The following is a 57,671-nucleotide window of genomic DNA, read 5'->3' on the forward strand; positions in this document are numbered from 1 at the left end:
ATCAACAATACAAAAAATTTCTGTAAAATCGTACATGGTAGTTAGAGCCTTTGGGTTGTGTCGTAACTTTCTAAATGGCTCTAACTACCTTTTTTTCAAGGGCTTTTCTTATCCGTAATTCGGGTTATATAAGTATCTTTGCCAGCTTCTAATGATTCATGTAGTGCATTACTCTCTTCATTTAAAGCTTTATAACTTTTCAAAATTATTAATTTTGCTTTTGAATTAAAATATTCTTTCATTTTTCTATATTTCTATATTTCTATATTTCTATATTTCTATATTTCTATATTTCTTTTAAGTATAGTTTAAAAATCCATAAACACAAGTAATGTTTAGCCTATTGGGATCAGGGTTTTGAACGTTGTGTGGTGCGTTATTTACATGACAAACCTGCAACAGCAGAAAAACCTATTGATCAGCTCTTTATTGGCAATTTTGTCTGTTTTGGTGCGGAATGCGTGATTATGATGGGTGGCAATCAATTGCATCGCAGTGACTGGGTTTCGGCTTTTCCGTTTGATACTCGCAGTTTTGTTGCGGCAGGTGATACCACAATTGGCGATGGCTGCTGGATTGGCAGTCGCGCCATGATTATGCAAGGTGTTGAACTAGGCGAAGGTGCAATTGTGGCGACAGGTGCAGTGGTTACGCAAGATGTACCGCCTTACGCTATTGTGGCAGGTGTGCCTGCCAAAGTAATTAAATACCGCTTTAGTGAAACAGAGATTGCTCAACTTTTGGCGCTAAAACTGTATGATTTTGATGAAAAATATTTACTGAAAATCCGCGAACAATTGCAGAGTAATGATGTCAATCAACTGATCGATTTTTTGACAAACACGCAAACAAAAAATGACTAAAACTTTAGTTGAATTGAAAGCACAGCTTCATAATTTCATGCTAAATTAAGGTGAAATAAGGACTTACAGCACTCAATTATCTTTATGAAATTACTGGGTTTTATTCTATATGAATTCAGCGTAAGATAAGACAGGACTCAGAGCGAATATTTTATTAAAGTATTGAAATTACAATAAGGAGAAACACTCATGGCTTACCAAAACATCCTCGTACCAGTGGACGGTTCTGAAACTTCTTTTGCCGCTGTTGCAAAAGCTGCTGAACTTGCAAAAGCATTTGGTAGTAAAATCACTGTGGTACAAGTACTTACACTTGACCCGTATATTGCTGCAGAATACATCACTGCAAACCAAACCAATGACTTGATTGAACGCGCTCGCGCTTCTATCGTAAAAACTTTAGAAGAAGCAAAGCAAAAATTCACTGAACAAGGTGTTGAAGCTGAAACTAAACTACTTGAAGGTCAAGTAATTGCACGCGAAATTACCAATGCTGCAAAAGACTTAAATGCTGACCTTATCGTGATTGGTTCACATGGCCGCACTGGCTTGAAAAAATTATTCTTAGGTAGCGTTGCGCAAAGCATCCTAAGTGAAGGTACAACACCTGTATTGGTTGTACGTCAATAAGATTGCGTGTTCCTCATTTCTACGGAAGTGAGGAACTTCCCCTCTCATTTAGATTTCTTTGTTTGTTCTAAAATTTTTATTTGCAGCACTCTATTCAGCAAATTTTCTCAGTATCACCATATCTCAATATTAAACGCTCGATTTAGCAGCTCAGTTTAATTCTGCCATTGGTATTGTTTTAAATTCACCTTTTCTGCAATTACCACAATCCCTTCTTCCTGTAATTTTAAAGTTTGTATATTTTCTCCTTGGGCGTTTAGTTTGCTTAGGCTAATTTTTCCTTGCGCATTAATCACCCGATGCCACGGCACAGTATGTTCTGCCGATAAATGCCTGAGGACATAACCGACCAAACGTGCATGTTTGGGCAGACCCGCTAGGCGTGCCACTTGCCCATAGGTCGCAACCTGACCTGCTGGAATCAAACACACCACGTTCAAAATCATGTGTGCTAATTCATCACTCGGTTTACGGCTTAACGTTGTTTGCATCTATCCACTCGCATTCATTTAGCCTATAAAAAAGGAGCGACTGGCAGCACTCCTTTTGTTTATAAAACTTGATTTTTAAGTCAGTTAAATTGCGGCATTGAATGTATCACAATCACTGATCAAGCCTGATTTTAAGCCAGTCTGGAACCATTGTACGCGCTGTGCACTGGTACCATGCGTAAAGCTATCAGGCACGACTTGCCCACGTGCACGTTTTTGTAAATAGTCATCGCCAATTTTATGTGCCGCATCCATCGCTTCTTCAATATCACCTTGTTCGAGGAATTGAGTACGTTGATGGTTATGATGCGCCCACACTCCCGATAAACAGTCCGCTTGTAATTCCTGACGTACCGAAAGCTGATTACCCTGTACTTCGCTGACTTGCTGACGTGCTTTATGCACTTGTTCTGAAATCCCTAAAATGGTCTGAATATGATGCCCAACTTCATGCGCCACCACATAGGCTTGAGCAAAATCGCCCGCCTGATCATTTCGGCTTAATTCAGTCTGATTTTGTTCACCACCAATGCCCATTTGCTGACGCATGGCTTGGAAGAATGAAGTATCAATATATACTTTTTGATCGGCAGGACAATAAAATGGCCCCATTGCCGATTGTGCCGTACCACAGCCAGAATTGACCACACCTGTAAATAACACCAGTTTAGGTGGTATATATTGGCTATTTAACTGCTGCTGAAACACTTGTGACCACGTATCTTCTGTATCGGCCAAAACAGTGCCCACAAACTCCATCGCCTCTTGTTGTTCAGGAGTTGGATTATCTAAACCTTTAGTTTCAGCACTTTGCGCATGTGAGGTGACTTGCTTGGTCGCTTGATAAGCCGATTGCGGATCGATGCCAAAGAACTTCCATGCAACAAAGGCCACCACTAAGCCCAAAATACTGATACCGCCCGCTTTTGCTCCACCGCCACCACGGCGGTCTTCTACATTCGTGCTAACTCGACGACCTTTCCAACGCATTATTCTTATCCTTCTCTTAAACTCTGATAATAGATTAAGCCGATTTAGACTTTGACCACACTTTTTGAACAAGTGCGACCACAATCACCACCAAGATGCCTGCCAAAATACCCACGACAAGGTTCATCAACATTGGCGTGAGTGAACCTACAATACTGCCCATCGTTGGGATATCTTGTACATACTCTACCGTATCTTCTGTGAAATGGTGCACAAAAGGAATAGCATGATTGATAATTCCTCCACCAACCAAGAACATCGCTGCAGTACCCACCACAGATAAAGTCTTCATTAAAATTGGAGCAAATGCCAGTAAACCACTCCCAATACGTTGTTTAAAATTGGCAGCTTGTTCTGTGAGGTATAAACCAATGTCATCAATTTTGACAATTAACGCAACGAACCCATAGACACCCACCGTCATGGCAATCGCAATTAAACTTAATACTGTCACTTTGGTTAGAAAGCCTGCCGCAGCCACAGTCCCCAAAGAAATCACCACAATTTCCGCCGATAAAATAAAGTCAGTACGCACAGCACCTTTAATTTTTTCGGTTTCATAAGCCGCAAGGTCTTGCTCAGTTTGAATTAGCTCAAGTTGCGCTTCTTTAGCCGTTTGGGCTTTTTTGTGTTGTAAGGTGTGCATGATTTTTTCCACACCTTCATAACTTAAAAATAGACCACCAACCACCAATAAAGGATTGATTAACCACGGCGCAACGACACTAATTAATAACGCGAGCGGTACTAAAATTAGCTTATTGATGAATGAACCTTTAGCCACACGCCATACCACAGGCAACTCACGCTCTGCACGTACACCACTGACTTGCTGCGCATTCAACGCCAAATCATCGCCCAAAACCCCTGCGGTTTTTTTTGCAGCCATTTTGCTCATAACTGCCACATCATCTAAAACTGTTGCAATGTCATCTAATAAAAGTAATAAGCTGCTCGCCATTGCGTTGTTATCCTTATATGATTTTCAAGTTATTTTAAAACTGAATTTATATAGGGTCTGTATTTACTTCATTAATTTTTACAGCAAAATTTTTTACAGTAAATTCTATTCAACTCACTTAAGGAAGTGACATTGAAAAATGTTATGCCTTACAATGTAGCAATTCATCGGTACATAGATGTCGTAGATACGACTTGGAATAAAAAATGAGTAATCAAGATAATCGTCCTGTGATTTTGACAGGCGATCGTCCAACTGGACAACTACATTTAGGTCACTTTGTGGGTTCTTTACGTTCACGTGTAGGTTTACAAGACTCACATCATCAACACCTGTTACTTGCCGATGCTCAAGCCTTAACTGACAATGCCGATAACTTTGAAAAAGTCCGTCGTAATATTATTGAGGTAGCAACCGATTATTTAGCGGTGGGGATTGATCCAACAAAAACCACCATTTGCGTGCAATCTTGCCTGCCTGCATTAAACGAACTCACCATGTTGTATTTAAACTTCGTGACTGTGGCACGTTTGGAGCGTAACCCAACCATTAAATCTGAAATTCAGATGCGTGGTTTTGAGCGTGATATTCCTGCAGGTTTCCTGTGCTACCCTGTAGCTCAAGCAGCCGATATTACTGCATTTAAAGCAACGGTCGTTCCTGTAGGTGAAGACCAAATTCCAATGATTGAACAGACCAATGAAATTGTGCGTCGGGTGAATCGTCAAATTGGTCATGACTTGCTACCTGAATGTCAGGCATTGTTGTCAAATGTCGGACGTTTACCTGGTTTTGATGGTAAAGCGAAAATGTCAAAATCACTGGGCAATACCATTGTGTTAGATGCCACAGACAAAGACATTAAAAAAGCTGTCAATGCAATGTACACCGACCCAAATCACCTGCGTATCGAAGACCCAGGTCAGGTTGAAGGCAACGTAGTATTTACTTATTTAGATGCCTTCGATACCAACAAAGAAGAACTTGAAGAACTGAAAGCGCATTATCGTCGTGGTGGTTTGGGCGATGGTACGGTGAAAAAGCGTTTGGAAGGCATTCTAAAAGAATTGATTGGGCCGATCCGTGAACGTCGTATCGAACTTGCTAAAGATCCTGACTACATTATGGATATTTTGAAAACAGGCACCGACAAATGCCGTGATATTACCCAGCAAACTTTAGATGAAGTGAAAGCTGGCTTGGGTGTATTCCGCTTCTAAGCATTTTGTAGATACAAATATTTTAAAGCCTCTTATTCACATGAATAAGAGACTTTTTATTTGAGTGAAAAATCAACACAAGCTGACTCGACTCACAAAAAACACTTATTACTTACGTGATTTAACATCACGTAACCTGAATACTGCGGAATAGTATTCATTCTCAGTTTAGTATACTTACATGCTTTAGGAGCAATCCTAATTTCATAACATTTCTCCGTTATCGAAGCTGTGAAAGCAGATTCGTTTTTCATACGCAATGATCACCCCAATCATTGCGTATTTTTTTTATTTGAATCAGCTGTTTATACAGCTTGTACAACAATAAAAATAATTTCCCGAGATGCAAAAACTACTTGAACGGCTTTGTCGCACAAAGATTTCATAACTATATGATTTAAAAGTTTTGATTATTTTTTGATACAAAATTAAATTTATTTAAATCAGATGCTTACATATTTATGCAACAAAGCAATACCAAATTAACTCTTATCATATACTTTATCTCTCAAATGTGGCTAATTTTTCAACATAAAAAATCCCCAAAATTGGGGATTGAGTACTGAATAAAATCAAGATCTTCAAAATTTGTTATTTAAGCAAACCTTGATCTTTTAATACTTGCCACATGGTAGAACCCAATTCAGCAGGGCTACGCGTATAAGCAATTCCAGCACGCTCAAAGGCTGCAAATTTTTCTTCCGCAGTGCCTTTACCGCCTGAAATAATTGCACCCGCATGTCCCATACGCTTACCTTTAGGTGCTGTCACTCCTGCAATATAACCCACCACAGGTTTGCTAACATTCGACTGGATATATTCCGCAGCTTCTTCTTCTGCCGTACCACCAATTTCACCAATCATAACAATCGCATCGGTGTCTGGGTCGTCTTGGAACAATTTTAAAGCATCAATTTGGTTCATACCTGGAATTGGGTCACCACCAATCCCGATACAGGTCGATTGCCCTAAGCCTAATTTGGTGGTTTGTGCCACAGCTTCATAGGTCAAAGTACCTGAACGTGAAATAATGCCAATTCGTCCTGGTTGATGAATATGCCCTGGCATGATGCCAATTTTACATTCACCTGGTGTAATCACACCTGGGCAGTTTGGTCCCACCAAACGTGTACCATTGCCATTGGTTTCTAAATAACGCTTGGCTTTGAGCATGTCGATGGTTGGCACACCTTCCGTAATCACCACAATCAAACCTACTCCAGAATCGACTGCTTCTACAATCGAATCTAAAACAAACGGTGCAGGCACATAAATCACCGATGCATCTGCACCTGTTTCACGTACAGCTTCTTTCATGGTGTTAAATACAGGTAATTCCAAATGGGTTTGACCACCTTTTCCTGGCGTTACCCCACCCACCACTTTAGTTCCATAATCAAGTGCTTGTGCTGAGTGAAAAGTACCATTTTTACCAGTGAAACCTTGTACCAATACTTTGGTGTCTTTATTAATTAATACGCTCATCCTGATTCTCCTTAAGCTTTCACTGCAGCAACAATTTTTTCTGCGGCATCAGACAAGCCGTTTGCAGAAATAAGTTTTAATCCTGATTCATCGAGTAATTTTGCACCAAGTTCCGAGTTGTTCCCTTCTAGGCGAACCACTACAGGTACTGTCACATTTACTTCCTGAACCGCTGCAATAATTGCTTCCGCAATCATGTCACAACGTACAATTCCACCAAAAATATTAATCAGTACGCCTTTAACCGAGTGATCTGCCAAAATAATTTTAAAGGCTTCAATTACGCGTTCTTTGGTTGCACCACCACCTACATCCAAGAAGTTCGCAGGCTGACCACCATAGAGTTTAATAATATCCATAGTTGCCATTGCTAAACCTGCACCATTCACCATACAACCGATATTGCCTTCTAAAGCAACATAGTTCAGGTCAAATTCTGATGCACGCAATTCACGTTCATTTTCTTGTGTTTTATCGCGCAGTGCCAAGACTTCAGGCAAACGATACAGCGCATTGGAATCAATACCGACTTTGGCATCGACACATAAAATGTCGCCATTTTCACGTACAGACAATGGGTTAATTTCAAATAAGGCAAAATCATTGTCGATAAATGCCTGATAAGCCGCTGTCATAATCTTCACAAACTGCGTGATTTGACTGTCTTTGAGTTTTAATGCAAAAGCCACTTCACGTGCCTGAAATGGCAATAAACCCACTAAAGGATCAACTTCTACTTTAATAATTTTTTCTGGGGTTTCTTCTGCCACTTTCTCAATTTCAACACCACCTTCAGTAGATGCCATAAAAGTGACGCGACGGCTAGAACGATCTACCACTGCACCCAAATACAGTTCACGCTCTACAGGATAAACATCTTCAGCCACTAAAATACTGTTTACAGGCTGACCATAGGCATCGGTTTGATAGGTGACCAAACGTGTTCCAAGAATTTGGTTGGCATAGTCTGCTGCTTCTTGTGCAGATTTTACGACCTTCACGCCGCCCGCTTTACCGCGACCACCTGCATGCACCTGAGCTTTCATCACTGCAAATTTACCGCCCAGTTGCTCGAAAGCTTGCACGGCTTCTACGGCTGTAGTTGCCAAAATGCCTTCTTGTACTGGCATACCATATTTTTTTAATAGCGCTTTTGCTTGATACTCATGTAGATTCATTGACTAACCTTTTACTACTTCTTTTATTCAGTTATCACCACCAATATCAAACCTGCGTTTTAATATTGCTTTCCTTGTGTGGTGTTTTTCCTATGCTCTTTACTTTTAGATGATTATTCCCATAAATACAACCATCAAATGCAAAAAGAGCGGCCTAAGCCGCTCTTTTTAGTGTTATTTGCGTTTACGCTGAATCGCGTGAATCGCACGCCCATCTACAGCTAAAGCGGCTTCATGCACCACTTCAGAGAAGGTTGGGTGACCAAATGTCATTAATTGTAAATCTTCAACTGAAGATACAAACTCAAGTGCAATCATACCTTGGTGAACGATGTCAGACGCAGCAGGTCCAATCACGTGCATACCCAATAAACGATCTGTTTTTGCATCTGCAACAAACTTCACGAAACCAGCACCTTCGCCTGCAGCTAAAGCACGACCATTTACCGCGAAACCGAATTGACCAGTTTTCACTTCGTGGCCTTTTTCTTTCGCTTGCTCTTCAGTTAAACCAACCCACGCCGCTTCAGGGTGTGTGTAGATTACTGAAATGATTGTGTCGTAGTTAACTTGTGCAGCATGACCGTGAATACGCTCAACTGCCATTACGCCTTCTTCCATTGCTTTGTGTGCAAGCATTGGACCACGTACTAAGTCACCAATTGCATATACACCTTCAACAGAAGTTGCACACCAATCGTTTACTTCAACCAAACCACGTTCAGTCAGTTTAATACCGCAGTCATCTGCCAATAAACCTTCAGCATAAGCACGACGACCTACACAAACGATCAATTTATCGAAAGTTTGTTCTTTGTCTTCGCCGCCTTGGGTATATTTAACAGTCACTTCACGACCATTAACTTCAGTACCTGAAACTTTCGCACCGATACGGATATCCATACCTTGCTTGGTCAATAGTTTTTGGTAGTCTTTTGCCAAAGCTTTGTCAGCCATTGGTAAGAATGCATCCATTGCTTCAAATACAACAACTTCTGCACCTAGACGACGCCATACTGAACCAAGTTCAAGACCAATTACGCCTGCACCAATCACACCTAAACGCTTAGGCACTTCTGGGAATTCTAATGCACCAGTAGAATCAACAATAATGTCTTGATCTACAGGAGCAACAGGAATATTTACAGGAACTGAACCAGTCGCAAGAATCACATACTTAGGCTCTAAAACTTGAGTTTCGCCTTCATGAGAAACGAACTCTACTTTTTTACCTGCAAGCAATTTACCCGTACCTTTTAACCACTCAACACCGTTACCTTTTAATAACTGATCAATACCGCCAGTTAATTGGTCAACGATTTTGTCTTTACGTGCTAATAGCTTCGCAAGGTCAAACTGTACTTCACCTGTAGTGATACCATGATCAGCCAAGTGATGAACCGTATCTTCATAACGATGTGAAGAATCGAGTAATGCTTTAGATGGGATACAACCCACGTTTAAGCATGTACCACCCAAAGATGGTTTACCTTTGTGAATACGTTTTTCGATACACGCAACTTTAAAGCCAAGTTGAGCCGCACGAATTGCCGCTTCATAACCACCTGGGCCACCACCAATAACAACAAGATCAAATTGTTGAGACATTTTTATCTCCAAAAATGGGCTTAGAGGATCGCTCCAAGCCCACTGATTTATTCTTTAGAATTAAAGGTCAAGGATGAGTTTAGCTGGCTCTTCTAACAATTCTTTGATTGTTACAAGGAAACCTACAGCTTCTTTACCATCAATTAAACGGTGGTCATAAGAAAGCGCTAAGTACATCATTGGCAAGATTTCAACTTGACCATTTACCGCCATAGGACGCTCTTGGATTTTGTGCATGCCCAAAATTGCAGTTTGTGGCGTGTTTAGAATTGGTGTAGATAACAATGAACCGAAAGTACCACCGTTAGTAATGGTGAATGTACCGCCAGTCATATCTTCAATACCTAGCTTACCGTCACGTGCTTTATAAGCATAGTCACGAATACCGTTTTCTACTTCAGCGTAGTTCATGCGGTCTGTATCACGTAATACAGGAACCACTAAACCACGGTCAGAAGAAACCGCAACACCGATGTCGTAGTAACCGTGATATACGATGTCTTCGCCATCAATAGAAGCGTTTACTGCTGGGTAACGTTTCAATGCTTCAGTTGCAGCTTTCACGAAGAAAGACATAAAGCCTAAACGTGCACCATGACGTTTTTCAAATGCGTCTTTGTATTGTGCACGCATTTCCATGATTGGCTTCATGTTCACTTCGTTGAATGTTGTCAACATTGCAGTTTCTTGAGTCGCTGCAAGTAAACGCTCTGCAACACGCTTACGTAAACGTGTCATAGGAACACGTTTCTCGATACGCTCACCTACCGCAACGCTTAATGGCGCAGCTGCAGCAGCAGGTTTAGCTTGATGATTTGCAACATCTTCTTTAGTGATACGACCACCACGACCTGTACCAGAAACGTCTGCAGCATTGATACCTGTTTCAGTCAACGCTTTACGTACTGCTGGTGCTTGGTCAGCAACTGGTTGTGCACGCTCAACAACTGGTGCAGCACCTGCTTCAGTTTTCGCCGCAGCTTGCTCTACTTGTGCTTCAGACTGAACTGCTTGAGTTTGAGCAGCGCCAGAAACAGCACCCGCTTCAAATTGAGCAATTACTTCGTCAGAAAGAACTGTATCGCCTTCGTTTTTGATGATTGCAGAGATTGTGCCATCAGCAGGAGCGACTACTTCCAAAACAACTTTATCGGTTTCAATATCACAGATCACCTCATCACGTGAAACTGCTTCACCTGGTTGTTTGTGCCAAGTTGCAATCGTACCGTCTGCAACTGACTCTGGAAATACCGGTGCTTTAATTTCGGTTGCCATTACTTCGAATCTCCTGTTATTCAGCTACGATCGCAAGCGCGTCATTGATGAGCTGAGCTTGTTGTTTTGCATGCAAATATGGTGAACCACACGCTGGTGCTGCAGATGCTTCACGACCCGCATAACTAATGCGAATCTGTTTACCAGTTTTCATTACGTCATCATATAAACGTGGCGCGATGAATAACCAAGCACCTTGGTTCTTCGGCTCTTCTTGAGTCCAAACTAATTCTTTTACGTTTGGATAAGAAGCAAGAACTTCAGCAAGACGTTGTTCTGGATATGGGTACAACTGTTCAATACGAACAATTGCAGTATTGTTCAATTCTAATTCACGACGCTTTTCAAGCAAGTCGTAATACACTTTACCACCACACAATACCAAACGCGTCACGTCTGATTTGTTGATGTTGTCAATTTCATCAATCACAGTCTGGAATGTACCAGTTGCAAGCTCATCAAGGTTAGACACTGCTAACTTGTGACGAAGTAAAGACTTCGGCGACATGATGATCATTGGCTTACGGATTGGACGAATCGCCTGACGACGTAAAGCGTGGAAAATCTGTGCAGGTGTTGTTGGTGTCATCACTTGCATGTTTTCTTCCGCACAAAGCTGTAAGAAACGCTCTAAACGTGCAGATGAGTGCTCAGGACCTTGACCTTCAAAACCGTGTGGAAGAAGCATCGTTAAACCACATACACGCTCCCATTTGGTTTCGCCAGATGAGATGAACTGGTCAATCACCACTTGAGCACAGTTTGCGAAGTCACCAAATTGTGCTTCCCAAATGATCAAGCTCTTTGGAAGTGTCGTTGCATAACCATATTCGAATGCCAATACTGCCATTTCAGACAATAAAGAGTCGTAGATTGCAACACGTGGTTGGTTCTCTTTGATATGGCATAACGGAATATAAGTTTTACCATCGACTTGGTTGTGCAATTTCGCATGACGGTGTGAGAAAGTACCACGACCTACGTCTTCACCAGTCAAACGAACTAAATAGCCTTCATCCAACAAAGTTGCATAAGCTAAAGTTTCAGCTGCACCCCAGTTCAGTGGCATTTCACCTGTTTGCATTTTCAAGCGATCGTCAATCACTTTGGCAACTTGGCGCTGCATCACGAAACCTTCTGGAAGTTTACGCATGGTTTGACCAAGTTCTTTCAAACGCTCAACAGGGAAAGTCGTATCCCAAACGTCTGTATAATCGTGACCTAAGTACGGAGACCAATCTACAAACATTTTGGTATTTGGCTCAAGTACCAACGCATTCGCAACGTGATTACCCGCTTCTAAATCAGAACGGTAGTCTTCAACCATTTGATCTGCCGCAGCACGATCCAACACACCTTCTTGCACCAATTGGTCAGCATATAAAGTACGTGTTGTAGTCTTTTTGTTGATCACTTGATACATCATTGGCTGAGTTGCTGCTGGCTCGTCAGCTTCATTGTGACCACGACGACGGTAGCAGAACAAATCAATCACAACGTCTTTACGGAATGTATGACGGAAATCGTGTGCCAATTGAGATACAAAAATCACCGCTTCAGGATCATCGCCATTCACGTGGAAAATTGGCGCCTGAATCATTTTTGCAATGTCAGTACAGTATTCAGTAGAACGTGCGTCACGTGGGTCAGATGTTGTGAAACCAACTTGGTTGTTAATCACAATGTGAACTGTACCACCTACGGTATAACCGCGAGTTTGTGACATTTGGAAGGTTTCTTGGTTAACACCTTGACCTGCAAATGCGGCATCACCGTGAACGATTAATGGCAATACATCATCACCACCAATGTCTTTACGACGTACTTGGCGCGCACGTACAGAACCTTCAACCACAGGTCCAACAATTTCTAAGTGCGATGGGTTAAACGCAAGTGCCAAGTGCACTTCACCACCCGGAGTCATCACGTTAGATGAGAAACCTTGGTGATATTTTACGTCGCCAGAACCTTTTTTATGCAAGCTCTTACCTTCAAACTCACCAAATAGGTCTGCTGGGTTTTTACCCATGATATTCACAAGCAGGTTCAAACGACCACGGTGTGGCATGCCAATCACGACTTCTTTACAGCCAACAGCACCCGCACGTTGAATGATTTCATTCACCATAGGGATAAATGATTCACCGCCTTCTACACCAAAGCGTTTCGCACCAACGTATTTATTACCTAGATATTTTTCTAGACCCTCAGCTGCTGTTAAGCGTTCAAGAACGTGTTTCTTTTGATCTGCAGTAAATGTGAACTTACCACGTGCGCTTTCTAAGCGTTGTTGAATCCAGCGTCTTTCTTTGGTATCAACAATGTGCATGTATTCTGCACCAATTGAACCGCAGTAGATCGCCTGCATGGCATCAACCATTTCGCCTAGTGTTGCTTCAGACTTACCAATTTCCAAATTACCTGTATGGAAAACAGTATCTAAATCAGACTTGGTTAAACCATGTGCAGCAAGATCAAGATCTGGCACGTCTTCACGTTTTGCCAAACCTAGTGGATCTAATTTTGCTTTTTGGTGACCACGGTTACGGTAAGCAGCAATCAGTTGCAACACGCCAATTTGACGTTGTTCATGTTCAGAACTCACTGAACCTTGAACAATGGCTTGAACGCGATTTGAATTACGACCTAATAAAAGGAATTGCTCACGTACATTACTGTGTGGTTGATCACCCTTCGGGAATTTATCGAAATATTCGCGCCAATCAGCACCGACTGATTCCGGTGACGTCAAATAATGCTCGTAAAGTTCTTCAATATACGCTGCACTATCAGCGGAAAGTTCAGTGTCAAGACGCAGTGCGTCAGCAACTTCTTGCATTTGTGGACCCATTTCCTATTGCAAAAACATTTTCCAGGATGCTTTTTAAGCAAAACCCATGATTGATAATGTCAAATTGGTAACATGACATTAGTCCCCAGTTGACATATGTCATGAGGCGTTATCACTACATTAGGAAAACCCAATGTCATTTATGAATCATAACGCCCTCATTGGCATCATCACTCATTTATATACTCGACCCAAGCCGAGCAATTTTTTGCAAAATCGTTTTAGAAAAAATAAGTGCTCAGTCTTAGCTTTTCTAATACGACTTTTCTGCAATAGTCCTGATTTAATAACACATCATTTGCACTTAAAATGTTGATAAAATGTACAAAAATTCAACATTTTTCAGATATAGTCATTTGTTAATCGTAACATGATCTCAGAAATGCAATTGATTTTTTTGACACATACCTCCTATAAATTGGCGAAATACACTAATTCTATTTTCATCTAACATATGGTGCTTTATTTAAAAAACAGATGCAATTTAGACCAAAGTCCAACACCGCTATTTCAGATAAAATAAAAGAGAGCACATCTCTCAATCTGCCCTCTCACTTACACGTTACATGATAACATCTAAAAATAAATATTGCAGCTAAACTTGGCATTTGCCCATGCTTTACAACAAAATAGCAGCACTGGATTACAATTGTGTGCAACTTTAGTCGGCTGAATGCTGTTTTTGTCTATTTATCCAACAGTTATACCTAAAAAATATCAAATACTCACTTTTTAATCACTTCTTTGCATACAACATTTTTCATTTACGTACTCATCAAAAACAAGCAACTTATCACACGACTTTTATCGTAATTTTGGCACAAAAAAAAGCACACCTAGGTGTGCTTTTCTCAACTGATCACGCAGTCTATTAGCCAGCCATATCTAAAAGCATGTTACGGATGTGACCGATTGCTTTAGTTGGGTTCAAGCCTTTAGGACATACAGATACACAGTTCATAATACCTTTACAACGGAACAAAGAGAATGGATCGTCAAGACGAGCCAAACGCTCTTGAGTTGCAGTATCACGCGAATCGATAATGAAACGATATGCATTCAACAACGCTGAAGGACCCAAGAACTTGTCTGGGTTCCACCAGAATGATGGGCATGAAGTTGAACAACATGCACAAAGAATACATTCATACAAACCATCAAGATGCTCACGCTCTTCTTGAGATTGTAAACGCTCTTTTGGTGGCGCAGGTTGGTTGTTGATCAAGAACGGATGAATCTTGTTATACTGATCGTAGAACTGATTCATGTCTACAACCAAGTCTTTAATTACAGGAAGACCTGGAAGCGGACGAATTGTGATCACTTCTGGTAAATCGTTTAGGTTCCAAAGACACGCTAAACCATTTTTACCATTGATGTTTACACCATCAGAACCACAAATACCTTCACGACATGAACGACGGAATGTCAAAGATTCGTCTTGTACTTTCAATTCAAGAAGTGCATCAAGCAACATACGGTGCTTATCAGTCAATTCAAGCTTAAAAGTTTGCATGTACGGTGCTTTATCCTTATCAGGATCGTAGCGGTAGATATTAAATGTACGAGTACCTCTACTCATCTTACTTCTCCCAATTAGAATGTACGTGGTTTAGGTGGAATAGCAGCTACAGTAAGCGGCTTGTAACGTACTGGTTTGTACTCAAGACGGTTATCTGTAGAGAACCATAAAGTATGCTTCATCCACTCATCATCACGACGACCATAAGAATAAGTTGGGTGATCTGGTGGTAACTCAAAGTCTACAACCGTATGCGCACCACGACATTCTTTACGTGCAGCAGCTGAGATTAGTGTCGCTTTAGCAACTTCATACAAGTTTTCAACTTCTAATGCTTCTACACGTGCAGTGTTGAATACTTTAGATTTGTCTTTCAAATGAATGTTGCGAACACGTGGCTCAAGCGCAAGAATTTGTTTCACACCTTCATCAAGCAATGCTGAAGTACGGAATACACCTGCGTGGTCTTGAACGATGTTACGAATTGCATCAGCAACTTCTTGAGCGTTTTCACCTGAAGTCGATTCGTCAAGTTTACGAATACGGTTCACAGTATTTTCAAGTACAGTTGTTGGAAGTGGTTCGTACTCACCATCATGTTGCTTAGTCACATACTCAATGATGTGTTGACCAGCAGCCTTACCAAATACAACCAAGTCAAGCAATGAGTTTGTACCTAAACGGTTTGCACCGTGTACAGATACACATGAACACTCACCAATTGCATAGAAACCTTTTACTGGTTTAGCAAAGTCACGGTCACCCGCGTTGGTTGTATATGTATCAGTTTCTGCGTTGTAGTTCGCAACCAACTCTTGAGTTTCACGGCTTTCTGGAACAACCACTTGACCATGAATATTGGTTGGAATACCACCCATTTGGTAATGGATTGTAGGCACAACAGGAATTGGCTCTTTAGTACAGTCAACGTTCGCGAATTTCTTACCAATCTCAAATACAGATGGAAGACGCTTCATGATTGTGTCTGCACCTAAGTGCGTCATATCAAGCAAGATGTAGTCTTTGTTTGGACCACAACCACGACCTTCTTTAATTTCTTGGTCCATAGAACGTGATACGAAGTCACGTGGCGCCAAGTCTTTCAAAGTTGGTGCATAACGCTCCATGAACGGTTCGCCTGAATCGTTACGAAGGATACCACCCTCACCACGACAGCCTTCCGTTAACAATACGCCCGCGCCCGCAACACCTGTTGGGTGGAACTGCCAGAATTCCATATCTTGTAATGGAATACCTGCACGCGCAGCCATACCAAGACCGTCACCAGTGTTGATATATGCGTTTGTAGATGCACGGTACACACGACCTGCACCACCTGTAGCAAACAATGTCGCTTTCGCTTGGAATACTGCGATTTTACCTGTTTCTTGGTCAATTGCAGTCACACCTAGTACATCGCCAGCTTCGTTACGGATCAAATCAAGAGCAATCCATTCTACGAAGAATTGAGTACCCATTTTCACGTTGCTTTGATAAAGCGTGTGAAGAAGTGCGTGACCTGTACGGTCAGCTGCAGCACATGCACGTGGAACCGCTTTTTCACCGTAGTTTGCAGAGTGACCACCGAATGGACGTTGGTAAATTGTACCGTCTGCGTTACGGTCAAATGGCATACCCAAGTGTTCTAATTCATAAACCACTTGTGGCGCTTCGCGCGTCATAAATTCAATCGCGTCTTGGTCGCCCAACCAGTCAGAACCTTTTACTGTGTCGTAAAAGTGGTAGTGCCAGTTATCTTCTTGCATGTTACCAAGAGATGCACCAATACCACCCTGCGCTGCAACAGTGTGTGAACGTGTAGGGAATACTTTGGTCAATACCGCAACTTTCAAACCTGCTTGAGCAAGTTGGTAAGATGCACGCATACCTGAACCACCACCACCAACGATGACTGCGTCAAAGAATTGGTGTGGAATATTTGTATAATCTTCTTTAGGGTTAATCGCGCCCATGATATTTTCCTATCAATTCGCCCAGAAAATCTGGATTGCCCAGATTGCGTATGCAAAAACAGCAATAATCACTGCTGAAGTCAGCACTAGGCGTAAACCTGAAGCTGAAGGACCCATTTGACGAGTAGTCACATAGTCAGTGAATACTTGCCACATACCGATCCAAGCATGTGCAACAAGAGATAAGACTGCCAATAAAGACATAATCTTCATTGGTAATGTCATCATAAAGCCGTACCACTGTTCAAAGTTGAATCCACCGTTAAGAAGAATCCAACCAAATACCACAACGGTATAAACAGCAAGAACAACAGCACTAATACGTTGGATAAACCAATCGCGAGAACCTGAACCCGTTAAACCTGTAGCACTTTTCATTAGATTACAATCCATACAAATGCTGCAACGATACCGATAGCAGACAAGATCAATGAAATAGTAGCTGCAATGCGACCACTTTGCAGTTCTTCTGCAAAACCAAGGTCAGCAAGTAAGTGCTTAACACCAGCAATGAAGTGATAGATTAAGCCGGCTACAAATACCCATACGATAAAGCGCACGAAGAAACCGTTAAAAATTTCTTGAACTTGAGCAAAACCTTCAGGTGAAGACAAAGACTTGTCTAACAACCATAAAAGTACCGGTACGAGTAAAAATACGATGACACCAGAAAGACGGTGTAGAATTGATGCAATAGCCACGGGCGATTTTAAGTTTACTTCTAAAACTTGACCCATGGACAAATTGACAGGTCTGTTGCTTTTCACAGCGGGCATCCTGTAAGTAAAAACTCCATCCGGAGTTTGTTGGAATAAATTCGAAGGAAAGCTGGCATTGTTAGGCAAATTCATGCCTAACCTTAAAACGACACTGAATTATAAAACGTCAACTGTTAAAATACAAACAACTCTACTCGGCTTTTTGGCTAAAAATCCTTTAAATAAGAATCATTAACAAGTATAAAAGTAAACCACTCGCCATCAATAGCCACACAAGAAAACATAAAACCTTGTTTTTAAATCAATTATTAAAATAAAAATTCCTAGAAGCGCAATAAACAGCTTTAGAATATTTAGACTAAAGATAAATTTGTACTTTGATTTTCTGATGTTCTTTGGATTTTCACATACTTATATATAAGTATGTAGCGCTATATATGTATGCACTCTACTTCGTTGCAGCAATTTACAACCACAACACAAGACTCTTAGACCCAGACAGCCCATCACTTTGCTTTGGTCAAGGTACACCTGATCATGGATTAAACTTTAATGTCGGCACATACCTCAATCTATTTATACAACTTATATTTACTTTAAACACCACACCTGAATAAATATTAAAAATGACAATCATCATGCGAATGAATGACTTATCCAGTATTTTCTGTATCTGTATGGGCACAAAACCACACTTTATTCACAAAGATTTCGTCATTTTTTAATCAAAATATGATGGGTTATGGCTATTTTCAGGAGTTTAATCAGTCATTTTTTGATCAATCAATATCGAATTTAAATACCAGACTTACTGCCTATTACAACCAATCTGACCACCCTACCGTGTATGTAAAAACGTGTAAGTTATGAGAATTAGATAAATTTAAGTATTGGACTGAATCCTGCTAAAGAAATAGCACATCAAAACCAGTATTTAAAATTGCTTACAATTAATCCGTATTGATGATTTTTTTCTGCACATCCGACAAATTTTGACTTATGATACGGCGGCTGTGCTGTGATTTTATTGATTTTTTTACTGGAATTTTTTCGACTTTTTCTATAAATAGTCGTCTGCTTAATCCATAAGTATAATTGACAAAATTTCAGTACTCTCTAATCTTAGAGCTAATTTTTAATCCGTCTGACTTGCGCATTAAAAGATTGATACTTCGAGTCAGATCAACATTCACCAGGACAGGAGATCTATTGAATGTCTGAAGCAACTGGCAAAAAAGCCGTATTACAGCTTGATGGAAAAGAAATTGAATTACCAATTTACAGCGGCACATTAGGCCCAGATGTAATTGACGTTAAGGATGTGTTGGCGGCAGGTCACTTTACTTTTGATCCTGGTTTTATGGCAACAGCGTCTTGCGAGTCTAAAATTACGTTCATTGATGGTAACAAAGGTATTCTTTTACACCGTGGTTACCCAATTGACCAATTAGCGACTAAAGCTGACTACTTAGAAACTTGCTACTTATTATTAAATGGTGAGCTTCCAACTGCAGAACAAAAAGCTGATTTTGACGCTAAAGTTCGCAACCACACTATGGTTCACGACCAAGTAAAACGTTTCTATAACGGTTTCCGTCGTGACGCTCACCCTATGGCAATCATGGTAGGTGTTGTTGGTGCGTTATCTGCGTTCTATCACAACAACTTAGACATCGAAGATGTTAACCACCGTGAAATCACAGCGATTCGTTTAATCGCGAAGATTCCTACTTTAGCGGCTTGGAGCTACAAGTACACTGTTGGTCAACCATTTGTTTACCCACGTAACGACTTAAGCTACGCAGAAAACTTCTTGTACATGATGTTTGCTACACCAGCAGACCGTGATTACAAAGTAAACCCTGTTCACGCTCGCGCAATGGATCGTATCTTCACGCTTCACGCTGACCACGAACAAAACGCGTCTACTTCAACTGTACGTTTAGCAGGTTCTACCGGCGCTAACCCATACGCATGTATCTCTGCAGGTATTTCTGCACTTTGGGGTCCTGCTCACGGTGGTGCGAACGAAGCTGTTCTTAAGATGCTTGATGAAATCGGCTCTGTAGAACACGTTGCTGAGTTCATGGAAAAAGTGAAGACTAAAGAAGTTAAACTTATGGGCTTTGGTCACCGCGTTTATAAAAACCATGACCCACGTGCGACTGTAATGAAGCAAACTTGTGACGAAGTACTTAACGACTTAGGTATCAACGATCCACAACTTGCACTTGCAATGGAACTTGAGCGTATTGCGTTATCTGATGAATACTTCATCAAGCGTAACTTATACCCTAACGTAGACTTCTACTCAGGTATCATCCTTAAAGCGATTGGTATCCCAACAGAAATGTTTACTGTAATTTTCGCACTTGCACGTACAGTTGGTTGGATCAGCCACTGGTTAGAAATGCACAGCGGTCCTTACAAAATCGGTCGTCCTCGTCAGCTTTACACTGGCCACACTCAACGCGACATCAACCGTTAATTCGGTCTGCGTTGTAGCGTGTAAAACGACACGACAAAAAAACCACCTTCGGGTGGTTTTTTATTGCTTTTATTTAGCCGATAAAACTCGTTACTGCTTTACTTATTCCAAACAACCACCAAGCCACAAAATAAAATTTAGATCATTGCAGATTTAGGCTATATTTTTGATGTCAGCTACTTACAACTCATTTCTATGCTACAACTGCATTTATTCATTCTCAGCTTATTGATGCGACTGCTCAAACTAGATCAGTTTAGATGTCGAAGCCTAACTGCAATGGAAATACAGTTGTGCCAATCTGTGTTTGGCAATCTGATTGACTACAGCCAAGTCAAAGTCATGAACCATCCTTATTTGCCTTGGCAGCCACAGCACATTTTTATGGCCCCCTGTGGCTATATTCATGTGCGTAATCGGCATTATCTAGCCGACTACAGCCAAGCACACCGTGGCTATCAAGCGATCTTTATTCATGAGATGGCGCACATTTTACAGCATCAACATCACATCAATGTCTTACTGCGTGGTGCGGTATTGCAAACCGCGTATTTTTTGAGTTTTAAGCGTTACAATCCATATCATTATCGCTTAATTGAAGCGAAACCTTTTTTTGCTTACAACATTGAGCAACAAGGTGAAATTGCCAAAGATATTTTTCTTAAAAAAATAGACAATATTATTTTAAACAGCCCGCACCGCTCGACTTAGCTCACTCATCTTGGTACATGCTTATTTCACGAAAAACACATGCATCATACAACCTAAAAATATAATGCTTTTCAAATAAATAGCATAAAAATTCTGTCACATTTCAATGATATTCTTGCAGACAAGACAATAAAGTGTATTCGATGCTAGCATCTATTCTAAATTAAGATAAAATAGCAAAAGTCTCCATTTTTGCACTGCAAAATAAGATCTTTATCTGTTAGATAATAAATGGTTTTTATTTGTGCCTTTCGGCAGTCGTTTAATCCACAATACACTACGCTGAAATTTTTATAACAATAATCATCAGCCACTTACGTGTATTCTACACCTATAGGAATAGGACTTAATTTAAATGAAATCTTTTAAAATTGCCCTTGCACAGTTCTCTCCACACATTGGCAATCTCGAAGCAAACGCGCAAAAAATGCTTGAACAAGTAAATGAAGCGAAAAAACAACATGCAGATTTGATTATTTTTCCTGAACTTTCAATTTTGGGCTACCCTGCAGAAGATTTATTACTGCGCCCAAGCTTGAATCAACGCACACAACAAGCATTTGAACAATTACGTGAAATTAAAGATATTGTTTTAGTTTTCGGCTTTGTCAATGAAACTGAAGATAGTCAGCGCTTTAACTCGGCTGCCGTCATGAAAGATGGCAACATCTTAGGTATTTACAACAAGCAAAATTTACCAAATTATGCTGTATTTGATGAAAAACGCTATTTTGATGAAGGTCATCAACACTTAGTTTTTGAATACCTTGGTCATAAATTTGGCGTTTTGATTTGCGAAGATTTATGGTCTTTGCCAACCGTGCAGCAATTGGCACAGTTGAATGTAGAAACTGCATTGGTCTTGAACGCATCGCCTTATGAAGTGGGTAAACCGCAGCATCGTGTACAGACCATGACCGAACTGGCAAAACAATTACATCTCAATGTGGTGTATGTAAACCAAGTTGGCGGTCAAGATGATTTAATCTTCGATGGTACGAGCTTTGTGATTAACCAAGCAGGCAATGTTGCATTACAAGCCCCAACCTACCAAGAAGGTTTATTCTACGCAGAATATGACGCTGCACAGAAGCACTTTAAAACTGCCGAAATTAGCCCAGCTTTAGACACCCTTGCAGAAATCTATCAAGGTTTAGTGCTCGCAACCCGTGACTACGTGCAACGCTCTGGCTTCCCTGGTGTAATTCTTGGCTTGTCGGGCGGAATTGATTCAGCGCTCACTCTTGCTATTGCGGTTGATGCAATTGGTGCAGATAAGGTACAAGCGGTAATGATGCCGTACACTTATACCGCGCAAATTAGTGTGGAAGATGCTGCAGAGCAAGCCAAAACTTTAGGCGTGACTTTTGGTATTGCCGAAATTCATCCGATCGTAAATAGCTTTATGCAAACGCTGTATCCTTTCTTTGGTAACAGCCCTAGCGATACCACAGAAGAAAATCTACAAGCCCGTGCCCGCGGCACAATCTTAATGGGTCTGTCGAATAAGTTTGGTAACCTCGTGCTTTCTACAGGTAACAAATCTGAGTTAGCAGTTGGCTATTGCACGCTTTATGGCGATATGGTCGGTGGTTATGCGGTACTCAAAGATGTGTACAAAACCATTGTGTTTGAACTGGCTAAATACCGTAACAGTATTGCCGATACTCCTGTGATTCCTGAGCGTGTGATCACGCGCCCACCTTCAGCAGAATTACGTCCTGACCAAAAAGACCAAGATTCTTTACCACCATACGAAGTGCTCGATGCGATTTTGTATGCGTATATTGAAGAAGATCAGAGCCAAGAAGACATCATTAGCAAAGGCTTTGAACGCGCGATGGTCGAGAAAGTCATTCAATTGGTTGATCGCAACGAGTACAAGCGTCGCCAAGGTGCATTAGGACCACGTATTAGTTCACGCGCTTTTGGTCGTGAACGTCGCTATCCGCTCGTCAATGGTTGGAAAGCAGGGATTTAACGCTAAAGCATTGCTTAAACAAAGATATAAAAAACCAAGCTACGGCTTGGTTTTTTTGTACCTGCCATTAAACCAATGCTGCAAAAAGTAGCCTAAAATTTTGACATAAAAAAAGACCAAGCTGAGAGCTTAGTCTATAAAAATGGTGGCTATGACGGGACTTGAACCTGTGACCCCCGCATTATGAGTGCGGTGCTCTAACCAACTGAGCTACATAGCCATAAACTGTGTGCGCATTATCTAAACTTAGCCCTGCATCGTCAAGTATTTTAATTTACAAACGCTCACAGTTTAAGCAAAAACAGTGCAATTTGTTTAATTTTAATCAAATTACTATTTTCTTACGGAGATTCTTAAATATTTGCAGCAAAATCTATATCAAGTCACACAGAAAAAAGAGAATAAATTTAACCATGATCTTGAAGTCTATAATACTGAGTAGCCTTGTTGTTGGCTTAAGTTCCTGCGCTTTGGTTTCACCTATTTTTGTAGATTACAACGGTGTACGGCGTGATGTTGCGCAATTTATTAATTCTAAAATGAGTTATAGCATCGCAGACCGACGTGTCTTGGTTGCTTATGCCAAAGGGCAGCAAAAGATTTTAACGGCACATCAACTCAATGCTGCAGCGCAGCAACAACTGGCTTATGAGCGTGCTGTAGGGCGTTATTGTGCATCACAACACATTTCGCTAAAAAAATTAAATCAGGTCGATGCCAAAATTTTTGCTCACTCTGATCAACAAGCCAATTGGCAACAGATTCAAAACCTACAAATGCAGATTCAACTGGATACAGCTCAAATAGATTGCGCAGACAAATTTTAAACAAAAAAAGACCACGTTAGTGAACGTGGTCTGAAAAATGGTGGCTATGACGGGACTTGAACCTGTGACCCCCGCATTATGAGTGCGGTGCTCTAACCAACTGAGCTACATAGCCAAAAACTGTGCGCGCATTATCTGCTGTAATCTAGGTAACGTCAAGCCTTATCACGCATCAATTGCTTAAAATTTGGTGAAGTGAACCGATAAGCCGGGTTCTGTCGAGAACGATCATTCCTCTAGGCGTACAATCACTCATACGCTCAAGCGACCTACCCGAATCCAGTACGGGCCGTACCTCAGGATTCCTATTTGGTCTTGCTTCTGGTGGGGTTTACCATGCCATGAACTGTTACCAGCCATGCGGTGCGCTCTTACCGCACCCTTTCACCCTTACCTTCAATTTCTTCCGAAAAAGAAACCATACGAAGGCGGTCTACTCTCTGCTGCACTTTCCGTCGGCTCACGCCGCCCAGGCGTTACCTGGCACCCTGCCCTATGAAGCCCGGACTTTCCTCCCCTGTTTCAGTCACGGAGACCTCCACAGCAGCGATCGTCTGGTTCACTTCGAAGGCGCATCTTAGCAAAATTATAAGTTAATTGCTTGCGCTTTTTTGAGCAATCAGTTTTTTATATTTTTCCAGCAATTGTTCCTGTGTTTCTACATGCTCTGGATCGAGCGGAATACAATCGACTGGGCAAAATAACTGACACTGCGGCTGCTCGTGATGTCCTACACATTCAGTACATAATGCTGGATTAATCTCATAAATCAGCTCACCCATATAAATTGCCTCATTTGGGCATACAGGTTCACAGACATCACAGTTAATACATTCATCGGTAATATATAAAGACACGCTACCAACCTTGTCGTAATTTACGCTCAAAGGCTTCGACCACAACAGGTGCAACAAATTTAGTCACATCACCTTTTAAGCGTGCAATTTCACGAACTAATGTAGAAGAAATAAATGAATATTGCTCTGAAGGAGTCAGAAATACCGCTTCATATTTCGCATCTAATTGACGGTTCATATTTGCCAACTGAAATTCGTATTCAAAATCTGAAACAGCACGCAAACCACGCAAAACTGCAGTCGCATTTTGCTCACGGAAAAAATTAACCAATAAACCATCAAATCCGACAAATTCAACATTAGGCAAATGCTTTAAAGATGCCTGTGCCAACTCCACACGTTCTTCCAAAGTAAAAATTGGATTTTTATGATGTCCAATGGCAATTGCGACCACGACTTCATCAAACATTTTTGCAGCACGTGTCACCAAGTCAATATGACCATTAGTAATCGGGTCAAAGGTGCCCGGATAAATTACGCGAGTTTTAGACATCCATTATGCTCTAGTTGGTTTTGTCAAAGTTAGTTTAACAAATACAAAAAATTTTAGTGAACTAAAGTCTACCAAATTATGAAATATCAAAGCAGTTTAGCCAACAGTTGTGATGATTTTGATTTGTCAGCAAGCCTTGGTTTGAGGCACAATAGTCATAAGTTTGGAAGTAATTGAATATGGCGAAGCTAACTGTAGTTAAAAAAAATACGGGCGGAACAATTGCACAGAATAAACGTGCACGCCACGATTATTTTATTGAAGAAAAATTTGAAGCAGGACTTTCTTTGCAAGGTTGGGAAGTCAAATCTTTGCGCGCAGGACGTATGACTATTACCGAAAGTTATATCCTGTTTCGTGACAATGAAGCCTTTTTATTTGGTGCACAAATTCAACCACTCTTGTCGGCTTCAACGCATGTAGTGCCTGAAGCGACCCGTACCCGCAAACTCTTACTTTCACGACGTGAAATTGAAAAGTTGATGGGTGCAGTCAATCAAAAAGGTTATTCTTGCGTACCTTTAGCATGTTATTGGAAAGGCCCTTTAGCGAAGCTTGAAATTGCTTTGGTGAAAGGTAAACAATTGCACGATAAACGCGCTTCTGAAAAAGACCGCGATTGGCAGCGTGATAAAGCACGTTTGATGCACAAATAATTTTGCACATTCCGCCCATAAAAAATGCTCGAGATCAACATCGAGCATTTTTTATGGAAGTTGTAAAACTAAAAATGCTTAGTCTTTAAGTTTTAATTCCACCAAATATTTACCAAATTTGATTGCAGTTTCCAAATCACCTTCGGGTGGCGTAACTTCAACACTGGCATTATCAGACTGCGTCATTAAACCCAAAAAGCTCGACATGCGGTTAATATCGTGTGGACTACGCCCTGTCGGCATAAACGGTAAACCTGACCACAACATGCCATGCTGCATCGCAAATAAATTAATTTGTTGCAGCACCGCCAGTTTATCGCCACTTAAACCACCGCCATTGGTAAAACCTGCCGCCAGTTTGCCCTGCCAAGTTCTGGCCAACCAACGCTTAGACGATTGCTCCATAAACTGTTTTAAAGCCGAAGTAATGCTGCCCATATAAGTTGGACAGCCCATAATGATAATATCGGCTTGATCTAGGCTATCCCATTCAATTTCAGCCACATCCATCAAAGTCACCTGAGCATCCATTTGCGCAGCACCTTGTGCAATATGCTGTGCCACCTTAGCAGTATGACCATAAGGACTGTGATAAACCACCGCCACACGAATAGCAGCGCAAGAAGATGTTGAATGAGTCACTGACATGAGAATGTTTAAAACCAAATAATTAAGTCAAGTTTAACACTAAGCCTGCATAAACACGAATGTTGCCATACGTCCTGTACGTGCTTGACGGCGGTAAGAATAGTAATCATCGGCTTGTTGATACGAGCACTGATCACCGCCCAAGACCGTTGTAACACCATGCTGCTGCAAAATAAAACGCGCGATCGCATACAAGTCAGCAAGATATTTACCTTGCTGCTGCCCTGCAATAAAAGCCGTGTCTAATTCAGGATATTTATCGCAAAATGCCTGTTTCACCTCAGCCCCAACTTCAAAACACGGCTGACTAATAGCCGCACCCAACCACGCCCATGTTGGAGCACTTTGCATTTCGACGATGGTGTTTTCGATAATACCGTTGGCAAGACCACGCCAGCCTGCATGCAGATTCGCAACCTCAGTGCCTTCGGCATTGCCCAAAACCACAGGTAAACAGTCTGCGGTCATCATCATTAAAGCATGCGCTTTACGCTGAGTGACCAAACCATCGCCTTCTAAAGCTTCACAAGTGATTTGCTCATTAATGGTCTGACACAACACGCTATGTGTTTGCGTCATCCACGTCATTTTATCGACCCCATATTCAGCAAACTCTGCCAGTAAACTCATACGATGCTGCTGCACACGCCATGCATCATCCTGCACATGCAGCGCCAGATTAAAACCAGATACATCGGCACAGTCTGTCGCTAAAGCTTGCACATGTTGTATGCGGGTTTGCCCAACATACACACCTGCAGGTAATCCTTGAACAAATTGCATAAATCTATCCTTAGTCGTTTTCTGGCATTGCCGTATCTGAGTTGATCTTGTTAATGCTGTCTATGCAACAATTAATAGGCAGCATTTTCACTGCGTAACACGTCTACCAATTGTTTAAAGTCTTCAGGCCACGGCGCTTCAAACATCATTTCTTCTTGAGTACGTGGATGCACCAAACCGAGTTTGACGGCATGTAAGGCCTGACGTTTAAAGTTACGCAAGGTATCGTTTAATAATGCCGATGCGCCTGCTGGCACACGTACACGTGGCGTATAAACAGGATCGCCAACCAAACCATAACCAATATAACTTAGATGCACACGAATTTGATGAGTACGTCCAGTTTCCAAACGCGCCTGAACACGAGTGAAATGCTGAAAGCGTTCTTTAACATTGTAATGTGTGACGGCGTCTTTGCCGCCCGGCAAAACAGCCATTTTCACTCGATCTACAGGATGGCGTTTAATCGGCTCATCGACAGTGCCTCCCGCAATCATGTTGCCGTACACCACCAAGTCGTATAAACGATAAACTGACTTTTTCGCCAGTTGCTTGGTCAAGGCAAACTGTGCTTCCAGATTTTTGGCAACCACCAGCAAACCCGAAGTATCTTTATCAATACGATGCACCAAACCTGCACGAGTTAACTCTGCCGATTTTGGATAATGATGCAGCAAGGCATTTACCAGAGTTCCAGAGCTATTTCCCGCCCCCGGATGCACCACCATGCCCACAGGTTTATTAATCACCATGATGTCATCATCTTCATAAATAATATCCAGTGGAATATCTTCAGGTAGGCTGCGGGTTTGCGCTTCAAGCTCGACTTCTAGGGTAAGAAGCTCATCACCTTCACACTTATATTTAGGTTTGACCGTGTTACCATTTACCAACAAATGACCGTCTTTGAGCCACTGTTTTAGCTTTTCACGTGAAAATTCACTCCAAATGATGGCTGCAACTTGGTCGATGCGTAGTCCTAAGTGGCTGTCATCCAATTGAAATTGCAACGATAAACGTGTTGCAGTTGAGTCTGAAGTATGGTTATCTGCATCCTCAGCATCTTCAAGTAAATTGAACTCAGTTTCAGGTAAATTGGAATGGGTAGATTGTGCTTGACTCATTTGCTCATTCAGACAAAAGTGGTTTAATAGCGCAATTGTAGCTCATTGCCCGTATTAACAGAGGAATTTTTATGTCGCTACCACGTTATAAAATAACAATGCTTGCTCTTTCACTCGGCGTTGCGTCTGCAATTGTGGGCTGTAGCAGCAATCCAAAAAAAGAAGTGGTCGATACTGGTCCGCAATCTAGCGAACAGGTTTATATTGAAAAAGCAGAAAAAGCACTGGATCGTGGTCAATACACCGATGCCGTTAAGCATCTTGAAGCTTTAGAAACCTATTACCCAACGGGTGATTATGCACAGCAGGCGCAGCTTGAATTGTTGTATGCAAAATTCCAGCAAAAAGATTATGAAGGCGCAATTGCTGTTGCAGATCGTTTCATCCGCATGAACCCGCAGCATCCTAAAGCCGATTATGCCTACTATGTACGTGGTGTGGCGAATATGGAACAAAACTATGATGGTTTGTTGCGTTATACCTCGCTCAAGCAATCACACCGTGATGTCAGCTATTTAAAACTAGCGTATCAAAACTTTGTCGATTTTATCCGTCGCTATCCATCAAGCACTTATGCGGTAGATGCTGCACAGCGTATGCAGTTTATTGGTCAGGAACTGGCAGAAGCCGAAATGAATGCAGCACGTTATAACATTAAACGTAAAGCATGGGTGGCTGCAGTAGAGCGTTCATTGTGGGTAGTTGAGCATTATCCGCAAACTCCACAAATTCCAGAAGCATTGGCAACGGTGGCTTATGGTTATGGCAAACTGGGCGATCAAGCCACAGCTCAGCAATATATTGATGTGTTGAAACTGAACTATCCAAATTTGGTTAAAGCAGATGGTAGCGTGAATTTACGTGCTGCCCGTCATGACGCAAGCTGGATTAACCGTGCAACTTTGGGTATTTTCGGACGTGAAGCGCAAAGCAGCACTGAAACACAACAGTCAGATACTAAAGCACAAGCAGAGCCATCACGCAGCCTCACCAACCGTTTGAGTTTTGGCTTGCTCGATCGTCCAAAATCTCAAAACGACAGCACTGAATAAAACCATTCCGACTGATTTTTCAGTTTTGAAAAATGCAAAGGGCAAGTTATGATACTTGCCCTTTGTTCTTTTATGGGCTTGTTTCCTGTCCTAGAAAAAGATACAAAAGAGAATACTCATTGAGTCAATCAGCACAGTCTGATGTATTCAACCTGTTCGGCGAACCTTTCACTACCAAGAGATAACAGACAAAACCGTATGGCCATTCCACAGCACACGATTGATCAAATTTTAGATCGCACTGATATTGTCGATCTGATTAGTCAGCGCGTGAAATTAAAAAAAACTGGTCGTACCTATTCGGGCTGCTGCCCGTTCCATCAGGAAAAAACCCCGTCTTTTCACGTTTACCGTGACAAGCAGTATTATCATTGCTTTGGCTGTCAGGCAAATGGTAACGCCATCCGTTTTTTAATGGATATTGATAACCGCAATTTTGTAGATGTCATGAAAGACTTGGCCAGTCAAACAGGCATCGAACTCCCAAAAGATCAGCACGACAATAAAAAACTCTCTTATAAACGTGAAGCCAAAAAGCCAACACCGATAGCTCAACCCAAACCAACAGCAAAAGACCAGAATGAAACTTCTGCAGCTCAAACCACATCAAGCGAACATACTTTTGAAGCTTCTGGCATCGACTTTGATCCTTTTGCCGAGTTTCAAAGTGCTGAATACGCAAACTCGGAATTTCAGAACTCGGAATTTCAAAACAATGCCGACCCGTTTGCAGGTTTTGAGCAATGGGACACCATGCAGGACACACCTGCACAAGAAGGCAACTTATACGACTTGCTAGAAAATATAGCGCAATATTATGAGCAGCAATTGCCGCACAGCCCTGCCGCGCAACAGTATTTTCAAAAACGTGGTTTAACCGCACAAACCTTGCAGTTTTGGCGCTTGGGTTACGCACCCGAAGATTGGCAGCATTTAGAAAAAGCCTTTCCGCAAGACATTGCAGGTTTAAAACTGCTAGGCTTAATTCGTACCAGTGACAAGGGACGTGACTTCGATTTATTACGTGATCGGGTGATTTTTCCAATCCGTGACAGCAAAGGACGTGTGGTCGGCTTTGGTGGTCGCGCACTTAATGATGAAATCAAACCCAAATACATCAACTCGCCCGACTCAGAAGTGTTTCATAAAAACCAATTGCTCTATGGTTTATATGAAGGACGCAAACAAAAAGCCCAAGATTATTTAATGGTCGAAGGCTATATGGATGTGATTGCCTTGCAGCAATACGGCGTTCATGGTGCTGTAGCGACACTCGGTACAGCCAGTAATACCGATCATTTAAATATTCTGTTCCGCCAAAACAACCGCATTACCATCGCTTTTGATGGCGATGCCGCAGGTCAAAAAGCCGCACGTCGCACACTAGAAATTGCACTACCTTTGCTCAATGATGGACGTGAACTGAAGTTCTTTGTTTTGCCCAATGAGCACGACCCTGACTCACTTATTCGTCGTGAAGGCATCGAAAATTTCCGACGTTTATTAGATCAAGCACCTTTGCTATCAGATTTTGTCTTTGCGCATCTCACCCAAAACCATAATATCAGTACCCCTGAAGGCAAAAGTCAGGTCATGGGTGAACTGCGGCAGTTGACCGAACTTTTGCCCAAAACGGGTTCTTATCGCTATTTGCTGCAACAGTTTTTCCGTGAAAAGTTAGGCTTTAACCGTAAATGGCAGGCACAGACCAATAACGATGCATCTTTGAGTTTTAGCACCAAAGTCGATGCCGAAGAATATGTGATTGCGATTCTAATCAATCACCCGTATTTGTATATTCACTTTGAACCGTTACGTGCGCTGATTCCAAATGATCATCTGCTACACCAAATCTTAAATATTTTAAATACTATTTTTGATGATCTACCCGATGATCCTGAACAAGCCAAATATTATATTTTGGGTGCATGCTCAGCGTATCACTATGAATTACAGCGCATTTTACAACAAGCCAATGTCAGTGATTACACAACTTCTCCTGAGCATGTTGATAAGTTGGCGCAGGATTTTTCAACCAAATTGCAATACGACTGCTTACAGCAAAAAATTCGCTCCAAAAAATTCAGCAGCATTGAAGAAATGAAGCGCTTGAAACATCAAATTTATGAAATTGATAAAAAAAGATCGCTGACCTTGTTAGAGGAATAAGCGATCTGATTAGATTAAGTTTGTATCATCAAAAATCTTTTTTGTGAATCACGTTAATCTTGCTTATTTGCGACGATGTTTGGCAGTCGCTGCTAAATTTTCCTGCATAAACTCAAAACATTCAGGCTCATCACCTTTGGCTGCTTCACGCAATAAAATAGAAGTTGGATGCAGCAGTTTTTGGGTTAAACGATAGGAAAATTCTTGCATAACTTGTGCAGCATCTTCACCTTTGGCAATACGCGCCATCGCCAAATTTAATTCTTCCTGACGCAAGCTTTCGCCATGTTCACGGTAAGCATGAATGGTCGCACCTGCTTGCTGAACTTTTTGATGGGTCACCAACTCAGTCACAAGCTGATTGACCATTAGCTCTGCTTCCACAGCCGCCTGACGACGCTGCGCCAAGTTTTCATCAATCACGCTTTGCAGGTCATCGACCCCGTACAAATACACGCCATCCAAATTTTCAATTTTAGGATCAATATCACGTGGTACGGCCAAATCGACCAACAACATTTGCTGATAGCGACGTTTCTTTAACGCTGCTTTCACTTCAGGATAAGCAATCACCTGATGCAAACTACCCGTACAGCTTGAAATTACATCAGCGCGGTGTAAATTGGCTGCTAACTGATCAAATTCAATAATTTCAACTTCAACCCGATGCGCAATTTCTTGTGCCAAAGTTTCGGCGCGGGCGCGGGTACGGTTACAAATTAAAATTTTAGCGACGCCCATCTCAGCTAAATGCTTCGCTACAAGGCTATTCATTTCGCCTGCTGCCACCACCATCACGGTTAGTTTTTCAGGATGGCTAAATACTTGTAACGCCAGTTGCGCAACCGCATAACCCATAGACACGGCATGGCTGCCTACGGCAGTTTCTGAACGTACCCGTTTGGCAGCATAAAACGCATATTCAAAAATTCGGTTGAGTTGTTGCGAAACCGTATGTGAGTCTTTGGCTAAAGACAGCGCAGTTTTGACCTGACCTAAAATTTGCGGCTCACCCAACATGAGTGAATCTAGCCCACTGGCTACGCGCATTAAATGCGACACCGCCTGTGCATTTTCATAACGATAAACATGACGACTCAATTGCTTCGCATCAATACCATTGACGTGTGCAAGCCAATCCAACACCTGTTCTGGATGTTCAGACATGGCGTAGACTTCGGTACGGTTGCAGGTAGACACCACCACCAAATCATTCAGTTCGGGATGTTGGCTTTGCTCAGCAAGTAAGGCACTTAACTTTTCTGGGTTAAATGCAATTTGCTCGCGCAACTCTACAGAGGCGGTTTGATGGTTGACACCCAATGCAAAGAAAGACATATCAGATCATCATTTCGCTAAATTTATGCTATTGTGCAATAACGGTGTCATAAAAAGCATTACTTGGATCAAGAAAAATTGCGTCAAACAAATAGCCGACCATACGGCGCGACAATTAAGCAATATTCTACCACATTCTTACTGGTCGGTAGCATGGCTTCAGTTGCTCATCTTAGAGCATCTGAAGAAATTTATCATGCAAATTCAAATTATAATGCGGTAAAACAAACCATGGTGGCAGAATTTGCCTTGGCTTATGGCGATATTCCAACTGCATTACACAACTACACGGTCTTGGCAATTAAGAACAATTCGACTTCCATTAAACAACGCGCCCTGAATATTGCCATTGAACAAAATGACCTACGTGCCGCATTAGATATTGCAACACATTGGGTGGTACAAGAACCATCCGATGTCCCTGCACTGTTTTATTTGGCGCACATTGCACTCAAAGCGCATGAATATGACTTGGCTGCAGAAACCTTAGATAAAATTCTAAATATTGATGCCACGGCTGACTTAGAACAAATTTTGGCGGGAATTTCCCCTGAATCTGTAGAAGACCGTGAATTTCTGATTCAAGCCCTGCGCACCAGCAAAGCCAAAGACAATCCATCTATTTTGGTATTGATTGCAGGTTTAAAAGCGCAAAATGGACAATATCAAGCCGCGCTCGATACCATTAACCGAGCGTTGCGCAAACGCCCGAAAGTCACTGGCTATATTTTAATGAAAGCCAATTTGTTGAGCGTACTTGGCAATGAAGAAGAAACGGCAGCTTGGTATGCAAAATCCAGCCGTAAACACAAAAATAATTTTGAAGTCCGTTTAGCCGAAGCCAAATATTTGGTCAAAAAAAATGAAGCAACTTTGGCGCTAACAAAGCTAGAAGCTATTTTAAAAAAATGGCCTACGGAAGATGAAGCCTTATTTATTGCAGGTTTGACCAGTATTGACTTGAAACAATACGAAAAAGCCGAAAAATATTTGGTAGAGCTACGCTATTCGGCACAATATCAAAACGAAGCCTATTTTTATTTAGCGGTCAATGCCGAACGTAAACAGCACTTTGAAACAGCCAAAGCCTATTATCGTTTGGTCGATGGTAGCCTTTATACGGTTTCACGTCGCAACATGATCAGTATTTTTGCCCAGCAAGATAAACTGAACGATGCCCTGCGCTTTTTAACGCAGGAACGGGTCAACTATCCGCAGCACGCCAGTTTTTTATATCAGGCACAGGCCGATATTTTAAAACGCATGGACAATAAAAAAGCAGCACTGCGTTTGTTAGATGAAGCCATCAAAAACCTGCCCGATGATCCTGACCTGATCTATTCAGAAGTCTTACTATTGGATGCACATCAGGAAAAAGACAAACTGGATCAACTGCTCACCAAGTTACTGGAAATTGAGCCGAACAGCCCAACCTATTTAAATGCCTACGCCTATACTCTTGCACTGCAAAATCGTCGTTTGGATGAAGCGCGTCGCTATGTAGAGCAAGCACTTGAGTTTGCACCTGAACAAGCCTCTATTTTAGATACTTTAGGTTATGTCAGCTATTTGCAAAATGACTACACTGCTTCGGCACAGGCTTTGGAAAAAGCCTACGCGCTGAGTCATAGTGCCGCGATTGGCTCACGTTATGCAAAATCGTTGTATATGCAAGGAGATATTCAAAAATTCAGCCAAGTGTTACAACAATTACAACAAAATCATCCGAATGATCCGCAATTGCAACAATTAAATTCGCTATTGTTACCGCAGCCAGTTAAAAAGAGTTAAAAGATTCATGCGTTTATTTTCAAAATTAGGATTAACCCTTTTTGCCACCAGTAGCCTTGTACTGACAGGTTGTCAGCCTTTCGTACAAAAACCAGCCAACATTTCACAGCAAGTTGAAGCCGAAAATCAATTTAACCTACAAGGCAAAATTGGTGTGCGCACTCCGCAGCAATCTGGCAGTGCCTTTTTTACTTGGGTACAGCAGCAACAGCAGTTTGATATTGAACTGAGCGGCATTTTGGGCGTTGGTAAAACGCAAATTAGCGGACAACCAGGACAAGTCACCCTCAACAGTGCCAAAACAGGGATAATTTATGCCGAAAGTCCTGAAGAACTGTTAGAACAAGCCACAGGTTGGCAAGCGCCCATCACCCACTTGGTCGATTGGGTACAAGCCCGACCTGCAACGGTCAATGCCCAAATTCAAAAAGACCCCCAACAGCGCCCGACTCAATTTATTGAAGATGGTTGGACGGTCGATTTGAGCTATAACGACAGTGCCAGTTTGCCAAATCGTCTGATTTTGAAACAAGCACTTGAATCAGGGCAAGAAAACCGTATTACAATGCTCATCCAAAATCGTTAATCACTTGCCAAGTTTCGCCATGATTCGTGTACCCTCACCTGCCAAATTAAATCTGTTTTTGCACATTACTGGGCGTCGTGACAACGGCTACCATGAATTGCAGACTATTTTTCAACTGATTGATTTATACGACTGGCTAGAATTTGAAGTCAATGATACTCAAAGCATTCAAATTCAGGGTTTAAACAGTGTCAATTTAGAGCAAAACCTGATTTACAAAGCCACGCAAATTTTAAAACCCTACGCGAAACAAGCCACAGGTTTAAATATTAAAATTGAGAAGCACATCCCTATGGGTGCAGGGCTTGGCGGAGGTTCATCCAATGCCGCAACCACCTTAATTGTAGTCAATCAACTTTGGCAATGTGGCTTGGATACTCAAAAACTAGCTGAACTTGGTTTACAGCTCGGAGCAGATGTACCGATCTTTGTGCATGGTCGTAATGCATGGGCAGAAGGCATTGGTGAACAGTTAACATTCATAGACTTAGCCCCAAAACAATATATTGTGTTAAAACCTGACTGTTTTATCAGCACTCAACTACTTTTTTCACAAAAAACATTGACAAGAAACACGAAGCCCACTAAATTCTGCGGCTATCAGATAAAGCCATCTGACTTTGGAAATAATTTTGAGCCTGTGGCACGAAATTTATACCCCGAAGTTGATGAAGCAATGCGTTATTTAGACCAATTTGGTCAAGCAAAGCTTACAGGTACAGGTGCTTGTGTCTTTACTGAAGTGACTGCAGAAATGAATGTAGACGACATTTTGGCACACTCACCATGTACTGCGTACGTTGTGAACAGCTTAGATGAATCTCCATTACGACATTTCACAGTACAATAGGGGTATCGCCAAGTGGTAAGGCACCGGTTTTTGATATCGGCATCCGTTGGTTCGAATCCAGCTACCCCTGCCATCTCTTTCACCTGTAGATTACTGTATTAGGGGTATCGCCAAGTGGTAAGGCACCGGTTTTTGATATCGGCATCCGTTGGTTCGAATCCAGCTACCCCTGCCATCTTACAGTGATCAAATCTAGGGGTATCGCCAAGTGGTAAGGCACCGGTTTTTGATATCGGCATCCGTTGGTTCGAATCCAGCTACCCCTGCCATTTTCTCGCATTAGACAGAACCCCCAATATTACCGCTATCCTGTTAATTTACCTTGACAGAACGCAGTAAAAATATTAAAGTTCTGCCGCATTAGGGGTATCGCCAAGTGGTAAGGCACCGGTTTTTGATATCGGCATCCGTTGGTTCGAATCCAGCTACCCCTGCCATCTATTCTTACATACACCAACCGCCAAGGGTGCTTCATGCCCAATCTTGTCGTTTTTAGTGGAACCGCGCATCCACAATTCGCTCAAAAAGTCGTAAGCCACTTGCACATTCCTTTAGGTGCTGCATCAGTTTCTACCTTCTCTGATGGTGAGATTGCTGTAGAGATTACCGAGAATGTCCGTGGTAAAGACGTATTTATCGTACAACCTACTTGTGCGCCAACCAATGACAACCTCATGGAAATCTTGGTGATGGCTGACGCGTTGCGTCGTGCAAGTGCAGGTCGTATTACTGCCGTTATTCCTTACTTCGGTTATGCCCGCCAAGACCGTCGTCCTCGTTCTACACGTGTTCCAATTACCGCTAAAGTGGTTGCAGATATGCTCACCACTGTAGGGATTGACCGTGTAGTGATGATTGACTTGCACGCAGACCAAATTCAAGGTTTCTTCGACATCCCTGTAGACAACATTTATGGTACGCCTGCGCTATTGGCTGACCTGCGTCAACAGTCACACGACAATCTCATGGTAGTTTCACCAGACGTTGGTGGTGTGGTTCGTGCGCGCGCTGTTGCAAAACAAATGGGTGATATCGATCTTGCAATTATCGATAAACGTCGTCAAAAAGCGAATGAATCACAAGTGATGCATTTGATTGGTGATGTAAAAGATCGTGACTGTGTCATTGTAGATGACATGGTGGATACTGCAGGTACATTATGCAAAGCTGCCGATGCACTTAAAACTTTTGGTGCTCGCCGCGTTGTTGCTTATGCTACCCACCCTGTACTTTCAGGCAAAGCGATTGAAAACCTGAAAAATTCTGTGATTGATGAACTGGTTGTTACAGACACCATTCCTCTTTCAGAAGAAGCTCAAGCACTTGGTAAAATTCGCCAAGTATCTGTAGCAAGTATGGTTGCAGAAACAATTCGCCGTATTAACAACGAAGAATCTATTAGCGCAATGTTCGATTCTTATCTATAATAGAGCGCTGAATTTTCAAAGCCCTGCCAATTGGCAGGGTTTTCTATCACTAGATTGGTCGCAGATCTAGTTTATTTAAACTCAAAATAAGGATGTCTATCATGGCAAACTTCGTATTAAACGCTCAAGCGCGTGAAGCAGCTAACCAAGGGAAAGGTGCGAGCCGCCGCCTTCGTCACGCTGCATTAGTTCCAGCTATCATTTATGGTGGCGACGCTGAGCCAGTAGCTGTTACTTTAGAACTTCGTGAGCTTGTAAAAGCTTTAGAAAGCAACGCTTTCTTTGAAGAAGTTGTAGAAATCAAAGTAGGCGACAAAGTTGAAAGCGTTAAAATCCAAGCTTTACAACGTCACCCTGCTAAAAACACACCTATGCACGCTGACTTCAAACGCGCATAAGTGTTTACGGTGTAATTAGTGGCTAATATTTCACTGATTGTTGGTTTGGGCAACCCTGGTAAAGAGTATGCCCAAACCCGCCATAATGCAGGTTTCTGGTTTGTAGAACAGCTTGCAGATCAATATGGCATTACGTTAAAAGCCGATCCTAAATTTCACGGGATCAGCGGACGTGGTAATATCGAAGGTCAAGACGTTCGTCTGTTATTACCCACAACCTTTATGAATCGTTCTGGTCAAAGTGTTGTTCCCTTCGCCAAATTCTATCAAATTGCACCTGAAGCAATGCTGATTGCTCATGATGAACTGGATATGAACCCAGGGATCATTCGCCTAAAAACGGGTGGTGGTCATGGTGGACATAATGGTTTACGTGACATCGTGCCGCACACAGGTCCAAACTTCCATCGTTTACGCATTGGTATTGGGCATCCGGGTTCAAAAGAACGCGTGTCTGGTCATGTACTGAGCAAAGCACCAAGTAGCGAGCAAACTTTAATGGATGATGCACTTGCACATGCATTAGGTCGTATCAAGTTACTGGTCAATGGCGAAGTACAACAAGCCATGAATCAAATCAATGCCTATAAACCGAACTGATGAATCCACAATTGTTGAACAATCACACTTGCCATGTCGCAATTTTCAGAGCAAAATGCGCTTTCTGCTCGGAACTGACATCCAGCAAGCAGTGTTTGAATTCAACCATAAGATAAAATCTTAGGTCCACTAAGGAGACGCTCACCATGCTATCTCGTTTATTAAAATGCAAAATCCACCGTGCTTTTGTAACTCATGCAGAACTTCACTACGAAGGTTCATGTGCAATTGACGGAACACTCATGGATTTGGCTGGCATTCGTGAATATGAAGAAATCCACGTATGGAACGTGACCAATGGTAAGCGCTTCACAACTTATGCAATTCGCGGTGAAGACAACTCAGGCATCATTTCAGTCAATGGTGGTGCTGCACACCAAGCCGATGTAGGCGATATTATTATTATTGCAACCTTTGGTGACTTCACTGAAGCAGAAGCCAATGCACACGAACCACGTTTGGTCTATGCAAACCTAGACAATACCGTGAGTCACACTGCAAACTGTATTCCTGTACAAGTGGCTTAAGCCATTCCTGTACAAAATAAAAAAACTCGCAAATTTTGCGAGTTTTTTTATGGTTCAATAAAAGTCTTTCTAGCCTTTAATCGCAAGAATTACAAATTAATCATCTTGCAAGCTATGCAATAAGCTATGGCTAATACCATCAGCCCTTAAAAATGCAAAATCATAACTTGCGGTTGCAAGCGCCAACACGCGACGTTCAAACTCCTGCCACAAAGGTCGCACTTCTTTGTAGTGAATGCCCAAGCCGCTTTCATCGGTAAAATGTCGATTTTTTTCACAAATTTTCAGTGCATGGTACAGCTTACGCCCTTTTGAAGCATCATCACGTAAACGCACACGCTTAGAGCGGATAAACCCTTCAACATGACGCAGGTCGGCAAACGGCAACATAGGCACTAAAATCTGATCGAGCTGTGCATCTAAACGACGCCAAACGGCAGTGTGTTGTTCAGGCGTATAGCTGTTCCATCGAATCACTTCATGGTTAAAGCGACGGCAACCTCGACAGACAGCATCACCAAACACCGTAGAACAACGACCTGCACACGGGGTTAAAGTGGCAATTTGACGATCCTTACTCAACACAACACTCCAATATTTAACAACACCTGTTGGCGCATCAACATGAACACAACATTCTTCTTTGAAACGAGTGGCATCATACCCCGTTCTGCTACATTTTTAAAATGTTGTGTCGTGCTTTAAAAACCATGTACCGCACTCGGTTTTCTCGCATATTCACACAAAGCAGGTTAGAATATGCGCCTTAAATTTTTGTCTTTCATCTATTGGAGTACTCCATGAACGCTACTGTAGAACAGCTTGCACCTGTAGAACAGCCAGCGACCACGACTTGGGTTGTTGCCGCACTTTATCAATTCAAAGAAGTTGCAGATCCTGCCGATCTTCAACAACGCTTATTAGATTTGGTAAATTCAATCAACCTTTGCGGTACTCTTATTGTGGCAGGTGAAGGCATTAATGGAACTGTAGCGGGTGATCGTGCCGCGATTGATCAAGTTCACCAATTTCTGTTGAATGAAGGCTTTACCGCAATGGAATACAAAGAGTCACATAGCTCTGAAAAGCCATTCCGTAAAATGAAAATCAAGCTGAAAAAAGAAATTGTGACTTTGGGTGTAGAAGTAAAACCACGTGATTTAGTCGGTCACTACCTAGACCCGAAAGAATGGAATGAACTGATTGCTCGTGACGATGTCATTCTGATTGATACCCGTAATGACTATGAATACAAAGCAGGAACGTTTAAGGGCGCAATTGACCCGAAAACCGAAACTTTCCGTGAATTTCCAGAATATGTGAAACAAAACCTAGAACAGCATAAAGATAAAAAAATTGCGATGTTCTGCACAGGCGGGATTCGTTGTGAAAAATCGACGTCATTATTGTTGCAAGAAGGTTTTACCGAGGTTTATCACTTAAAAGGTGGCGTACTTAAATACTTAGAAGAAACACCAGCCGATGAAAGCTTATGGGAAGGTGAATGTTTCGTATTTGATGGCCGTACTGCGGTGACACATGGTATGCAAGAAGGTCAAAACACCAAATGTCATGCTTGCGGTTGGCCATTACTGCCTGAAGAAGTTGAATTACCAAGCTATGAACACGGTGTATCTTGTGTGTACTGTATTGATAAAACCAGTGAGAAACAAAAAGAAGGTTTCCGTATGCGCCAATCACAAATTGCCGCAGCTAAACGTAAACGTCTGTAATCCGTACAGGCTCATACACATCAACAAGGTCTAACAAAAGCCATGTTGATGTTGTATCGACCACTCTAATCATATTGAAAAAGTCCTCATCCAGTATGGGGATTTTTTATGTCTACATATATGCTTCACGCAAGATTACATAGAACATAAAAATACAACGCTTGTTTACCAAGCATTGCGCAATATCCCCAGATTGGGTGATAGCATTCAATCAAAATAAGCCACAAAATCTGTGGCTATATTGGTGCAGATGTTCAGCACAAACTCAACATCTCCCATAACCCAAAATTCAAGGATCGTTATGTATTCCTAAATTTATATGCCGCAATCAGGAGTGACGCTATGCCTAAAACAACAATTTCAAATTCAATGCACACACTACGTTTTACGCCTGTAAAATCTGTGACTGCTACGCATAGCGCAACAATGCAAGATGGTTTGGAACATGAATCTCATACTTTTATTGTGGCTTTAGGTGCAATTTTAGGCGGTATTATTGCGGCATTTGTTGGCTATCATCTACAAGCGCATTTCTTGAATTACGCCCTGCTCTGTGCCATTCCTATACTTGTGGCATATAGCTTAAGACGTGTATATATCTATACCCTGACCCATGCAGAGCTTGATTAAGTCTAAATTGCGCAAGACTTTACTGTTCGTCCAATACTGCTTAGGATAGAAGCACTTTTCTAAAGCACAACCTGCATGAACTTAACTGAATGGATTATTTCCATTATGGAACAACTGGGCTACCTTGGTATTGCCCTGTTAATGTTTCTGGATAATGTTTTTCCACCCGTTCCTTCTGAAATTATTATGCCCTCTGCAGGCTATTCTGCATCGCAAGGGCAATTACTGCTATTGGGTGTCATCATTGCAGGCTGTATCGGCTCGTTGTTCGCAGCGGCAGTGTTATATTGGGTAGGTTATCGCTGCAAACATGAAAGTATTTACCACTGGGTCAATCGCTACGGTAAATATCTATGGATTAAAGAACAAGACGTCCGAAACTCCCTGCATTGGTTTGAACAATATGGACATCGGATTGTATTTTTTGGGCGCATGATTCCCGCTATTCGTTCTCTCATCAGTATTCCTGCAGGCATGAGCCACATGCCATTTTGGAAATTTATGTTTTATAGTGGTTTAGGCACAATTATTTGGACCACTTTTTTAGCTTGCGTGGGTTATTATTTTGGTGAAAACCAACAATTGATGCAGCAAATTTTCAGTCAGGTCAGCCATGTCATTATAGGCTTGGTGCTCTTAGTCATCGCAATTATTTTATACCGTAGGCATCGCCGTAAAATGCGTGACTAATGCTTGTGTTGCTGCGCAATTGAATCAATTTTTTGGGGAAAATCAGACATGAAACCATATTTATTATTTTTTGCTGCGGTTTACAGTATTACGCTGGTCTTACTCATTACCGTATTGATTTTTGGTCTGAACTTAGGTGGCTTGACCTTGCTCCCTGCATTAATTGCCGCAGCATTCATTAGCGCAGGACATTTTGTCAAAAAAGAACAACGCTTACCGAGCAGTGATGAAAAAATTCAACTGGTTTGGGGCTCAAGTGCGGTGGCAATTATTATTGGTAGCTTCTTTGTGTTTTTCTTGGTGCTGATGAATCCGAATGCAGAAGCCATTTTAAAAGCTGCAGATAAAGCAGGACTAGCACTGGCTGCGGTGGTGATGCTGTGTTTGATTGCGATTCATGGTGCAGTTTTTCATGTTGCCTATGGTTGGTATGCGAACCGTTATTATCACAAGAAGTTTTTACAAGGCTGATCTCAAATACGACCTAAAACACTTTTAGTTTTCTCGCAAAGATATTATGGCTGTCTTGTACTGGGATGAAAGCGACACAACCTGACTGGGCTATGCATCATCATCAACAAAATATCTAGGCATAAAAAAAGTACTGCACGATGGCAGTACTTTTTTTTGATGCAATTACGCCAATTATTCAGGCGTGTGATACATCAAATATAATTCATTCAGGTTTTCAGGAATTTCTTCAGCAATTTCGTCCATTAACTGACCATTGCGACGGAAAGATTCCATTTGTGGATCTTCTTCATCAATGCCGCTAAACACCATCATTGGCAAAGTTAAATCAACCAATTGCTCTTCAAATTCAGGCGTAAACCATGCTTCTTCGTTTAAGAACATCGCATCGACAAAGCCAACGCTCCAATCACCCAAACTTGAATCAACTTCTGCTTCTTCAATTTCAAATGGAAACTCAATGCCTTCTTCATTGGCTAAACTTTGGCGAATGCTTTCTAACCAAGCCTGAATTTGCGCAATAATTTCAGCAGGCACTTTCTTTTGGTTGCCTTCAAACAATTCATTTAACCATGGGTCAAATTGAGGTCCAACTGCAATGGCACACAAGAAACCATGCGTTGCAGCGAAGTCTAGACCATACTCGTTTTGGTCACCATCTAGATATTCACTTAACAGGTCTAAATCTAAAGCAGTCATTTCAAATCCATCGGTGTCAATTTAGGGGTGTAGCATAGCATTTTCAATGCCAGATACAGTACCTGATTTTAGTCATCTTCATCGTCAAAATCGTCGTCATCGTCAAAATCATAATCAAAATCTTTGAGCTCACGTTCCAAACGACGTTGTGCGAGTAAATCATCAATCAAACGGCGCTTTTCTAAAGATTCTTTCGCGCTTATTTTGTTTGATGCCTCATCGAAATTAACATCATCATCACCGTAGTTATCATCTAGTTCAAAATCTGTAGAAGACACTAAAACTACCTCAGAATGAAAAAATGTGAAGGGTCTAGCCGCTATTTATCTGCCTTTATAAATATTGTCAAGTTTTATTTATTTTTTTCAAAAAACTGCAACATAGACTGCTTGCAACATTGCAGCAAATTTGTGTATTTATGAACAAGTTAGTATCATTATTTAAGATTCGCCCCAATCATAAAAATATTTTGCGGGCAAAAAGGAAATTGACTTGAAAAACAGTAATGAAGCCCCATATTCCTATCACATTCTTCATTCAAACATCATTTTAAAATCATGCTTGATTGATCAATTCACCCCCTATTTAAAGCGAATTGTGCTATCATGCACGGTTTTTCACTGCCACAGATTCAACGAAGAGTAAGCAAAGATGAGCGATATGAATTCCCCTACTTCGCAAGTAGCGGCTCTGATTAGCCGAGGCAAAGAGCAAGGTTACCTAACTTACGCTGAGGTTAACGATCATCTCCCGGACTCAATCACAGAAAGCGAGCAGATTGAAGACATTATTCAAATGCTTCAAGACGTCGGTATTCCTGTGCATGAACGTGCGCCTGAATCTGATGATGCAATGTTCGAGGATAATGCGGAAGCTGCCGACGAAGTTGCTGAAGAAGAAGCTGCAGCGGTACTTGCCTCTGTAGAAAATGAGCCTGGTCGCACCACAGACCCTGTGCGTATGTATATGCGTGAAATGGGTACGGTTGAGCTGTTAACGCGTGAAGGTGAAATTAGCATTGCGAAACGTATTGAAGAAGGGATTCGCGATGTACTTCACTCGATTGCCTACTGGCCAAACGCAGTGCAAGTGGTACTGCAAGAATATAAAGATTATGAAGCAGGCGAACGTCGCCTTGCCGATATTTTATCAGGTTATTTAGACCCTGAAACCGATGAAGAAATTCCAGAAGTTTTAGAAGACGAAGCCGATTTAGACAAAGAAGAAGACACCAGCAACAAACCAACCAAAGACGTCAAACTTGATGATGACGATGAGGAAGAAGAAGCTGAAGCCGAAGAAGAATCTGAAGCAGATTCAGGTCCAGACCCAGAAATTGCAAGAATGCGTTTTGGTGAATTGGAACAGGCTTATCTTGCAAAAATTGCTGCCATTGAAAAACATGGTCGTGAAAGTGCCGAAGCTCAAGAGGCTTTAGAAGCTTTAGCGACTGTATTCATGATGTTTAAATTTACGCCACGTTTATTCGATATTATTTCGGAAATGATTCGTGGTACACATGAACAAATTCGTACTGCTGAACGTGAAGTGATGCGTTATGCGGTGCGTCGTGGTCGTATGGATCGTACTCAATTCCGTACCTCATTCCCAGGTCAGGAATCTAACTTTGCTTGGTTAGACGAGCACATTGCCAAAGCACCTGCCGACCAAAAAGGCTATTTGGAAAAAGTACGTCCAGATATTTTGGCGTTCCAACAAAAAATTGCCGACATTGAAAAAGAGTTAGGCTTAGATGTTAAAGGCATCAAAGAAATTTCTAAGCGTATGGCAGTAGGCGAAGCCAAAGCCCGTCGTGCGAAGAAAGAAATGGTTGAAGCCAACTTGCGTCTGGTTATTTCGATTGCAAAAAAATACACCAACCGTGGTTTACAATTCCTAGACTTGATTCAGGAAGGTAACATCGGCTTGATGAAAGCGGTAGACAAGTTCGAATACCGTCGTGGTTATAAGTTCTCGACTTATGCAACATGGTGGATTCGTCAGGCGATTACCCGTTCTATTGCCGACCAAGCGCGTACCATTCGTATTCCAGTACACATGATCGAAACCATTAACAAGATCAACCGTGTATCGCGTCAATTGCTTCAGGAAATGGGTCGTGAACCGACTCCAGAAGAATTAGGCGAACGCTTGGAAATGGATGAAGTTAAAGTTCGTAAAGTTCTGAAAATTGCCAAAGAGCCGATTTCTATGGAAACGCCAATTGGTGATGATGAAGATTCACATTTGGGTGACTTCATTGAGGACAGCAACATCACCTCACCTGTTGATGCGGCAACCTCTGAAGGCTTAAAAGAAGCGACCCGTGAAGTGCTTGAAAACTTGACTGAACGTGAAGCCAAAGTTCTGAAAATGCGTTTTGGTATTGATATGCCAACCGATCATACTTTGGAAGAAGTTGGGAAGCAGTTTGATGTGACCCGTGAACGTATCCGTCAGATTGAAGCCAAAGCCTTACGTAAACTTCGTCACCCTTCTCGTTCTGAACACTTACGCTCGTTCTTGGAAAATGACTAAGATTGCTGCATAAATGAGCTATTGAAATTTTTAAATTCAGCCTCATTTATTCAACAAGACAAAAAACGCCTGCCCTATGCAGGCGTTTGATATAGAGATAGAGACACACGCTTATGACGTTATTCAACCGTACCCCATCTCGTGAACTACAAGAGCATCTTTGGGTGTTTCCAATGGATTACCCAATTAAACTCATTGGTGACGCGGGTGATGAACTGCGTATTGCTGTGCTTGAAATTTTAGTGAAGCACTTCCCTGAGTTTGATGCACAAAGCATCAGCATTACCCCATCACGCACAGGCAAGTATCATTCAATTACAGCACAATTGCGTTTTGAAGAATTGGAACAAGTGCATGCCATTTATGCAGATTTGGCAGCTTGCCCACTGATTAAAACTGCATTGTAATTTTGTAGATTGATTTTCAAATAACACGCTTTCGGGCGTGTTTTTTGTTTCTGCGCTGCCAAAATCTTATTCAATCCACAAATCCCCTACAGCCGCGACATTTTCGTATAATAAAATCAATTTCTTGCTTTTATGGATAGGACTGCATCACTGTGGATACTGCACAACGGCCAAACCTGATTATTCGTCAATATCATGACCTGACTGACTATCAAGCTCGCTTTCAGGAAATGAAAGACTGGACTGAACAACGTGATGCAGACAGCCCTGACCAACTCTGGATTTTGCAACATCCGAATGTACTGACCCAAGGGCAAGCAGGCAAAGCCGAACATATTTTAATGGCGACAGATATTCCTGTGGTACAGACTGATCGTGGTGGTCAAGTCACATGGCATGGCCCAGGCCAATTGGTCGCCTACTTCATGTTTGACCTGAACCGTTTAGGCTGGAATGTCCGTACTTTGGTATCTTATGCTGAAAACTTGATGATTGAGCTGCTTAAAAAATACGGCATTGAAGCCTATGCCAAAGCAGATGCACCAGGGGTATATGTCAATGAACGAAAAATTGGCTCACTCGGTTTTAAAATTCGTAAAGGCCGTAGTTATCACGGTTTAGCCCTCAATATTGATTGTGACTTGACTGGTTTTCAAAGTATCAACCCTTGCGGCTATGCAGGTTTGGAAATGGTACGTGTGATGGATTTAGTCAATGACTATCCACATTTTGAAAACTTCTGCGCAGATATCATTGAAACTTTACAAAACAGCGGTTACTTTAATGACGTTCAAGTCATTCACGTATAAATGGCTTTCTTTTCAATAAGAAATAAAATAGAGTATTTACTCTAAATAATGATTTATAACACAGGGATTCAGCGCGTGATTTCAACTAAATCTGTGAAACCCGCTTTGCAACTGGCCTATGTCAAACTCATGATGGATGTGATTGGCAGAGGTTTAGTCATGGCAAGTCAGGTCGATGAAGAAATTAAACAGGAAGTTGCAAAATTCCCCAGCAACTTTGTGTTGTCTATGAAAGTTTTTCCGAATGGTCCAGCCTTTGTTGCCAAAGTCACTGCAGATCATCAATTAGAACTGTTACAGAATACGGCACAAAAACCCGATTTAACCATTACCTTCAAACACTTAAATCATGCATTTTTAGTGTTTTCATTTCAGGAAAGTACCGCACAGGCCTTTGCGCATGACCGCATGATTGCTGATGGTGATGTGTCTTATGCAATTCGCTTGGTACGTTGCCTGAATAAAATGGAAGCACTGATCTTGCCTAAATTACTGGCAGAACTGGCGGTAAAACAATATCCGACTGAACTCAGCTTAAAAGAAAAACTATCAGGTGCAGCCAATATCTATCTAAAAGTTGCCCAATCTTATTTCAAACGGAGTGCATAACATGGCGAAGCCTTATTACGAATTTTTTTGCCCAGTCAAAGTCATTGCAGGTCATGCCGCGCTTGAACATATTCCGTTTGAATTGGCGACACTCGGTTCGCAGCGTCCAATGATCATTACCGACAAAGGTGTGCGTTCCAACAATTTGCTTGCACCGATTGAAGCGGCTTTTGAATCTACCGATGCCGTGATTGGCTATGTTTTTGATGATGTCCCGCAAGATTCAAGTGTGGCAACAGTGCGTCGTGCGGCACAGTTGTACCGTGAAAATAACTGTGATGCCATTATCGCGGTGGGTGGCGGTTCAGTAATTGACACTTCTAAAGCCACCAATATTTTAGTCAGCGAGGGCGGTGATGACTTATTGCAATATTCAGGTGCGCATAACTTACCACGCCCACTGAAACCTTTTTTTGTGATTCCAACCACATCTGGAACAGGTTCAGAAGTGACTATGGTTGCGGTGGTATCCGACACAGAAAAGAACGTCAAAATGCCATTTGCATCGTATTACTTAATGCCACATGCAGCCATTTTAGACCCGCGTATGACGCAAACTTTGCCACCACATTTAACAGCAATGACGGCTATGGATGCCATGACGCACGCCATTGAGGCTTATAGTTGCATGGCAGCCAACCCAATTTCTGATGCTTATGCCACTGCAGCAATTAAAAAAATCAGCAATAACCTGTTCAATGTATTAGACAACCTAAGCGATGAACAAGGCCGTTTGGAACTGGCACAAGCATCGACTATGGCGGGGATTGCGTTTTCAAACTCTATGGTCGGTTTGGTGCATTCCTTAGGTCATGCCTTGGGTGCTGTGGCACATTTGCCACATGGACTGTGCATGAATTTATTCTTGCCATACGTGTTGGAATACAACAAAGACGTCAATGCCGATAAAATTGCCGAGCTACTATTACCTTTGGCTGGCGCAGACGTCTATGCACAAACCCCTGCACATTTACGTGCCGATAAAACCATTTCGACACTCTTAGCCATTCGTGACCGCTTATATGCACTGACTAAATTGCCACGCACTTTACAAGAAACTGGTAAAGTCAGCGAAGCACAATTAGATGAAGTCGCTGAAAAAGCCCTGAACGATGGTTCGATTATTTACAACCCGAAAGAAGCCAATTTAGAAGAACTCAAAGCCATCTTAAAAAAGGCTTGGTAATTCCTACAAAATAGGCGAACATAGCCGAAAATCTAGCCTGATGTTTTTCTAAACATCGGGCTTTTCATTGGTAGACTGCTGCGTCTGATGTTTTTTCATCAATATGGCGTTTTTTCTGCTAAAAAAGAAAGCAAAGATACTGACAAAGCGCGTCATTATGGAGTAGATTGGCGCGTTTTTACTTTTTATGTAGGGGGGATTGTTCGTCTCAAACAATCCTGAACAAACATGACTGATCCTTGATCAACGATTAAGAGGATAACGCCGTTGACAAATATCTCTGGGACTCAATCGGCAGCTAAACTGCAAAAAACGCTAGGACTCTGGCACATTATTATTATTGGTTTAGCCTACATTCAACCGATGACGTTATTCGACACTTTCGGCTTAGTATCGGAAGAAAGTCATTTTCACGTACCCACATCTTATATTTTTGCACTGGTTGCCATTCTTTTAACTTCTTTAAGTTATGGTCACATGATTCGTCGTTATCCTTCTTCTGGGTCGGCGTATACCTATGCACAAAAATCGATTCACCCCAACGTTGGTTTTATGGTGGGTTGGTCATCTTGGCTAGATTATTTACTCTCGCCAATGGTCAACATCATCTTGGCGGTGATTTATCTGGAAGCCTTATTCCCTGATGTGAATCACTGGATTTGGGTGGTGGTACTCACGGCATTTATGACGGGTGTCAACTTGCGTGGCGCGCGTTTTGTCGCCAACTTTAACAGTATGATCGTTTTGGTACAGTTGGTGGTCATTGGCGTATTTACATGGATGATGTACACCAAACTTCAGGCAGGTTTCAATGCCGATGGTCCAATCACTGCCGAGCAACGCTATCAGTTATGGAGCTTAGAACCTTTCTGGAATGAACTGACTTCGGTAGGCGCATTGATTACAGGTGCAACCCTACTCTGCTTTTCATTTACAGGTTTTGACTCACTCAGCTCGCTTGCAGAAGAAACCAAAGACACTGAAAAAACCTTACCGAAGGCAATGTTCTTAACTGCGCTGATTGCGGGTGTGATTTTTATTGTCAGCACCTATTTCATGCAGATTTTCTTCCCGAATGAACCAGGCAGCTACTTTAAAAATATTGCTGAAACACAGCCAGAAATTCTGCTCTTGGTCGGCGGCTCGTTGTTCCAGTCATATGTGCTTGCCTTTGCTATTGTAACGGTAATGGCATCGGGTATTTCGGCTCATGCGGGCGTATCGCGTTTAATGTACGTGATGGGTCGTGATGGCGTGATCAACAAAAAAATCTTTGGTCATATCAGCCCACGCAGCTATACACCTTCATACAATATTTTAATTGTAGGTGCTGTAGCGTTAACTGCTGGTTTTATGGACTTGGATTTTGTCATTTCATTAATCAGTTTTGGTGCCCTCACCGCATTTAGCTTTGTGAATTTATCGGTGATTTCACGTTACGCGCTACGTGATGGTCGTACCAAAGGCTTTAAAGACCTTCTCAATTTTGTGATCGTACCGTTGTGCGGCTTTATTGCAGTCTTTGCTTTATGGCTCGAAGTCGATGAAACTTCATTGAAGTATGGCTTATGGTGGGCAATGTTTGGGGTTTTATACCTCGGTTATAAAACCAAAGGCTTTAAACACCCTGCTCCGCAGCACAATGAGTTTGATGATCGCTAAGACAAATAGCATCACAACTTTAAGATCAGGCGCTTTATGCGCCTTTTCTTATGCCTCAAATGGATTGCAGCGTTAAATCAGCAAAATAGCGAAAACAAAAAAGCTGAGTACAGTTTTGTCTCAGCTTTTTATCTATCAATTGTACGCATTGATGCTAAAGATCGCATTAAATTTGAAATGAATTGATGCTCAAATTAGAGCAATGCTTTAAAACCTTGCTGACGCCATGCCTCATACACAATCACAGCCGTTGCATTAGACAAGTTTAAACTGCGTGAGTTTTCTGCCATGGGTAAACGAATCCAGTGCTGCTGCGGAAACAACATGCGTACTGCTTCTGGCAAACCACGTGTTTCAGGCCCCATCAACAAGGCAACAGGTCGGTTTAAATCCGAAGTATGTGGTGTTTCTGTGCCTTTGGTGGTTAATGGATAAATCGCATCCAACCCCACGCCTTTGCTGTCTAAATTAGCCAAGCATTGCTCAAGATTGTCCCAAATTTGCATACGTGCCCATTCGTGATAATCCAAACCTGCACGTTTCAGCTTTTTATCATCCAGCTCAAAACCCAATGGCTTAATCAAATGCAATTGCGCACCTGTATTGGCACACAAACGAATGATATTTCCTGTATTGGCTGGAATTTCAGGCTCATATAAAACAACGTGGATCACAAATTTTCTCTACTTTTCACAATCCCTCCCCAGCTCCCTTTAGAAAATGTAGGAACTCCCCTCTTTTTAAAAGAGGGGTTGGGGGAGATTCATTACCATTTCAACTGTTCACGTAAATTGACCACTTCACCAATAATGGTCAAGGTAGGCGCCTGAATGTGGTGCTGTGCGACTTTACTGGCAATATCCGCCAACGTCCCCACCACCACTTTTTGTTCAGGGGTCGTGCCTTTAGAAATTAAGGCGACAGGCATATCCGCCCGTTGTCCATGCGCAATCAGTTTTGCACAAATGCTTTCCAAGCCAACCAAGCCCATGTACAGCACCAAGGTTTGATTTTCATACACCAATTCTGACCACGGCAATTCAGGCGAACCTTCTTTTAAATGCCCGGTCAAGAAACGCACACTTTGCGCACAATCTCGGTGGGTCAGTGGAATACCCGCATAAGCCGCACAGCCCGACGCTGCAGTAATGCCTGGTACGACTTGAAATGACACACCTGCTTCATACAACTCTTGAATTTCTTCACCGCCACGCCCAAAAATAAAAGGATCACCACCTTTTAAACGGCAAACTCGCTTACCTGCTTGTGCATATTTAACCAATAACGCATTAATACCTTCTTGCGGCACAGCATGGTTAGAGCGCGCCTTTCCAACATAGACTTTTTCAGCATCACGGCGGCACAATTCCAAAATGGGTGCAGACACCAAACGGTCATAAATCACCACATCGGCTTGCTGCATTAATCGTAAGGCTTTTAAGGTCAGCAATTCAGGATCACCCGGCCCTGCACCAACCAAATACACCTCGCCTTTCGGTGTTTGCCATTCCGCTAAAGCGTGTTGTATGCTTTGGTTTGCAGCGTCAAGATTGTCATTGAACACCTGTTCTTTAAGAGGGCTGGCATATAACTCCTCCCAAAAAATACGGCGCTCTTCTGGATTTACAATTTTCTGTTTTACTGCGGCACGCCACTGACCTGAAAACTCAGCCAGTTTGCCCATACCATGCGGAATACTGCTTTCCAGTTGAGTACGAATTTGACGTGATAACACGGGAGATGTGCCATTACTTGCAACTGAAATCACCAAAGGCGAACGGTCAATGATCGCAGGCACCATAAAACGACAATGTGGCGGATCATCAACACTATTGACCAGCACATTTTCGGCTTCGCAAGCTGCAAAAACTTGCTGATTGACCAAATTGTTATCTGTTGCAGCAATCACCAAACGATAGTGACGCAGCGCAGTAGATGAACTAAAAACATCTTGCACATACTGCCCCTGACTTTGTTGCACCAGTTGCAATAAATTGACATCAATTTCAGGGGCAAGCACATCAACTTTTGCGCCCGCTTTAGCCAGTAACACCGCTTTGCGATAAGCAATATGCCCACCGCCCACAATCAGACAAGGTTGCTGCTGCAACTTTAACGAGATTGGAAAAATATCCACACTAAACCTCAATATTTAAATCTGATTGTAAGCAATTTCACCCTAAGTCGACCTGCACTCAACTTAGTCAATAAACTCTAAACCGCCCATGTACGGACGTAATACTGCAGGAATTTCAATCGAACCATCGGCACGTTGATAGTTTTCCATAACAGCCAATAAAGTACGTCCTACCGCCAAACCTGAACCGTTTAATGTATGCACAAATTCAGTTTTCTTTTGGTCGGCACGGTAGCGTGCTTTCATACGACGCGCTTGGAAATCCCCCATGTTTGAGCATGATGAAATTTCACGGTAAGTGTTTTGACTTGGCACCCAAACTTCTAAGTCATAGGTTTTGGTTGCGCCAAAGCCCATATCGCCACCACATAGAATAATTTTACGGTACGGTAAACCAAGTGCCTGCAAAATACCTTCTGCATGTCCAGTCAATTCTTCTAAAGCCTGCATTGAGGTTTCTGGTTTTACAATCTGCACCATTTCGACTTTATCAAATTGGTGTTGGCGGATTAAACCACGAGTATCGCGACCATAAGAACCTGCTTCGCTGCGGAAACAAGGGGTATGAGCGGCATATTTTAATGGCAAGCGTTCAGGATCAATGATTTCATCACGCACAAAGTTGGTTACTGGAACTTCGGCAGTTGGAATTAGATAGTATTCTTTTTCACCTTGTAGCTTGAACAAATCTTCTTCAAATTTAGGCAGCTGACCAGTACCACGCAATGAATCTGCATTGACCAAATACGGTACATACGCTTCGGTATAACCATTTTGAACAGTATGCGTATCTAACATGAACTGTGTAATCGCACGTTGTAAACGCGCCAATGGCCCTTTCAGAACGCTAAAACGAGAACCTGTTAATTTGGTTGCAGTTTCAAATTCCAAACCACCCATCATTTCGCCAAGGTCGGTATGATCTTTAATTTCAAAATCAAACTGGCGTGGTGTGCCCCATTTCAATACTTCCACATTATCAGCTTCATCTTTACCTTCAGGCACAGACTCATCGGGCAAGTTTGGAATAGACAATGATTTAGCTTCTAACTCATCTTGTAACTCTGCCAAAGCCACTTCAGCGGCTTTGATTTCATCGCCAATAGCAGCCATGCGAGCCATAATTTCAGAAGCATCACCACCTGCTTTTTTAATCTGACCGACTTGTTTTGCGCCCGAATTACGCTCTGCCTGTAATGCTTCGGTTTTAGATTGCAATTCTTTACGACGTGCTTCAAGTGCTGCCCACTCTGCCACATCTAATTGCACACCACGTTTTGCCAAGGCTAAATTTACAGCCTCAATATTATTTCTGAGTAATTTCGGGTCAATCATAGCCAATCTTGGAATAAGAAAAAAACTGGCTATAGTGTAAGCGCTTCGGGTTAAAAAATACAGTAACCCGATTCACGGCTGCACCTTATTACAGCAATCTCTGCGTATTTTTGTGCAATTTTATTGGCTAGGATACTGCGGCAAACTTGGCAAATATTCAGACTTTATTAATTTTTCTGTCGCGTAGTAAGGCAGAATCAACTCAGGCATACCTTCTGCATAAGATGCCAATTCATACAACGGGTAGACAAAGACCAAACCATTGGCGCCATAATAAAAATTATCGCTCAGTTTAAACTTTTCACGGGAAATATCATGTTCATCTAGCCAGTTATAATTATGGTTAAATAATTCTTCTGTCATTTTGGCTTCCGTATTGGGCAGCATAATATCTTGCAACGCCAAACGCTTTTTCTGTTTTAAATCAAAAGTCACAAATTCTTGGTGATGAATACCATGTGCTGCACCCGCAGGGTAACTATAGCTTTGCAAACTAAACGTCGCTAAATTGGCATGTTGCCCGATATATCGCACATAGCTTGAACTCTGACTCAGCCGCATAGGATCAGTTTCTTCTACCTTTGGCGTTGCAGTTGATGCCGCAGCTTTTGAAAATGCAATTGGGTCTGCCTTTTGCAAGCGCTGCATAAAATATTCATCAATCCACGCCACATTGGTTTTTACCGTCTGAATATCGTAAGCAGTACAACCACCTTCATCACAAATTTGCTGTTGTGGCAATTTAAGCGCCACCACTTTAGCTTGAATCACAGGAATATCAGCTGCGATAGATGCAGGCGCAGCTTGCTCTGCTTCGGTTTTAGAAGTTGCCTCACTCTTTGGCTGACATGCAGTCAATAGCAATACTGAACTTAAAGCGACAGCACCCAAAAACACCTGTGATTTTAAATATTGCATTAAATTCCCCTCAGCCACGATTCACAAAGTCTAATGATTTGAAATGCAAGCCTGCACAAATCTTGCGATAAAATTGGTTCAATTGAATTAGTCAAGACTATAGATAACTCTCGCTGTTCAATCCTAGAGCAGTTGTGTAACGGAATAATCGGTGGATAAAACTGTTTAAAATTACTACTCAAATTTTTGCGTGATTATTTTTATTTTTTCATTATAAATCAAAATTTTGATAACAAATCCTTAATATAAAATAATGATCTGTGATGACTCAATCTATATCCCGCATACTGCAAAATATGAATTATCCCGAGATTTATCCACAGAAATTGTGGATTTCTCAGGAAGAATATTCAAATAAATTTCCGCTGTATTGAAAATGCTTCAACTAAAAATCTATGATTAAAACCTAAATAATCGGATTAAATTTCTACAAGTACAGACTCACCTGTTGAACAATCACCATTTAACCATTGCCAACGTTCAAGCAATTTGATTTTTCCGTTTTCATCCAAAATGATAGTTGAGTTGCATTGACCAATACGTAGTTCATCTAACTGATTGACATGATGATAAACCATACTAAATGTATCTACTGAAGTCATGACTCCCAACAGATGCCCTTGCCTAATACTTCCGCCAGAATAAGTAGCTTCAATTGTTTCCCCTACTTGTTTATAGTAAAAAACTGTTGAGCCAGATACCTCACCATTCGCGGTGTTTTGCTGATTTACAAACTTTTTATTATGTAAAATTGACATCAGAGTCCTTTCATAAGCTAAAAATTATGAGCGATAAACCAAATTGGGATTAAAAGAGCCTTCTCCCTGTGGGAGAAGGCTAGAAAGGGACAGCAAATTATGCTTAAAAAACAACGTACGGAAGCATTCGATTATTGATCAATAATGTCCGTACCTTTTGGCGGTGTGAAGTTAAAGGTCGATGCAGGAATTTGGGCATTGACTTTCACATTGTTAAAACGCACGTGCGTGGTTTGTCCCAATGAATCCTGCAAAATCATTAAGGTTGGCGCGTTACGTGCACCAAAACTAATGGTTAAACTTTGAAATACGCCATCATCACTTTTTGGATATAAGGTGTAATAGGTTTTTGATTTATTCGGCTGGGTCACACGATACGACTGCATGATTTGATTGGTATTGCCCGAAAGCAACAACGCAGGCGTATTTGCCACTTGATCATCTAGGCTTTGGCGTACAGCTTGTTGTAAGTCTGGGTCATAAATCCATACGGTTTTACCCGTAGTCACAATTGTTTGTTTGGCTGGACTGGTGGTTTCCCAAAAGAATTTACCCGGACGCTCAACTTTCATAACCCCTTTAAAATTCTGGTTCATGTGCTGTGCCGATAAACCACGGTTTGGCAAAGCCTTGCCATTGTTGCTAACTTTTGTGGTTTGCTCAAAATTGGCGGTAAAACTTTTAATACCATTCAATTGTTTAACAAGGTTTGCTGTCGCTTGTTGCTCCGATGCTGCCACTGGCGCAGCAAACACTGTAGTACTCATGATTGGCGCTAAAGTGGTTGCACCCAATGCCACAGCACACATCGTTTTACGAAGCATATTCATAGATTCACCTTTTTATATTTGCTCAATCGCAATGTTTTGGATGTCCCATCTTAAACCAATTTCTGGCGCTAATATGATAGAAAATAAGAAGTTTTGTATGCTTATTAATATAAAATGTAGAAATTTATCCATCATGATGAAGAACTAAAAGTTATCCTTTGACCCTAATTTTCCATCATACAAGCATAAAAAAACCCACAATCACTTGTGGGTTTTTTCACTATTTCAGCTTACGCTTCAACAGATACGTAGCGACGGCCAAATTGACCTTTCACTTCGAATTTTACTACGCCGTCAGCAGTAGCAAATAAAGTATGGTCACGGCCCATACCTACGTTTGCACCAGCGTGGAATTCTGTACCACGTTGACGAACGATGATGTTACCAGCAGTTACAGTTTGACCACCGTAAACTTTAACACCTAACATCTTAGGATTCGAATCACGACCGTTCTTAGTCGATCCACCGGCTTTTTTAGTTGCCATGTCTATTTACTCCTAGTGATTAGCCTGCAATACCAGTAATTTTCAACTCGGTAAACCATTGACGGTGACCTTGTTGCTTACGGTAGTGTTTACGACGACGCATTTTAACAATACGGATTTTGTCGTGACGACCATGACCAACCACTTCTGCAGTTACTTTAGCGCCAGCAACAACTGGAGCACCGATTTGAACGTTGTCACCGTTTACAACCATTAATACGTCATCAAACGTAATAGTTGCGCCAGTTTCAGCTTTCAATAATTCAACTTTAAGGGTTTCACCCTCAACAACACGGTGCTGTTTACCACCGCTTTGGATTACTGCGTACATAATGTACTCCAAACATGCCCGTGTCGTCGTGCCGATAAAGGGATATATCGATCTTAAAACGAACGCCACTGGGGGTTATTCAAGGGCAAAGATTTTAAGCGATATTCGCACAAACAACAAGCCATTTACGGCAATTATTGCACAACAAGGTTGATTATTTAATACCCAGCCGCGTAAATGACTTTCTGCAGCCTCATCCATATTCAATGGATCAATCAATACAGACAGATTGTGTTGGCGTAAACTGCTGTGCTTGTTAAAATCATGCCCAACTTGAGCAAATAACTGAATTTACCCACAAAGTTATTGACTTCGTTTTCTAGTAGAATTAACAATTACAGCATTTGGCAGGTGCCTAACTATTGCATTCA

56 protein-coding genes, 6 tRNA genes, 1 other RNA gene and 1 pseudogene are annotated in these 57,671 nt (G+C 41.8%); 31 read left to right on the forward strand and 33 right to left on the reverse strand.

What is annotated here, in order from left to right; genetic code table 11:
- Window positions 1–95: 95 nt before the first annotated feature.
- Entirely contained in the window at window positions 96–242 is a 147-nt protein-coding gene (locus tag FTU09_RS03820; RefSeq protein ID WP_180079579.1) for a hypothetical protein, read from the reverse strand.
- A gap of 96 nt (window positions 243–338) precedes the next feature.
- Between FTU09_RS03820 and FTU09_RS03825 the strand changes: the two are divergent.
- Window positions 339–863, forward strand: a pseudogene (locus tag FTU09_RS03825) (CatB-related O-acetyltransferase); the annotation flags it as partial.
- A gap of 189 nt (window positions 864–1,052) precedes the next feature.
- Window positions 1,053–1,493, forward strand: a complete 441-nt coding sequence (locus FTU09_RS03830) for a universal stress protein (RefSeq protein WP_004972175.1) — start codon at window positions 1,053–1,055, stop codon at window positions 1,491–1,493.
- Window positions 1,494–1,648: 155 nt separating this feature from the next.
- Here the strand turns inward: FTU09_RS03830 and FTU09_RS03835 are convergent, their stop codons facing one another.
- The 3 genes from FTU09_RS03835 to FTU09_RS03845 all read right to left on the reverse strand — a co-directional run bounded on the left by FTU09_RS03835 (window position 1,649) and on the right by FTU09_RS03845 (window position 3,935).
- Window positions 1,649–1,984: an MGMT family protein gene (locus FTU09_RS03835; RefSeq protein ID WP_004972177.1), complete on the reverse strand. Its 336-nt coding sequence runs from the start codon at window positions 1,982–1,984 to the stop codon at window positions 1,649–1,651.
- An 84-nt stretch (window positions 1,985–2,068) separates the two neighbouring features.
- Window positions 2,069–2,974: a neutral zinc metallopeptidase gene (locus FTU09_RS03840; RefSeq protein WP_104853154.1), complete on the reverse strand. Its 906-nt coding sequence runs from the start codon at window positions 2,972–2,974 to the stop codon at window positions 2,069–2,071.
- A 34-nt stretch (window positions 2,975–3,008) separates the two neighbouring features.
- A complete protein-coding gene (locus tag FTU09_RS03845) occupies window positions 3,009–3,935 on the reverse strand; it encodes a DUF808 domain-containing protein (RefSeq protein ID WP_167845849.1) in 927 nt (308 codons plus the stop codon).
- Window positions 3,936–4,141: 206 nt separating this feature from the next.
- On the opposite strand from FTU09_RS03845, the gene trpS reads away from it, so the two are divergent.
- Window positions 4,142–5,155 carry a tryptophan--tRNA ligase gene (gene trpS, locus FTU09_RS03850; protein ID WP_004972183.1) on the forward strand — a complete coding sequence of 338 codons (1,014 nt, stop codon included), beginning with the start codon at window positions 4,142–4,144 and terminating at the stop codon, window positions 5,153–5,155.
- Between the two features lie 591 nt (window positions 5,156–5,746).
- Here the strand turns inward: trpS and sucD are convergent.
- The 9 genes from sucD to sdhC form a co-directional block, all read right to left on the reverse strand.
- Complete coding sequence (gene sucD / locus FTU09_RS03855) at window positions 5,747–6,640, reverse strand: succinate--CoA ligase subunit alpha (RefSeq protein WP_136144279.1); 894 nt, start codon at window positions 6,638–6,640, stop codon at window positions 5,747–5,749.
- Window positions 6,641–6,651: 11 nt separating this feature from the next.
- Window positions 6,652–7,818 carry an ADP-forming succinate--CoA ligase subunit beta gene (sucC, locus tag FTU09_RS03860; RefSeq protein ID WP_070153939.1) on the reverse strand — a complete coding sequence of 389 codons (1,167 nt, stop codon included), beginning with the start codon at window positions 7,816–7,818 and terminating at the stop codon, window positions 6,652–6,654.
- A gap of 174 nt (window positions 7,819–7,992) precedes the next feature.
- Window positions 7,993–9,426, reverse strand: coding sequence for a dihydrolipoyl dehydrogenase (gene lpdA / locus FTU09_RS03865; RefSeq protein ID WP_004972188.1), 1,434 nt, complete (start codon window positions 9,424–9,426; stop codon window positions 7,993–7,995).
- A 60-nt stretch (window positions 9,427–9,486) separates the two neighbouring features.
- Window positions 9,487–10,701 (reverse strand): 2-oxoglutarate dehydrogenase complex dihydrolipoyllysine-residue succinyltransferase, encoded by a 1,215-nt coding sequence (odhB, locus tag FTU09_RS03870; protein WP_004972191.1) that lies wholly within the window; start codon window positions 10,699–10,701, stop codon window positions 9,487–9,489.
- A gap of 16 nt (window positions 10,702–10,717) precedes the next feature.
- Window positions 10,718–13,540, reverse strand: coding sequence for a 2-oxoglutarate dehydrogenase E1 component (locus FTU09_RS03875; RefSeq protein ID WP_178866163.1), 2,823 nt, complete (start codon window positions 13,538–13,540; stop codon window positions 10,718–10,720).
- A gap of 883 nt (window positions 13,541–14,423) precedes the next feature.
- Complete coding sequence (locus FTU09_RS03880; RefSeq protein ID WP_004972196.1) at window positions 14,424–15,134, reverse strand: succinate dehydrogenase iron-sulfur subunit; 711 nt, start codon at window positions 15,132–15,134, stop codon at window positions 14,424–14,426.
- Window positions 15,135–15,148: 14 nt separating this feature from the next.
- Window positions 15,149–17,047, reverse strand: a complete 1,899-nt coding sequence (locus FTU09_RS03885) for an FAD-binding protein (protein ID WP_004972199.1) — start codon at window positions 17,045–17,047, stop codon at window positions 15,149–15,151.
- 12 nt (window positions 17,048–17,059) lie between these two features.
- Window positions 17,060–17,425, reverse strand: coding sequence for a succinate dehydrogenase, hydrophobic membrane anchor protein (gene sdhD / locus FTU09_RS03890; RefSeq protein ID WP_004972200.1), 366 nt, complete (start codon window positions 17,423–17,425; stop codon window positions 17,060–17,062).
- Complete coding sequence (gene sdhC, locus FTU09_RS03895; RefSeq protein ID WP_026438062.1) at window positions 17,425–17,823, reverse strand: succinate dehydrogenase, cytochrome b556 subunit; 399 nt, start codon at window positions 17,821–17,823, stop codon at window positions 17,425–17,427. The genes sdhD and sdhC overlap by 1 nt, the downstream gene beginning before the upstream one ends.
- A gap of 1,156 nt (window positions 17,824–18,979) precedes the next feature.
- On the opposite strand from sdhC, the gene gltA reads away from it, so the two are divergent.
- The 3 genes from gltA (at window position 18,980) to FTU09_RS03910 (ending at window position 22,946) form a co-directional block, all read left to right on the forward strand.
- Window positions 18,980–20,254, forward strand: coding sequence for a citrate synthase (gene gltA, locus FTU09_RS03900; protein ID WP_004972202.1), 1,275 nt, complete (start codon window positions 18,980–18,982; stop codon window positions 20,252–20,254).
- A 195-nt stretch (window positions 20,255–20,449) separates the two neighbouring features.
- Window positions 20,450–20,965 (forward strand): hypothetical protein, encoded by a 516-nt coding sequence (locus FTU09_RS03905; protein ID WP_004972203.1) that lies wholly within the window; start codon window positions 20,450–20,452, stop codon window positions 20,963–20,965.
- 355 nt (window positions 20,966–21,320) lie between these two features.
- Window positions 21,321–22,946, forward strand: a complete 1,626-nt coding sequence (locus FTU09_RS03910; protein WP_180079581.1) for an NAD+ synthase — start codon at window positions 21,321–21,323, stop codon at window positions 22,944–22,946.
- Window positions 22,947–23,089: 143 nt separating this feature from the next.
- Here the strand turns inward: FTU09_RS03910 and FTU09_RS03915 are convergent.
- Window positions 23,090–23,166 (reverse strand) — tRNA-Met (locus tag FTU09_RS03915).
- A 193-nt stretch (window positions 23,167–23,359) separates the two neighbouring features.
- Between FTU09_RS03915 and FTU09_RS03920 the strand changes: the two genes are divergently transcribed.
- Window positions 23,360–23,773 (forward strand): hypothetical protein, encoded by a 414-nt coding sequence (locus FTU09_RS03920; RefSeq protein WP_179996887.1) that lies wholly within the window; start codon window positions 23,360–23,362, stop codon window positions 23,771–23,773.
- Between the two features lie 38 nt (window positions 23,774–23,811).
- On the opposite strand, the gene FTU09_RS03925 is transcribed toward FTU09_RS03920, so the two are convergent.
- The 4 genes from FTU09_RS03925 to coaD all read right to left on the reverse strand — a co-directional run bounded on the left by FTU09_RS03925 (window position 23,812) and on the right by coaD (window position 25,123).
- A tRNA-Met gene (locus tag FTU09_RS03925) sits at window positions 23,812–23,888 on the reverse strand.
- A gap of 73 nt (window positions 23,889–23,961) precedes the next feature.
- Window positions 23,962–24,339, reverse strand: an RNA gene (rnpB, locus tag FTU09_RS03930) — RNase P RNA component class A.
- 27 nt (window positions 24,340–24,366) lie between these two features.
- Window positions 24,367–24,630, reverse strand: a complete 264-nt coding sequence (locus FTU09_RS03935) for a YfhL family 4Fe-4S dicluster ferredoxin (RefSeq protein WP_004972206.1) — start codon at window positions 24,628–24,630, stop codon at window positions 24,367–24,369.
- A 1-nt stretch (window position 24,631) separates the two neighbouring features.
- Window positions 24,632–25,123: a pantetheine-phosphate adenylyltransferase gene (coaD, locus tag FTU09_RS03940; protein ID WP_004972207.1), complete on the reverse strand. Its 492-nt coding sequence runs from the start codon at window positions 25,121–25,123 to the stop codon at window positions 24,632–24,634.
- 179 nt (window positions 25,124–25,302) lie between these two features.
- On the opposite strand from coaD, the gene smpB reads away from it, so the two are divergent.
- Window positions 25,303–25,779, forward strand: coding sequence for an SsrA-binding protein SmpB (smpB, locus tag FTU09_RS03945; protein ID WP_004972209.1), 477 nt, complete (start codon window positions 25,303–25,305; stop codon window positions 25,777–25,779).
- Window positions 25,780–25,857: 78 nt separating this feature from the next.
- Here the strand turns inward: smpB and FTU09_RS03950 are convergent, their stop codons facing one another.
- The 3 genes from FTU09_RS03950 to rluD form a co-directional block, all read right to left on the reverse strand.
- Window positions 25,858–26,427, reverse strand: a complete 570-nt coding sequence (locus FTU09_RS03950) for a flavodoxin family protein (protein WP_180005780.1) — start codon at window positions 26,425–26,427, stop codon at window positions 25,858–25,860.
- 39 nt (window positions 26,428–26,466) lie between these two features.
- Complete coding sequence (pgeF, locus tag FTU09_RS03955) at window positions 26,467–27,210, reverse strand: peptidoglycan editing factor PgeF (RefSeq protein WP_167845845.1); 744 nt, start codon at window positions 27,208–27,210, stop codon at window positions 26,467–26,469.
- A gap of 71 nt (window positions 27,211–27,281) precedes the next feature.
- Entirely contained in the window at window positions 27,282–28,334 is a 1,053-nt protein-coding gene (rluD, locus tag FTU09_RS03960) for a 23S rRNA pseudouridine(1911/1915/1917) synthase RluD (protein WP_004972212.1), read from the reverse strand.
- 71 nt (window positions 28,335–28,405) lie between these two features.
- Between rluD and FTU09_RS03965 the strand changes: the two genes are divergently transcribed.
- On the forward strand, window positions 28,406–29,386 hold the full coding sequence (locus FTU09_RS03965) for an outer membrane protein assembly factor BamD (RefSeq protein WP_154320974.1): 981 nt from the start codon (window positions 28,406–28,408) through the stop codon (window positions 29,384–29,386).
- A gap of 198 nt (window positions 29,387–29,584) precedes the next feature.
- Window positions 29,585–31,555 (forward strand): DNA primase, encoded by a 1,971-nt coding sequence (locus tag FTU09_RS03970; RefSeq protein ID WP_180061197.1) that lies wholly within the window; start codon window positions 29,585–29,587, stop codon window positions 31,553–31,555.
- Window positions 31,556–31,618: 63 nt separating this feature from the next.
- On the opposite strand, the gene hemA is transcribed toward FTU09_RS03970, so the two are convergent.
- Window positions 31,619–32,893 carry a glutamyl-tRNA reductase gene (gene hemA / locus FTU09_RS03975; protein ID WP_179996888.1) on the reverse strand — a complete coding sequence of 425 codons (1,275 nt, stop codon included), beginning with the start codon at window positions 32,891–32,893 and terminating at the stop codon, window positions 31,619–31,621.
- Window positions 32,894–32,971: 78 nt separating this feature from the next.
- On the opposite strand from hemA, the gene FTU09_RS03980 reads away from it, so the two are divergent.
- From FTU09_RS03980 to panD, 11 genes are all read left to right on the forward strand, one after another.
- Window positions 32,972–34,684: a tetratricopeptide repeat protein gene (locus FTU09_RS03980; RefSeq protein WP_178866170.1), complete on the forward strand. Its 1,713-nt coding sequence runs from the start codon at window positions 32,972–32,974 to the stop codon at window positions 34,682–34,684.
- Between the two features lie 7 nt (window positions 34,685–34,691).
- On the forward strand, window positions 34,692–35,270 hold the full coding sequence (gene lolB, locus FTU09_RS03985; protein ID WP_004972223.1) for a lipoprotein insertase outer membrane protein LolB: 579 nt from the start codon (window positions 34,692–34,694) through the stop codon (window positions 35,268–35,270).
- Between the two features lie 19 nt (window positions 35,271–35,289).
- Entirely contained in the window at window positions 35,290–36,120 is an 831-nt protein-coding gene (gene ispE / locus FTU09_RS03990; RefSeq protein WP_131260682.1) for a 4-(cytidine 5'-diphospho)-2-C-methyl-D-erythritol kinase, read from the forward strand.
- A tRNA-Gln gene (locus FTU09_RS03995) sits at window positions 36,119–36,193 on the forward strand. Before ispE ends, FTU09_RS03995 begins: the two co-directional genes overlap by 2 nt.
- A 27-nt stretch (window positions 36,194–36,220) precedes the next feature.
- Window positions 36,221–36,295: transfer RNA gene (locus FTU09_RS04000), tRNA-Gln, on the forward strand.
- A gap of 19 nt (window positions 36,296–36,314) precedes the next feature.
- A tRNA-Gln gene (locus FTU09_RS04005) sits at window positions 36,315–36,389 on the forward strand.
- A 93-nt stretch (window positions 36,390–36,482) separates the two neighbouring features.
- Window positions 36,483–36,557 (forward strand) — tRNA-Gln (locus FTU09_RS04010).
- 36 nt (window positions 36,558–36,593) lie between these two features.
- Window positions 36,594–37,547: a ribose-phosphate pyrophosphokinase gene (locus FTU09_RS04015; protein ID WP_004972226.1), complete on the forward strand. Its 954-nt coding sequence runs from the start codon at window positions 36,594–36,596 to the stop codon at window positions 37,545–37,547.
- A 101-nt stretch (window positions 37,548–37,648) separates the two neighbouring features.
- Window positions 37,649–37,945 (forward strand): 50S ribosomal protein L25, encoded by a 297-nt coding sequence (rplY, locus tag FTU09_RS04020; RefSeq protein WP_168418024.1) that lies wholly within the window; start codon window positions 37,649–37,651, stop codon window positions 37,943–37,945.
- Window positions 37,946–37,963: 18 nt separating this feature from the next.
- Window positions 37,964–38,545, forward strand: a complete 582-nt coding sequence (pth, locus tag FTU09_RS04025) for an aminoacyl-tRNA hydrolase (protein WP_178318531.1) — start codon at window positions 37,964–37,966, stop codon at window positions 38,543–38,545.
- A gap of 146 nt (window positions 38,546–38,691) precedes the next feature.
- Window positions 38,692–39,072 carry an aspartate 1-decarboxylase gene (gene panD / locus FTU09_RS04030; protein WP_180079583.1) on the forward strand — a complete coding sequence of 127 codons (381 nt, stop codon included), beginning with the start codon at window positions 38,692–38,694 and terminating at the stop codon, window positions 39,070–39,072.
- Window positions 39,073–39,168: 96 nt separating this feature from the next.
- Here panD and FTU09_RS04035 read toward each other — a convergent pair whose 3' ends face one another.
- Entirely contained in the window at window positions 39,169–39,654 is a 486-nt protein-coding gene (locus FTU09_RS04035) for a DUF1289 domain-containing protein (RefSeq protein WP_180005774.1), read from the reverse strand.
- 218 nt (window positions 39,655–39,872) lie between these two features.
- Between FTU09_RS04035 and FTU09_RS04040 the strand changes: the two genes are divergently transcribed.
- The 4 genes from FTU09_RS04040 (at window position 39,873) to FTU09_RS04055 (ending at window position 42,596) form a co-directional block, all read left to right on the forward strand.
- Entirely contained in the window at window positions 39,873–40,805 is a 933-nt protein-coding gene (locus FTU09_RS04040; RefSeq protein ID WP_180005773.1) for a rhodanese-related sulfurtransferase, read from the forward strand.
- A gap of 342 nt (window positions 40,806–41,147) precedes the next feature.
- Window positions 41,148–41,435 carry a hypothetical protein gene (locus FTU09_RS04045; RefSeq protein ID WP_096901025.1) on the forward strand — a complete coding sequence of 96 codons (288 nt, stop codon included), beginning with the start codon at window positions 41,148–41,150 and terminating at the stop codon, window positions 41,433–41,435.
- A 75-nt stretch (window positions 41,436–41,510) separates the two neighbouring features.
- A complete protein-coding gene (locus tag FTU09_RS04050) occupies window positions 41,511–42,125 on the forward strand; it encodes a DedA family protein (protein ID WP_004972240.1) in 615 nt (204 codons plus the stop codon).
- 48 nt (window positions 42,126–42,173) lie between these two features.
- Window positions 42,174–42,596 carry an ABZJ_00895 family protein gene (locus FTU09_RS04055; protein WP_180079585.1) on the forward strand — a complete coding sequence of 141 codons (423 nt, stop codon included), beginning with the start codon at window positions 42,174–42,176 and terminating at the stop codon, window positions 42,594–42,596.
- A 174-nt stretch (window positions 42,597–42,770) separates the two neighbouring features.
- Here FTU09_RS04055 and FTU09_RS04060 read toward each other — a convergent pair whose 3' ends face one another.
- Window positions 42,771–43,295 (reverse strand): YecA family protein, encoded by a 525-nt coding sequence (locus tag FTU09_RS04060; RefSeq protein WP_180079587.1) that lies wholly within the window; start codon window positions 43,293–43,295, stop codon window positions 42,771–42,773.
- 68 nt (window positions 43,296–43,363) lie between these two features.
- Window positions 43,364–43,573 (reverse strand): PA3496 family putative envelope integrity protein, encoded by a 210-nt coding sequence (locus tag FTU09_RS04065; protein ID WP_004972246.1) that lies wholly within the window; start codon window positions 43,571–43,573, stop codon window positions 43,364–43,366.
- Window positions 43,574–43,946: 373 nt separating this feature from the next.
- Between FTU09_RS04065 and rpoD the strand changes: the two genes are divergently transcribed.
- The 6 genes from rpoD to FTU09_RS04095 all read left to right on the forward strand — a co-directional run bounded on the left by rpoD (window position 43,947) and on the right by FTU09_RS04095 (window position 50,506).
- Window positions 43,947–45,833, forward strand: a complete 1,887-nt coding sequence (gene rpoD / locus FTU09_RS04070; protein ID WP_004972247.1) for an RNA polymerase sigma factor RpoD — start codon at window positions 43,947–43,949, stop codon at window positions 45,831–45,833.
- A 113-nt stretch (window positions 45,834–45,946) separates the two neighbouring features.
- Window positions 45,947–46,240 (forward strand): YbeD family protein, encoded by a 294-nt coding sequence (locus FTU09_RS04075; protein WP_004972250.1) that lies wholly within the window; start codon window positions 45,947–45,949, stop codon window positions 46,238–46,240.
- Between the two features lie 152 nt (window positions 46,241–46,392).
- On the forward strand, window positions 46,393–47,049 hold the full coding sequence (lipB, locus tag FTU09_RS04080) for a lipoyl(octanoyl) transferase LipB (RefSeq protein WP_004972253.1): 657 nt from the start codon (window positions 46,393–46,395) through the stop codon (window positions 47,047–47,049).
- A 75-nt stretch (window positions 47,050–47,124) separates the two neighbouring features.
- A complete protein-coding gene (locus FTU09_RS04085; RefSeq protein WP_026438100.1) occupies window positions 47,125–47,658 on the forward strand; it encodes a hypothetical protein in 534 nt (177 codons plus the stop codon).
- 1 nt (window position 47,659) lies between these two features.
- On the forward strand, window positions 47,660–48,844 hold the full coding sequence (locus FTU09_RS04090; protein ID WP_180079589.1) for an iron-containing alcohol dehydrogenase: 1,185 nt from the start codon (window positions 47,660–47,662) through the stop codon (window positions 48,842–48,844).
- Between the two features lie 267 nt (window positions 48,845–49,111).
- Window positions 49,112–50,506: an APC family permease gene (locus FTU09_RS04095; RefSeq protein ID WP_178866175.1), complete on the forward strand. Its 1,395-nt coding sequence runs from the start codon at window positions 49,112–49,114 to the stop codon at window positions 50,504–50,506.
- Window positions 50,507–50,700: 194 nt separating this feature from the next.
- Here FTU09_RS04095 and FTU09_RS04100 read toward each other — a convergent pair whose 3' ends face one another.
- The 8 genes from FTU09_RS04100 to rplU form a co-directional block, all read right to left on the reverse strand.
- Window positions 50,701–51,180, reverse strand: a complete 480-nt coding sequence (locus FTU09_RS04100; protein WP_136144597.1) for a tRNA (cytidine(34)-2'-O)-methyltransferase — start codon at window positions 51,178–51,180, stop codon at window positions 50,701–50,703.
- A 92-nt stretch (window positions 51,181–51,272) separates the two neighbouring features.
- Window positions 51,273–52,643 (reverse strand): siroheme synthase CysG, encoded by a 1,371-nt coding sequence (gene cysG, locus FTU09_RS04105; RefSeq protein WP_180079591.1) that lies wholly within the window; start codon window positions 52,641–52,643, stop codon window positions 51,273–51,275.
- Window positions 52,644–52,706: 63 nt separating this feature from the next.
- Window positions 52,707–53,978, reverse strand: a complete 1,272-nt coding sequence (gene serS / locus FTU09_RS04110) for a serine--tRNA ligase (RefSeq protein WP_104853137.1) — start codon at window positions 53,976–53,978, stop codon at window positions 52,707–52,709.
- Window positions 53,979–54,098: 120 nt separating this feature from the next.
- A complete protein-coding gene (locus tag FTU09_RS04115) occupies window positions 54,099–54,896 on the reverse strand; it encodes an RsiV family protein (RefSeq protein WP_180008580.1) in 798 nt (265 codons plus the stop codon).
- Window positions 54,897–55,315: 419 nt separating this feature from the next.
- Window positions 55,316–55,654, reverse strand: a complete 339-nt coding sequence (locus FTU09_RS04120) for a hypothetical protein (protein ID WP_004972270.1) — start codon at window positions 55,652–55,654, stop codon at window positions 55,316–55,318.
- A gap of 131 nt (window positions 55,655–55,785) precedes the next feature.
- A complete protein-coding gene (gene lolA, locus FTU09_RS04125) occupies window positions 55,786–56,484 on the reverse strand; it encodes an outer membrane lipoprotein chaperone LolA (protein ID WP_004972272.1) in 699 nt (232 codons plus the stop codon).
- A 230-nt stretch (window positions 56,485–56,714) separates the two neighbouring features.
- Entirely contained in the window at window positions 56,715–56,969 is a 255-nt protein-coding gene (gene rpmA, locus FTU09_RS04130; RefSeq protein ID WP_004760935.1) for a 50S ribosomal protein L27, read from the reverse strand.
- A gap of 19 nt (window positions 56,970–56,988) precedes the next feature.
- Window positions 56,989–57,300: a 50S ribosomal protein L21 gene (gene rplU, locus FTU09_RS04135; protein WP_004972275.1), complete on the reverse strand. Its 312-nt coding sequence runs from the start codon at window positions 57,298–57,300 to the stop codon at window positions 56,989–56,991.
- Window positions 57,301–57,671: the final 371 nt, after the last annotated feature.

The sequence above is a fragment of the Acinetobacter sp. YH12058 genome (genome assembly GCF_013419805.1).
GTDB classification, from domain to species: Bacteria; Pseudomonadota; Gammaproteobacteria; order Pseudomonadales; family Moraxellaceae; genus Acinetobacter; species Acinetobacter towneri.

What these genes read in the sequence shown, in the direction of transcription:
- FTU09_RS03820 (WP_180079579.1), bottom strand. Translation starts at nt 242, where the DNA reads ATGAAAGAATATTTTAATTCAAAAGCAAAATTAATAATTTTGAAAAGT.
- FTU09_RS03830 (WP_004972175.1), top strand. Translation starts at nt 1,053, where the DNA reads ATGGCTTACCAAAACATCCTCGTACCAGTGGACGGTTCTGAAACTTCT.
- FTU09_RS03835 (WP_004972177.1), bottom strand. Translation starts at nt 1,984, where the DNA reads ATGCAAACAACGTTAAGCCGTAAACCGAGTGATGAATTAGCACACATG.
- FTU09_RS03840 (WP_104853154.1), bottom strand. Translation starts at nt 2,974, where the DNA reads ATGCGTTGGAAAGGTCGTCGAGTTAGCACGAATGTAGAAGACCGCCGT.
- FTU09_RS03845 (WP_167845849.1), bottom strand. Translation starts at nt 3,935, where the DNA reads ATGGCGAGCAGCTTATTACTTTTATTAGATGACATTGCAACAGTTTTA.
- trpS (WP_004972183.1), top strand. Translation starts at nt 4,142, where the DNA reads ATGAGTAATCAAGATAATCGTCCTGTGATTTTGACAGGCGATCGTCCA.
- sucD (WP_136144279.1), bottom strand. Translation starts at nt 6,640, where the DNA reads ATGAGCGTATTAATTAATAAAGACACCAAAGTATTGGTACAAGGTTTC.
- sucC (WP_070153939.1), bottom strand. Translation starts at nt 7,818, where the DNA reads ATGAATCTACATGAGTATCAAGCAAAAGCGCTATTAAAAAAATATGGT.
- lpdA (WP_004972188.1), bottom strand. Translation starts at nt 9,426, where the DNA reads ATGTCTCAACAATTTGATCTTGTTGTTATTGGTGGTGGCCCAGGTGGT.
- odhB (WP_004972191.1), bottom strand. Translation starts at nt 10,701, where the DNA reads ATGGCAACCGAAATTAAAGCACCGGTATTTCCAGAGTCAGTTGCAGAC.
- FTU09_RS03875 (WP_178866163.1), bottom strand. Translation starts at nt 13,540, where the DNA reads ATGCAAGAAGTTGCTGACGCACTGCGTCTTGACACTGAACTTTCCGCT.
- FTU09_RS03880 (WP_004972196.1), bottom strand. Translation starts at nt 15,134, where the DNA reads ATGAGTAGAGGTACTCGTACATTTAATATCTACCGCTACGATCCTGAT.
- FTU09_RS03885 (WP_004972199.1), bottom strand. Translation starts at nt 17,047, where the DNA reads ATGGGCGCGATTAACCCTAAAGAAGATTATACAAATATTCCACACCAA.
- sdhD (WP_004972200.1), bottom strand. Translation starts at nt 17,425, where the DNA reads ATGAAAAGTGCTACAGGTTTAACGGGTTCAGGTTCTCGCGATTGGTTT.
- sdhC (WP_026438062.1), bottom strand. Translation starts at nt 17,823, where the DNA reads ATGCCCGCTGTGAAAAGCAACAGACCTGTCAATTTGTCCATGGGTCAA.
- gltA (WP_004972202.1), top strand. Translation starts at nt 18,980, where the DNA reads ATGTCTGAAGCAACTGGCAAAAAAGCCGTATTACAGCTTGATGGAAAA.
- FTU09_RS03905 (WP_004972203.1), top strand. Translation starts at nt 20,450, where the DNA reads ATGCTACAACTGCATTTATTCATTCTCAGCTTATTGATGCGACTGCTC.
- FTU09_RS03910 (WP_180079581.1), top strand. Translation starts at nt 21,321, where the DNA reads ATGAAATCTTTTAAAATTGCCCTTGCACAGTTCTCTCCACACATTGGC.
- FTU09_RS03920 (WP_179996887.1), top strand. Translation starts at nt 23,360, where the DNA reads ATGATCTTGAAGTCTATAATACTGAGTAGCCTTGTTGTTGGCTTAAGT.
- coaD (WP_004972207.1), bottom strand. Translation starts at nt 25,123, where the DNA reads ATGTCTAAAACTCGCGTAATTTATCCGGGCACCTTTGACCCGATTACT.
- smpB (WP_004972209.1), top strand. Translation starts at nt 25,303, where the DNA reads ATGGCGAAGCTAACTGTAGTTAAAAAAAATACGGGCGGAACAATTGCA.
- FTU09_RS03950 (WP_180005780.1), bottom strand. Translation starts at nt 26,427, where the DNA reads ATGTCAGTGACTCATTCAACATCTTCTTGCGCTGCTATTCGTGTGGCG.
- pgeF (WP_167845845.1), bottom strand. Translation starts at nt 27,210, where the DNA reads ATGCAATTTGTTCAAGGATTACCTGCAGGTGTGTATGTTGGGCAAACC.
- rluD (WP_004972212.1), bottom strand. Translation starts at nt 28,334, where the DNA reads ATGAGTCAAGCACAATCTACCCATTCCAATTTACCTGAAACTGAGTTC.
- FTU09_RS03965 (WP_154320974.1), top strand. Translation starts at nt 28,406, where the DNA reads ATGTCGCTACCACGTTATAAAATAACAATGCTTGCTCTTTCACTCGGC.
- FTU09_RS03970 (WP_180061197.1), top strand. Translation starts at nt 29,585, where the DNA reads ATGGCCATTCCACAGCACACGATTGATCAAATTTTAGATCGCACTGAT.
- hemA (WP_179996888.1), bottom strand. Translation starts at nt 32,893, where the DNA reads ATGTCTTTCTTTGCATTGGGTGTCAACCATCAAACCGCCTCTGTAGAG.
- lolB (WP_004972223.1), top strand. Translation starts at nt 34,692, where the DNA reads ATGCGTTTATTTTCAAAATTAGGATTAACCCTTTTTGCCACCAGTAGC.
- ispE (WP_131260682.1), top strand. Translation starts at nt 35,290, where the DNA reads ATGATTCGTGTACCCTCACCTGCCAAATTAAATCTGTTTTTGCACATT.
- FTU09_RS04015 (WP_004972226.1), top strand. Translation starts at nt 36,594, where the DNA reads ATGCCCAATCTTGTCGTTTTTAGTGGAACCGCGCATCCACAATTCGCT.
- rplY (WP_168418024.1), top strand. Translation starts at nt 37,649, where the DNA reads ATGGCAAACTTCGTATTAAACGCTCAAGCGCGTGAAGCAGCTAACCAA.
- panD (WP_180079583.1), top strand. Translation starts at nt 38,692, where the DNA reads ATGCTATCTCGTTTATTAAAATGCAAAATCCACCGTGCTTTTGTAACT.
- FTU09_RS04040 (WP_180005773.1), top strand. Translation starts at nt 39,873, where the DNA reads ATGAACGCTACTGTAGAACAGCTTGCACCTGTAGAACAGCCAGCGACC.
- FTU09_RS04045 (WP_096901025.1), top strand. Translation starts at nt 41,148, where the DNA reads ATGCCTAAAACAACAATTTCAAATTCAATGCACACACTACGTTTTACG.
- FTU09_RS04050 (WP_004972240.1), top strand. Translation starts at nt 41,511, where the DNA reads ATGAACTTAACTGAATGGATTATTTCCATTATGGAACAACTGGGCTAC.
- FTU09_RS04055 (WP_180079585.1), top strand. Translation starts at nt 42,174, where the DNA reads ATGAAACCATATTTATTATTTTTTGCTGCGGTTTACAGTATTACGCTG.
- FTU09_RS04060 (WP_180079587.1), bottom strand. Translation starts at nt 43,295, where the DNA reads ATGACTGCTTTAGATTTAGACCTGTTAAGTGAATATCTAGATGGTGAC.
- rpoD (WP_004972247.1), top strand. Translation starts at nt 43,947, where the DNA reads ATGAGCGATATGAATTCCCCTACTTCGCAAGTAGCGGCTCTGATTAGC.
- FTU09_RS04075 (WP_004972250.1), top strand. Translation starts at nt 45,947, where the DNA reads ATGACGTTATTCAACCGTACCCCATCTCGTGAACTACAAGAGCATCTT.
- FTU09_RS04090 (WP_180079589.1), top strand. Translation starts at nt 47,660, where the DNA reads ATGGCGAAGCCTTATTACGAATTTTTTTGCCCAGTCAAAGTCATTGCA.
- serS (WP_104853137.1), bottom strand. Translation starts at nt 53,978, where the DNA reads ATGATTGACCCGAAATTACTCAGAAATAATATTGAGGCTGTAAATTTA.
- FTU09_RS04115 (WP_180008580.1), bottom strand. Translation starts at nt 54,896, where the DNA reads ATGCAATATTTAAAATCACAGGTGTTTTTGGGTGCTGTCGCTTTAAGT.
- FTU09_RS04120 (WP_004972270.1), bottom strand. Translation starts at nt 55,654, where the DNA reads ATGTCAATTTTACATAATAAAAAGTTTGTAAATCAGCAAAACACCGCG.
- lolA (WP_004972272.1), bottom strand. Translation starts at nt 56,484, where the DNA reads ATGAATATGCTTCGTAAAACGATGTGTGCTGTGGCATTGGGTGCAACC.
- rpmA (WP_004760935.1), bottom strand. Translation starts at nt 56,969, where the DNA reads ATGGCAACTAAAAAAGCCGGTGGATCGACTAAGAACGGTCGTGATTCG.
- rplU (WP_004972275.1), bottom strand. Translation starts at nt 57,300, where the DNA reads ATGTACGCAGTAATCCAAAGCGGTGGTAAACAGCACCGTGTTGTTGAG.